This window comes from Streptomyces sp. NPDC059851, from assembly GCF_042732005.1.
In the GTDB taxonomy this organism is placed as follows: Bacteria; Actinomycetota; Actinomycetes; order Streptomycetales; family Streptomycetaceae; genus Streptomyces.
Map to the genome: position 1 here is coordinate 1 of NZ_JBHWJJ010000037.1, position 56791 is coordinate 56791.

48 protein-coding genes and 1 pseudogene (1 of these 49 cut by a window edge) are annotated in these 56791 nt (G+C 73.0%); 32 read left to right on the forward strand and 17 right to left on the reverse strand.

Going from position 1 to position 56791, the window contains the following annotated elements; genetic code table 11:
- Nucleotides 1-122: 122 nt before the first annotated feature.
- From ACFV7Q_RS15545 to ACFV7Q_RS15555, 3 genes are all read right to left on the reverse strand, one after another.
- The gene (locus ACFV7Q_RS15545) at nt 123-1766 is read right to left on the reverse strand and encodes an ABC-F family ATP-binding cassette domain-containing protein (RefSeq protein WP_385428614.1); all 1644 of its coding nucleotides are present in this window, start codon (nt 1764-1766) and stop codon (nt 123-125) included.
- 408 nt (nt 1767-2174) lie between these two features.
- Nucleotides 2175-2594 carry an SsgA family sporulation/cell division regulator gene (locus ACFV7Q_RS15550; RefSeq protein WP_385428616.1) on the reverse strand — a complete coding sequence of 140 codons (420 nt, stop codon included), beginning with the start codon at nt 2592-2594 and terminating at the stop codon, nt 2175-2177.
- Between the two features lie 178 nt (nt 2595-2772).
- The gene (locus ACFV7Q_RS15555) at nt 2773-3222 is read right to left on the reverse strand and encodes a (4Fe-4S)-binding protein (protein WP_385428701.1); all 450 of its coding nucleotides are present in this window, start codon (nt 3220-3222) and stop codon (nt 2773-2775) included.
- A gap of 104 nt (nt 3223-3326) precedes the next feature.
- Between ACFV7Q_RS15555 and ACFV7Q_RS15560 the strand changes: the two genes are divergently transcribed.
- Nucleotides 3327-4430, forward strand: coding sequence for a WD40/YVTN/BNR-like repeat-containing protein (locus ACFV7Q_RS15560; protein ID WP_385428618.1), 1104 nt, complete (start codon nt 3327-3329; stop codon nt 4428-4430).
- A gap of 15 nt (nt 4431-4445) precedes the next feature.
- On the opposite strand, the gene ACFV7Q_RS15565 is transcribed toward ACFV7Q_RS15560, so the two are convergent.
- Together ACFV7Q_RS15565 and ACFV7Q_RS15570 are read right to left on the reverse strand one after the other, a co-directional pair.
- Nucleotides 4446-4925 carry a GNAT family N-acetyltransferase gene (locus tag ACFV7Q_RS15565; RefSeq protein ID WP_385428620.1) on the reverse strand — a complete coding sequence of 160 codons (480 nt, stop codon included), beginning with the start codon at nt 4923-4925 and terminating at the stop codon, nt 4446-4448.
- A gap of 1133 nt (nt 4926-6058) precedes the next feature.
- Complete coding sequence (locus ACFV7Q_RS15570) at nt 6059-6358, reverse strand: YciI family protein (RefSeq protein WP_385428622.1); 300 nt, start codon at nt 6356-6358, stop codon at nt 6059-6061.
- Nucleotides 6359-6384: 26 nt separating this feature from the next.
- Between ACFV7Q_RS15570 and ACFV7Q_RS15575 the strand changes: the two genes are divergently transcribed.
- On the forward strand, nt 6385-7062 hold the full coding sequence (locus ACFV7Q_RS15575) for an endonuclease V (RefSeq protein WP_385428624.1): 678 nt from the start codon (nt 6385-6387) through the stop codon (nt 7060-7062).
- Between the two features lie 14 nt (nt 7063-7076).
- Here ACFV7Q_RS15575 and ACFV7Q_RS15580 read toward each other — a convergent pair whose 3' ends face one another.
- From ACFV7Q_RS15580 to ACFV7Q_RS15590, 3 genes are all read right to left on the reverse strand, one after another.
- Nucleotides 7077-8291, reverse strand: a complete 1215-nt coding sequence (locus tag ACFV7Q_RS15580) for a saccharopine dehydrogenase family protein (protein WP_385428626.1) — start codon at nt 8289-8291, stop codon at nt 7077-7079.
- Between the two features lie 145 nt (nt 8292-8436).
- Nucleotides 8437-10146: a hypothetical protein gene (locus ACFV7Q_RS15585; RefSeq protein WP_385428627.1), complete on the reverse strand. Its 1710-nt coding sequence runs from the start codon at nt 10144-10146 to the stop codon at nt 8437-8439.
- Nucleotides 10147-10323: 177 nt separating this feature from the next.
- Entirely contained in the window at nt 10324-11982 is a 1659-nt protein-coding gene (locus ACFV7Q_RS15590) for a hypothetical protein (RefSeq protein WP_385428629.1), read from the reverse strand.
- Nucleotides 11983-12187: 205 nt separating this feature from the next.
- Between ACFV7Q_RS15590 and ACFV7Q_RS15595 the strand changes: the two genes are divergently transcribed.
- The 6 genes from ACFV7Q_RS15595 to ACFV7Q_RS15620 all read left to right on the forward strand — a co-directional run bounded on the left by ACFV7Q_RS15595 (nt 12188) and on the right by ACFV7Q_RS15620 (nt 19606).
- Nucleotides 12188-12592 carry an MmcQ/YjbR family DNA-binding protein gene (locus tag ACFV7Q_RS15595; RefSeq protein ID WP_385428631.1) on the forward strand — a complete coding sequence of 135 codons (405 nt, stop codon included), beginning with the start codon at nt 12188-12190 and terminating at the stop codon, nt 12590-12592.
- Between the two features lie 94 nt (nt 12593-12686).
- Entirely contained in the window at nt 12687-13958 is a 1272-nt protein-coding gene (locus tag ACFV7Q_RS15600) for a CaiB/BaiF CoA transferase family protein (RefSeq protein WP_385428633.1), read from the forward strand.
- Nucleotides 13958-14986 carry an LLM class F420-dependent oxidoreductase gene (locus ACFV7Q_RS15605; protein WP_385428635.1) on the forward strand — a complete coding sequence of 343 codons (1029 nt, stop codon included), beginning with the start codon at nt 13958-13960 and terminating at the stop codon, nt 14984-14986. Before ACFV7Q_RS15600 ends, ACFV7Q_RS15605 begins: the two co-directional genes overlap by 1 nt.
- A gap of 9 nt (nt 14987-14995) precedes the next feature.
- Nucleotides 14996-16138, forward strand: a complete 1143-nt coding sequence (locus ACFV7Q_RS15610) for an acyl-CoA dehydrogenase family protein (RefSeq protein ID WP_385428636.1) — start codon at nt 14996-14998, stop codon at nt 16136-16138.
- Nucleotides 16139-16160: 22 nt separating this feature from the next.
- Nucleotides 16161-17375 carry an acetyl-CoA C-acetyltransferase gene (locus tag ACFV7Q_RS15615; RefSeq protein WP_385428638.1) on the forward strand — a complete coding sequence of 405 codons (1215 nt, stop codon included), beginning with the start codon at nt 16161-16163 and terminating at the stop codon, nt 17373-17375.
- Between the two features lie 59 nt (nt 17376-17434).
- Nucleotides 17435-19606, forward strand: a complete 2172-nt coding sequence (locus ACFV7Q_RS15620; protein ID WP_385428640.1) for a 3-hydroxyacyl-CoA dehydrogenase NAD-binding domain-containing protein — start codon at nt 17435-17437, stop codon at nt 19604-19606.
- 104 nt (nt 19607-19710) lie between these two features.
- On the opposite strand, the gene ACFV7Q_RS15625 is transcribed toward ACFV7Q_RS15620, so the two are convergent.
- Both ACFV7Q_RS15625 and ACFV7Q_RS15630 read right to left on the reverse strand, forming a co-directional pair.
- Complete coding sequence (locus tag ACFV7Q_RS15625) at nt 19711-20355, reverse strand: 1,4-alpha-glucan branching protein (protein WP_385428641.1); 645 nt, start codon at nt 20353-20355, stop codon at nt 19711-19713.
- 54 nt (nt 20356-20409) lie between these two features.
- Nucleotides 20410-21135 carry a MerR family transcriptional regulator gene (locus tag ACFV7Q_RS15630; protein WP_385428643.1) on the reverse strand — a complete coding sequence of 242 codons (726 nt, stop codon included), beginning with the start codon at nt 21133-21135 and terminating at the stop codon, nt 20410-20412.
- A gap of 100 nt (nt 21136-21235) precedes the next feature.
- On the opposite strand from ACFV7Q_RS15630, the gene ACFV7Q_RS15635 reads away from it, so the two are divergent.
- A complete protein-coding gene (locus tag ACFV7Q_RS15635) occupies nt 21236-23083 on the forward strand; it encodes an AMP-dependent synthetase/ligase (RefSeq protein WP_385428644.1) in 1848 nt (615 codons plus the stop codon).
- Between the two features lie 220 nt (nt 23084-23303).
- Here the strand turns inward: ACFV7Q_RS15635 and sph are convergent, their stop codons facing one another.
- A complete protein-coding gene (gene sph, locus ACFV7Q_RS15640) occupies nt 23304-24296 on the reverse strand; it encodes a sphingomyelin phosphodiesterase (RefSeq protein ID WP_385428646.1) in 993 nt (330 codons plus the stop codon).
- A gap of 100 nt (nt 24297-24396) precedes the next feature.
- A pseudogene (locus tag ACFV7Q_RS15645) lies at nt 24397-24663 on the reverse strand (aminoglycoside phosphotransferase family protein); the annotation flags it as partial.
- Nucleotides 24664-24873: 210 nt separating this feature from the next.
- Here ACFV7Q_RS15645 and ACFV7Q_RS15650 point away from each other — a divergent pair.
- Nucleotides 24874-25776 (forward strand): oxygenase MpaB family protein, encoded by a 903-nt coding sequence (locus ACFV7Q_RS15650; protein WP_385428648.1) that lies wholly within the window; start codon nt 24874-24876, stop codon nt 25774-25776.
- A gap of 30 nt (nt 25777-25806) precedes the next feature.
- On the opposite strand, the gene ACFV7Q_RS15655 is transcribed toward ACFV7Q_RS15650, so the two are convergent.
- A complete protein-coding gene (locus tag ACFV7Q_RS15655; RefSeq protein WP_385428650.1) occupies nt 25807-27348 on the reverse strand; it encodes a M1 family metallopeptidase in 1542 nt (513 codons plus the stop codon).
- A 393-nt stretch (nt 27349-27741) separates the two neighbouring features.
- Here ACFV7Q_RS15655 and ACFV7Q_RS15660 point away from each other — a divergent pair, with 393 nt between their 5' ends.
- From ACFV7Q_RS15660 to ACFV7Q_RS15685, 6 genes are all read left to right on the forward strand, one after another.
- A complete protein-coding gene (locus ACFV7Q_RS15660; RefSeq protein WP_385428651.1) occupies nt 27742-28785 on the forward strand; it encodes a PASTA domain-containing protein in 1044 nt (347 codons plus the stop codon).
- A gap of 136 nt (nt 28786-28921) precedes the next feature.
- The gene (locus ACFV7Q_RS15665) at nt 28922-29788 is read left to right on the forward strand and encodes a hypothetical protein (RefSeq protein ID WP_385428652.1); all 867 of its coding nucleotides are present in this window, start codon (nt 28922-28924) and stop codon (nt 29786-29788) included.
- A gap of 83 nt (nt 29789-29871) precedes the next feature.
- On the forward strand, nt 29872-32295 hold the full coding sequence (locus ACFV7Q_RS15670; protein ID WP_385428654.1) for a Tex family protein: 2424 nt from the start codon (nt 29872-29874) through the stop codon (nt 32293-32295).
- A 258-nt stretch (nt 32296-32553) separates the two neighbouring features.
- Nucleotides 32554-33054, forward strand: coding sequence for a hypothetical protein (locus tag ACFV7Q_RS15675; RefSeq protein ID WP_385428656.1), 501 nt, complete (start codon nt 32554-32556; stop codon nt 33052-33054).
- Complete coding sequence (locus ACFV7Q_RS15680) at nt 33044-34225, forward strand: MAB_1171c family putative transporter (RefSeq protein ID WP_385428658.1); 1182 nt, start codon at nt 33044-33046, stop codon at nt 34223-34225. Before ACFV7Q_RS15675 ends, ACFV7Q_RS15680 begins: the two co-directional genes overlap by 11 nt.
- A 40-nt stretch (nt 34226-34265) precedes the next feature.
- Complete coding sequence (locus ACFV7Q_RS15685) at nt 34266-35039, forward strand: SDR family NAD(P)-dependent oxidoreductase (protein WP_385428660.1); 774 nt, start codon at nt 34266-34268, stop codon at nt 35037-35039.
- A gap of 74 nt (nt 35040-35113) precedes the next feature.
- Here the strand turns inward: ACFV7Q_RS15685 and ACFV7Q_RS15690 are convergent, their stop codons facing one another.
- Entirely contained in the window at nt 35114-36751 is a 1638-nt protein-coding gene (locus ACFV7Q_RS15690) for an ABC-F family ATP-binding cassette domain-containing protein (RefSeq protein ID WP_385428662.1), read from the reverse strand.
- A gap of 125 nt (nt 36752-36876) precedes the next feature.
- Here ACFV7Q_RS15690 and ACFV7Q_RS15695 point away from each other — a divergent pair, with 125 nt between their 5' ends.
- Nucleotides 36877-37836 carry a GlxA family transcriptional regulator gene (locus ACFV7Q_RS15695; protein WP_385428664.1) on the forward strand — a complete coding sequence of 320 codons (960 nt, stop codon included), beginning with the start codon at nt 36877-36879 and terminating at the stop codon, nt 37834-37836.
- A 194-nt stretch (nt 37837-38030) separates the two neighbouring features.
- Nucleotides 38031-38669: a DJ-1/PfpI family protein gene (locus ACFV7Q_RS15700; RefSeq protein WP_385428666.1), complete on the forward strand. Its 639-nt coding sequence runs from the start codon at nt 38031-38033 to the stop codon at nt 38667-38669.
- Here ACFV7Q_RS15700 and ACFV7Q_RS15705 read toward each other — a convergent pair.
- Entirely contained in the window at nt 38653-39405 is a 753-nt protein-coding gene (locus ACFV7Q_RS15705; protein ID WP_385428667.1) for an enoyl-CoA hydratase/isomerase family protein, read from the reverse strand. The genes ACFV7Q_RS15700 and ACFV7Q_RS15705 overlap by 17 nt on opposite strands.
- A gap of 75 nt (nt 39406-39480) precedes the next feature.
- Between ACFV7Q_RS15705 and ACFV7Q_RS15710 the strand changes: the two genes are divergently transcribed.
- Together ACFV7Q_RS15710 and ACFV7Q_RS15715 are read left to right on the forward strand one after the other, a co-directional pair.
- Nucleotides 39481-40230 (forward strand): HdeD family acid-resistance protein, encoded by a 750-nt coding sequence (locus ACFV7Q_RS15710; protein WP_385428669.1) that lies wholly within the window; start codon nt 39481-39483, stop codon nt 40228-40230.
- 130 nt (nt 40231-40360) lie between these two features.
- Entirely contained in the window at nt 40361-40882 is a 522-nt protein-coding gene (locus ACFV7Q_RS15715; protein WP_385428702.1) for an ATP-binding protein, read from the forward strand.
- A gap of 83 nt (nt 40883-40965) precedes the next feature.
- Here the strand turns inward: ACFV7Q_RS15715 and idi are convergent, their stop codons facing one another.
- Both idi and ACFV7Q_RS15725 read right to left on the reverse strand, forming a co-directional pair.
- A complete protein-coding gene (gene idi, locus ACFV7Q_RS15720) occupies nt 40966-41565 on the reverse strand; it encodes an isopentenyl-diphosphate Delta-isomerase (protein WP_385428671.1) in 600 nt (199 codons plus the stop codon).
- 155 nt (nt 41566-41720) lie between these two features.
- The gene (locus ACFV7Q_RS15725) at nt 41721-43028 is read right to left on the reverse strand and encodes a GNAT family N-acetyltransferase (RefSeq protein WP_385428672.1); all 1308 of its coding nucleotides are present in this window, start codon (nt 43026-43028) and stop codon (nt 41721-41723) included.
- Nucleotides 43029-43432: 404 nt separating this feature from the next.
- Between ACFV7Q_RS15725 and ACFV7Q_RS15730 the strand changes: the two genes are divergently transcribed.
- From ACFV7Q_RS15730 to shc, 12 genes are all read left to right on the forward strand, one after another.
- Nucleotides 43433-45202, forward strand: a complete 1770-nt coding sequence (locus tag ACFV7Q_RS15730; protein ID WP_385428703.1) for a DUF5941 domain-containing protein — start codon at nt 43433-43435, stop codon at nt 45200-45202.
- Entirely contained in the window at nt 45199-45951 is a 753-nt protein-coding gene (locus ACFV7Q_RS15735) for a sugar phosphate nucleotidyltransferase (RefSeq protein WP_385428674.1), read from the forward strand. Before ACFV7Q_RS15730 ends, ACFV7Q_RS15735 begins: the two co-directional genes overlap by 4 nt.
- The gene (locus tag ACFV7Q_RS15740) at nt 45939-47000 is read left to right on the forward strand and encodes an iron-containing alcohol dehydrogenase family protein (RefSeq protein ID WP_385428675.1); all 1062 of its coding nucleotides are present in this window, start codon (nt 45939-45941) and stop codon (nt 46998-47000) included. The genes ACFV7Q_RS15735 and ACFV7Q_RS15740 overlap by 13 nt, the downstream gene beginning before the upstream one ends.
- On the forward strand, nt 46978-47757 hold the full coding sequence (locus ACFV7Q_RS15745) for a CDP-alcohol phosphatidyltransferase family protein (protein WP_385428677.1): 780 nt from the start codon (nt 46978-46980) through the stop codon (nt 47755-47757). Before ACFV7Q_RS15740 ends, ACFV7Q_RS15745 begins: the two co-directional genes overlap by 23 nt.
- Before the next feature lie 35 nt (nt 47758-47792).
- A complete protein-coding gene (locus ACFV7Q_RS15750; protein ID WP_385428704.1) occupies nt 47793-48647 on the forward strand; it encodes a glycosyltransferase in 855 nt (284 codons plus the stop codon).
- A 96-nt stretch (nt 48648-48743) separates the two neighbouring features.
- A complete protein-coding gene (locus ACFV7Q_RS15755; protein WP_385428679.1) occupies nt 48744-49673 on the forward strand; it encodes an ABC transporter permease in 930 nt (309 codons plus the stop codon).
- Nucleotides 49666-50448, forward strand: coding sequence for an ABC transporter ATP-binding protein (locus ACFV7Q_RS15760; protein WP_385428681.1), 783 nt, complete (start codon nt 49666-49668; stop codon nt 50446-50448). The genes ACFV7Q_RS15755 and ACFV7Q_RS15760 overlap by 8 nt, the downstream gene beginning before the upstream one ends.
- A gap of 374 nt (nt 50449-50822) precedes the next feature.
- Nucleotides 50823-51761: a squalene synthase HpnC gene (gene hpnC / locus ACFV7Q_RS15765; RefSeq protein ID WP_385428683.1), complete on the forward strand. Its 939-nt coding sequence runs from the start codon at nt 50823-50825 to the stop codon at nt 51759-51761.
- Nucleotides 51758-52717 (forward strand): presqualene diphosphate synthase HpnD, encoded by a 960-nt coding sequence (gene hpnD, locus ACFV7Q_RS15770; RefSeq protein ID WP_385428685.1) that lies wholly within the window; start codon nt 51758-51760, stop codon nt 52715-52717. Before hpnC ends, hpnD begins: the two co-directional genes overlap by 4 nt.
- Nucleotides 52714-54093 carry a hydroxysqualene dehydroxylase HpnE gene (hpnE, locus tag ACFV7Q_RS15775; RefSeq protein ID WP_385428687.1) on the forward strand — a complete coding sequence of 460 codons (1380 nt, stop codon included), beginning with the start codon at nt 52714-52716 and terminating at the stop codon, nt 54091-54093. The genes hpnD and hpnE overlap by 4 nt, the downstream gene beginning before the upstream one ends.
- 50 nt (nt 54094-54143) lie before the next feature.
- A complete protein-coding gene (locus ACFV7Q_RS15780; protein ID WP_385428706.1) occupies nt 54144-55247 on the forward strand; it encodes a polyprenyl synthetase family protein in 1104 nt (367 codons plus the stop codon).
- Between the two features lie 132 nt (nt 55248-55379).
- On the forward strand, nt 55380-56791 hold the 5' portion of the coding sequence (gene shc, locus ACFV7Q_RS15785) for a squalene--hopene cyclase (protein ID WP_385428689.1). Its footprint extends 685 nt past the window's final position; the window shows 1412 of its 2097 coding nt (coding positions 1-1412); its start codon is at nt 55380-55382; its stop codon lies beyond the right edge, outside the window.

Below are 56791 nucleotides of genomic sequence, written 5' to 3' on the forward strand. Positions count from 1 at the left end.
GCCCCCGGCTCCGGGGCCGGGAGCCGGGGCCGGCTCAGGTGCGTGGTGGGTGGGCGGAGAGGTGCCCGGGCGGGCGGTCGGGCCGGTCTGCCGGGTCGGCCGGGTCGGCCGGGTCGGCCGGGTCAGCCGGACCAGAGCGTCTCCCGGACCTCCTCGGCCGTGGTCGTTCGGATCGTGCCGTCGAGCAGCAGCCAGCGGGTGATCCCGATCGACTCCAGGAACGGCACGTCGTGGCTGGCGACCAGCAGCGCACCCTCGTACGCGTCCAGCGCGCCCGCGAGCTGCCGCACGCTGGCCAGGTCCAGGTTGTTCGTCGGCTCGTCCAGCATCAGCAGCTGCGGAGCCGGCTCCGCCAGCAGCAGCGCCGCCAGCGCCGCCCGGAACCGCTCACCGCCCGACAGCGTGCCCGCCGCCCGTTCCGCGCGGGCGCCGCGGAACAGGAAGTGCGCGAGCCGCGCCCGGATCAGGTTGTTCGAGGCGTGCGGGGCGAACCGGGCCACGTTCGCGGCCACCGACAGGCCGTCGTCGAGCAGATCGAGCCGCTGCGGCAGGAATCCCACCGGAACGTGCCTCTCCACCTCCCCGGCCACCGGGTCGAGCAGCCCGGCGACCGTGCGCAGCAGGGTCGTCTTGCCCGAGCCGTTGCGGCCCACCAGCGCGATCCGCTCCGGGCCGCGCACGTCCCACTCGCCCGGCATCCCCGCGCCGTGGGCCAGTCGCACCCCGCTCAGGCTGAGCACCCGGCGCCCCGGCGGGACTTGGGTCGCCGGAAGCTCGATCCGGATGTCCGCCTCGTCCCGGACGGCTTCCACCGCCTGGTCCAGGCGCTCCTTCGCCTGTGCCAGCCGCTCGGTGTGCAGGGCGCGGTGCTTGCCGGCGGACTCCTGGGCCGTGCTCTTGTTGCCGTTCGCGATGATCTTTGAAGCGCGCTTGGTGTCGTACATCTTCTGCCCGTACTGCCTGCGCCGCGCCAGTCTGACGTGCGCCTCGGCCAACTCGCGCTTCTGCCGCACCACATCGGCCTCGGCGCTCCGGACCAGCCGCTCGGCCGCCTCCTGCTCGGCCGCGAGCTGCGCCTCGTAGTCCGAGAAGTTCCCGCCGTACCAGTGCACTTCGCCTTCGTGCAGGTCGGCGATCTGGTCGACCCGCTCCAGCAGCTCCCGGTCGTGACTGGCCAGGAGCATCACCCCGGACCAGGACTCGACCGCCGAGTACAGCCGGCGCCGGGCTCGCAGGTCCAGGTTGTTGGTCGGCTCGTCCAGCAGCAGCACGTCGGGGCGGGCGAGCAGGAGGGCGGCCAGCCGCAGCAACACGCCCTCACCACCGGAGAGTTCGCCCACCGTACGGTCGAGACCGATCCGGGCGAGGCCGAGCTGTTCGAGGGTGGCATGGGCACGTTCCTCGACGTCCCAGTCGTCGCCGACGGCGGCGAAGTTCTCCTCGGTCGCCTCGCCCGCCTCGATGGCGTGCAGCGCGGCACGGGCGACATGGATGCCGAGCGCCTCGTCGACGCGGAGGGAGGTGTCGAGGGTGACGTTCTGCGGCAGGTGGCCCAGGGTGCCGGCAACGGCCAATTGGCCTTCGGACGGGTTCAGTTCGCCTGCGATGAGCTTCAGCAGGGTGGATTTCCCGCTGCCGTTGCGGCCGATCAGGCCGGTACGGCCGGGGCCGACGGCCAGCTGGAGCCCGTCGAAGACGGCCGTGCCGTCGGGCCATTCGAAGGACAGGGCGGAGCAGGTGATGAAAGCGGCGGACGTCGTACTCATGGAGGCCTCCGGGTTGCGTGAAAGTGTGTGCAACGGGGGAGACGGCCGAGGACGGACCCGGTGGCGAGATCCCGCGGGGCGGCACGGCGGCACGGCTGTGCGGCGGCCGCGGCCGTGGCCTAAGGCTGTGGCCGTGTGGCGGTCGCGGCTGTGTGGCGGTCGCGGCTGTGCGGCGCGGGGCGGGATCGGTTGTGTGACCGGTATACGGGTGTCGGTCGGCGTCTCGGCCTCAGAAGAGCAACGTCCTACTCCGTTTCGACGGGGATGGGGCGTCGACGAAGCTACGGGCGGCCGGAGCCGCCCGCAAACGATTTACGGGCCGGGCCGGGCCGGGCCGGATCGGGTCCGGCCGGATCGGGTCGAGCCGGGTTGGTCCGGGCCGGGGCGGGGGCGGCGCCGGTCGCCGGGTCAGTGGGGGCCGCCGCGCATCAGCTCGGCCAGGCTGTGGTCCATGTCGAGGTACAGGTGCTCCAGCCCCGGGGGGACGATCTCCGCCGCCCGCTCCAGGAACCGGTGCAACTCGGCCGTGGACATCAGCACGATCGCGACGCCCTCGGGGGCGTGGAACTCGATCGTGGTCCGGTTGAGGTCGTAGGGCCGGACCCGCACGTCGCCGTGGCCCGTCGGGCGGTCCAGGCCCGACTCCAGGAGCTCGCGCCCGAAGGTCCACGAGACCTCGACGCCCTCCAGCGTTGCGGGGGCGGGGAAGGCCATCCGCACGGCGAACGGATCCGCACGGTCGTAACAGAGGGTGACGGGTACGGTCTCGACCTTCGGCGCGGTGGCCACCAGACGTGCCTGCACAGGCTGCTCGATGACGGTGATCAAGGCTCGCTCCCTTGCGGCGGAATTCCTGCCGGGCACGGGTGGAACCCGGCATCCGGATAGACGCCGCAATCGGCGAATCCGTGCACGGCCAATGACGTGAGCTGTGTCACCGCCTGGCTGGAACGCATCCGTTTGATCGCACAGAGTAATCGGTGTGGGGGTTGTGTCCGAAGGGGAGTCACTTCCTGCCGCATGGTCCGGAGTGGTCGCAGAAAGGCTGGTTCCCGCTCACTCCACAGGCGCAAAGCATCGCCCTGGTCTCGCTGCGGACGGTCCCGTCCGCGGTCGTCACGCGCAGCTCGCCGCGGACCACGAGCTGACCGGCCGGAGTCCGTACGACCGTCGTCGGCCGGCTCGGTTCCTCGGGCGGCCCGTCGGTGAACCGGTACTGCAGCGCCCCCGACGGGCACCGCCGGATCACCTCCGCGACCCGCTCGGCATCCGCGCCGTCCGGCTGTACCCAGGGTCGGGCACCCGTGTCGAACACCTCGGGCAGGCCGCGCACGCATTCGGCGGCGTGCAGGCACCGGCCGATCTCGTACGTGACGGTGATCTGCTTGCCCGGATAGGCCTTTGGCTGCGTGTGCCGCTCGGGCCGCTCGGGCTGTTCGGGCCGCTCGGGCTGCATGGAAGGCATGCCCCCACGGTAGGAAGGCGGAGGCGGGGACGCACCCTGGACGGCGGATCCGGGGTGCATTAGCTTCCGGCGCCATGAGACTTCTGGGAGTTGGCATGCTCGCGGCAGCCTTGGCGGTGGGGCCGCTGGTGGCTCCGGCACGGGCGGACGCTGGCGGGACGTCGGAAACGTACGAGGTGGAGGGAAACTCCGGGACCGGGGAGTTGGGGGAGCTGCACGGCGCGGGCTGGGCGCTGAAGCAGACCGGCAAGGACGCCCGGTTCCGCGGATTGGCCGCGGTCAACCGCTCCACGGCCTGGGTGGCCGGCTCCAAGGGCACCGTGTTGCGGACCGTAGACGGCGGTCGGACCTGGCGGGACGTATCACCCCCCACCGCCGCGGCCGAAGGCCTGGAGCTGCGCGACATCGAGGCCTTCGACGCGCGCCGCGCGGTCGCGCTCTCGATCGGGGAAGGAGAGGCCTCGCGGGTGCTGCGCACCGAGGACGGCGGCAGGACATGGACGGAGACCTTCCGGAACACCGACCCGCGCGCCTTCTACGACTGTCTGACCTTCTTCGACTCCCGGCACGGCCTGGCCGTGAGCGACCCGGTGGACGGCAGGTTCCGCATCCTGTCGACGGACGACGGCGGCCGTAGCTGGGCGGTGCTGCCGAACACCGGCATGCCGGAGGCGCTGCCGGGCGAGGCCGGCTTCGCCGCGAGCGGCCAGTGCCTGGTGAGCGCCGGCCCCCGGGACGTGTGGCTGGCCACGGGCGGGGGCGCAGCCGCCCGGATCCTGCACTCGCCGGACCGCGGCCGCACCTGGAGGGCCGCCGAGTCCGGCATCCCGGCCGGCGACCCCGCCAGGGGCGTCTTCGCCCTGGCCTTCCGCGACCGTACGACGGGACTCGCCGTCGGCGGTGACTACCGCACCGGCCAGGCCTCCCCGCAGGCCGCCGCCCTCTCCGCGGACGCGGGCCGGAACTGGACCCCGTCCGGGAACCCGCCGCCCGCCTACCGGTCGGGCGCGGCCTGGCTCCCGCACACGCGCGGCGCGGCCCTCGCCGTGGGGCCCACCGGTACGGACGTCACCACGGACGCCGGCCGCACCTGGCGGGCGCTGGAGCCGGGCTCGTTCGACACCGTCGACTGCGCGGCCGACGGCGGCTGCTGGGCGGCGGGGGAGAAGGGACGGGTGGGGCGGCTGGAACGCCGGTGAGCGGAGCGCCGGTGATCAGTCGGTCGGCTTCGTGAACAGGTCCATGCTGCCGAAGTGGCTCGGCACGAAGCCCGCCGCCTTGTAGACGGGCTCGCCGGCGGCGCTGGCGTGCAGCTGGATGTAGTGGATCCCGATGCCGTTCAGCCACGCGACGAGCCCGTCGACGATCCGTCGGGCATGGCCCTGCCCGCGGAAGGCGTCGTCGGTGACGATCCCGTCGAGGTAGCCGCGGCGGCCGTCGGTGTACTGGGGCCTGGGCAGGTGGTACGTGACCCAGGCCATCCCGGTGGCTGCGAGGGGCTCGCCGGGTGCTCCGCCGACGACGAGGCAGTGCACGTCGGACCGGTCGTTGATCCGCTCCAGGAACCACCCCGGGGCGACGTCCCGCCAGGCGGCATCGGCGGGCCCGGGCTCGACGCCGAGCGCGGCAAGCGCGACGGCCCGCAGTCGGATGAGCTCGGGTATGTCGGCGGGGGTGGCGGGACGGGGGTGCATGGTGGCTCCTGTGGGTGTGGGCGGGCTGGGGGTATGGGGACGGAGATGGGGTCGGTGATGGTGGTGGTGTGTGCGGTGAAGGTGGCGCTTCGGGGGACCGGTGCCGGCCGGACGGAAGCGCAGCCACAAGCCACGCCGGACCGGGGGCGGGCGCGGGCGCCGGATCGGGCAGCAGCGCAAAGGGAGGCCGGGGCGGGCGGCAGCCCGCGAAGGGGCGGTCAGGCCGGAGGGGGTGCGGCTGACGGGATGCCCTCCGACGGGGCCGGGCTGGCGGGCGTAGCGCCGCGGCGCGCGGACACACGCGGGCAGGACCGGGCTGTCGGGCGGAGGCGCGGCGATCGGGATGCCGCGCCCAGGGGCCGGCAGCCGGACGGTGCCTGCGGCGATCGGGATGCCCGCCCCCGGGGTCGGGAGGGTGTCCGGGGCTTCCCGGCCGCCCATCCTCCTTCCGGTGCGGGTCGGCCCGTAAAGGGCGCTCCTTCGTCGCGTCGCGCTGCGATGGCCTTCGGCCACCCTTGACGGGCCAACCCGCACCGGAATGCCAACAGACTGCCGGGAAGCCCCGAAGGATGGCCAGGGGGACGAGTCGAGGAACGGCCCCATCAGAGCAGCGGGCCCCGCGCTCCGCTTTGCCGTGACGCCATGAGCCCGGGACCAGGTCGGCCCGGAACCGCGGCGCGGGCACATGAGCCCTTCCCCGGGGCCAGTGAGGAAGCTCCTCCGTGCGGGGGCGGCCCACCCTGCAGGACATGTCGACGAGATGCACATCGGGACACGCGAGACGCGACAGATCGCTACGTGGTCCCCTTTCCTCGGCGTCTGCCGCCTGCCCGGGGCCGGACTAAACCGCCCACGGTCAGCAGGGTGCTCCGGCCCGCGGGCCCGGCCGACCGCGCCTCCGCCCTGTCCGTCGGCACGGCTTCCGGCTTCCGGCCGCGCGGCTTCTGCCCCACGGGTCACCGCGGCCGCAGGGGCTCCGGCCTTGTCCCCGGGCGGCTCGCCCCCCGCGGCCGCAGGGGCTCTGCCCTCGTTCTTCGCCCCGCGCGCTGGCCCTTCGCCCCGCGCCCCCGCGGTTCGCCCCGCGGCCGCCCCCAGCCCCCCGACCCGCCTCCGAGCCGAGCCGTCCCGTACCCCTACGTCGCCAGGTGTTCTCGCACCGCGGCCAGGTCCGCTGACGTCTTCGTGGCGATGAACTCCGTGATGCGGTACTCGCAGAGGCCGGCCGCCGTGAAGGGGTCCTCCTCCGCGATCCGCTCGATCTCCGCACGGGAGACTCCCGCCGCCAGGATGATGCCGCCGTCCCGCGGGACCTTGCGGCCCGAGGCGAGGAAGACTCCCGAGGCGTAGTAGCGGTCGAGCCAGGCGATGTGGGCGTCCAGCTCTTCTTCGACGGCTTCGATGGGCGCTGTATAGGTGAGCTCCATGACGAACATGATCGTCAGGTTACTCTCGCACCATCATGACGAGTGTGAAGACCCCCGCCAGCGAGGCAGAGGCCCGGGCGGTACAGGATGAACTGCGCAATCTGGTCGTGCTCGACGAGCCCGGGCCGTCGCCCGGGTGCGGGCTCGTCGCCGGGGTGGACGTCGCGTACGACGACGAGCGGGACCTGGTCGCCGCCGCGGCCGTCGTCCTCGACGCCGCCACCCTCGACGTCGTCGAGGAGAGGACGGCCGTCGGGCAGGTCAGCTTCCCGTACGTGCCGGGGCTCCTGGCCTTCCGGGAGCTGCCCACCGTCCTGGCCGCGCTCGACGCCCTGACCGTGGCCCCGGATCTCGTCGTCTGCGACGGCTACGGACTCGCCCACCCCCGCGGCTTCGGGCTGGCGTGCCACCTCGGGGTGGTCACCGGGCTGCCCAGCATGGGCGTGGCGAAGAACCCGTTCACCTTCACCTACGAGGAGCCCGGTACCCGGCGCGGGGACGCCGCCGCGCTGCTCGCCGCCGACGGGGCCGTCGTCGGGCGGGCCCTGCGGACCCAGGACGGGATCAAGCCGGTGTACGTCTCCGTCGGCCACCGGATCTCCCTCGACAACGCCTGCGCCCACGCCCTCGCGCTGAGCCCGAAGTTCCGGATCCCGGAGACCACCCGGCATGCGGACTCCCTGTGCCGGCGGGCCCTGCGCGAGGCGTCCTGAGGCGCGGCGCTTCGTCAGCCCACCGCCGCCACCCGGAACCGGATCCCCGCCTTCTGCAGCCGTTCCAGCAGGGCGTCGCCCATGGCCACCGCCGTGGTGAGCTGGCCCGCGCGCTGCGGCAGGGTGTCGTACGCGAGGCAGAGCGCCGACTCGGCCAGCATCTTGGCGGTCTCGCCGTAGCCGGGGTCGCCGCCCGACACCTCGGTGAACACGCGCTGGCCACCGCCCTCGCCCACGAAGCGGACCGTGAACCAGCTGCGCGCCCGCCGCTCGGCGTCCGGGCCCTCGCCCGGCCCCCAGTGGCCCATCAGCCAGCGCCGGGCCGGCGGCACCTGGGCCACGGCTGCCGCCGCGCCCACCGCCGCCGCACCGCCGACGGCGACCGGGAGGTGCTTGACCGAGGCGTAGTGCCGGTAGCGGAAGTCCGGCCCGTACCGCTCCAGCGCGGCCGCCGAGCGGGTCACGATCCGCGGGTCCAGGGAGGGCAGCGGCACCGCCCAGGTGCCGGTCTCCCGGCTGAACCGCGGTGCGCCCAGCGGCCCCCGCACGCGTCGCCCCGGCAACCGGGGCTCGTACAGTCTGCGGGCGCGTGCCGCGGCCATGGCCTGTGGGCCGCGGGCCATGGCGGTGAGGGCGGAGGCGAGGGTGCCGCCCGAGAAGAGGGCGTTGGACCGCATGAACCCGTCGACCTGCAGCGGCGTGCCCTCGGGCAGCTGTTGCACCGTGAAGTACGTCCCCAGGTCGGCCGGGATGCAGTCGAAGCCGCAGGCGTGCACCAGGCGTGCCCCGGTCTCCCGGGCGCGGGCGTCGTGCTCGACGTACATGCGGTCCACGAACTCCGGCTCGCCGGTGAGGTCCACGTAGTCGGTGCCCTCCTCGGCGCACGCGGCGACCAGCTCCGCGCCGTACAGGACGTACGGTCCGACGGCGGTGGCGAGGACGCGGGTGGCGGCGGCCAGCTCCCGCACGGCGGCCGGGTCGGAGGCGTCCGCGCGGAGCAGCGGCACGTCGGCGCATCCCGGGTACCGGGCGGCGAGGCGTTCGCGCAGCCGTTCCAGCTTGCCGGGGTCGCGGCCCGCGAGGGCCCAACGGCATCCGGCGGGGGCGTGCCCGGCGAGGTACTCGGCGGTGAGGGCCCCCACGAACCCGGTCGCACCGAACAGCACGAGGTCGTGGGCCCGGTCGTGCCCCGGTGCCGTCCGCCCGCCTTGCCGAACCTCTTCGTCCATCACGGCTCCTCCCAGCTCGTACTGGTGGCCGAGGCTAGCGTGCGACGGGCGGGAAACGGCCGGCGCCCCGCCAGCGGCCCGGAGGGGCTGCTGGCGGGGCGCCGCGTGCGGACGTCCGACGTGTGCAGGTGGGGTGACCAGCGGGTCAGTTGTCCTGGTACATGCCGAACACGTCGACGATGAGGTCGACGTTGCCGTCGCTCTGGTTCCAGAAGTCGACGATGCCGTTGGAGCCGGTGCTGGCCTGGACGAGGTTCGGCACCGTCTTGCCCACCGTCCAGTTGAGGGTGGAGGACGTGGGGGCAGTCGGCCAGGTGGCCGTGTCGTCGATGTACGCGTCGATGGTGTTCGGGTCCGGGGAGACGGCGAGGTAGCCGTTGTCCTTGGTGTTGGTCACCGTGGAGTTCAGCACGAAGCCCGTGATGCCGGGCTCGCCCGCCGCCAGCGGCAGGTAGATGTAGCCGCGGCCGCCGAGCGGGCCTTCGCCCCAGGTGGCGTCGTCGCGGGTGTCGAGCAGGCGCTCCGGCTGGAACGGCAGGTAGGCACCCTGGCTGGCGGGGCTGTAGTAGCCGACGACGTCGACGATGACGTCGGCCGGGTTCCAGCCGCCGTTGCGGACGACGATCTTGCCGTCGGGGCCGACGGGGACGATCACCGAGTTGGCGATGGTCTGGCCGGCGGTGAAGTTCACGTTGGAGGCGGTCGGGGCCGACTGGCCGCTCGGGTAGACCGTCAGGTGGCCGTCGCTCTTGGGGTTGGTGACGGTCACGTTGAGGGCCACGGCCTTCACGCCGGAGGCGGGGACCTTGCCCTTGCCGGCGATCTGGACGTTGAAGGAGCCGTATCCGGCGACCTGGCCCTGGGCGGTTCCGGTGCCGTTGCGGGTGTCGACGAAACGTTCCGGCGCCAGGGGCGTGTAGCCGCTGGAGGCGGACTGGGTGAAGTAGCCGGTGACGTCGGCGATGAGGTCGACCGACTCCCAGCCGCCGTTGTACAGGTTGACGTAGCCGTTGGCGCCGACGGGGACGATGACCAGGTTCGGGACGGTCTGACCCGGGGCGAAGTTCACGTTGGACGTGGTGGGGCGGTCGTCGCCGTCCGCGTAGGCCGTGACGTGGCCGCCGCTGGTGGTGTTGGTGACGGTGACGTTGAGGACCACCGCGGTCACGCCCGCCGGGATGCCGCCGTTGCCGGCGATCTTCACCTTGGCGGAGGTGTACTTGGCGATCTTCGCCTTCGGCGCGCCCGTGCCGTTGCGGGTGTCGAGCAGGCGGGTCGGGCCGTACGGGGTGTAGTCGGAGCCCTCGGTGGTGAGCTGGACCTCGTTGGTGACCGCAGTGCCCGTGCCGGAGTCCGTCACGGTGACCTTGACCGTGTACGTGCCGAGCTCCGCGTAGGTGTGCTCGCTGCTGACCGGCTGGCCGCTGCCGTCGTACGAGGCGTTGGTGGTGGCGCCGTCGCCCCAGGCGATGGTGACGGAGGCGTTGGTGGCGAGGTTCTCCACCCAGACGTCGAGGGCGACCCCGTGGGCGCTCATGGTGTACGCGTCGACGCCCACCTGGAAGTCGGCGGCGGCGGCCTCGGCCGCCATGGTGCCGGCGCCGGTGCTCGGGGCGGTCGACTGCGGGGTGGCGAACCCGCCCCCGGTGGTCGGCGCCGGCGCGGTCCGGGTGGACTCGGCGGCGGGGCTGCTGAACTTGGTCTTCTCCACCGCGTCGGCCGGGATCAGGTCGGGGGTGGTGAGGCCCTGGGCGCCGCCGCTGGCGGCCGGATCGGCGGCCTGGGCCGTGCCCGGGATGAAGGAGATGCCTGCTGCGAGCACGGCGGCGGATGCTGCGAGTCGGCGGTAGGACACCGAGCCCCCAATAGGTCAGGTAGCCCTCGGTCAGGGCTGGAGCCCGCTCAGATTACATAGGCGATTTTCGGCCATCCACGGGCCCCCGCATTCGCCCCCCGCCGCTACGCAAAAAGCCCCGGAAAACGGCCTGAAGGGCCGTTCCCGGGGCGTTGTGCCGGAGTGCTACCGATGGGTTCAGTTGTCCTGATACACGCCAAAAATGTCGACAATGAGGTCGATGTTGCCGTCGCTCTGGTTCCAGAAGTCGATGATCCCGGACGGGCCGCTCGCGGCCTGGACGAGGTTCGGGACGGTCTTGTTCACGGTCCAGTTCAGCGTGGACGAGGTGGGGGTGGGCGGCCAGATCTCGGTGCCGTTCTCGTAGTCGCCGAGCGAGTTCGGGTCCGGCGTGACGGCGAGGTAGCCGTTGTCCTTGGTGTTGGTCACGGTGGAGTTCAGGACGAAGCCCTTGCTGTGGGGGAGGCCGTTGCCGAGCGGCATGTAGATGTAGCCGCGGCCCTCCAGCGGGCCCCACGCCCACTTCGAGCCGTCGCGGGTGTCGAGCAGGCGCGCGGGCTTGACCGGGACGTACGCGTTCGCGCTGTCCGGGCTGTAGTAGCCGACGACGTCGACGATGACGTCGGTGGGGTTCCAGGCGCCGTTGCGCACGGTGATCTTGCCGTCGGGGCCGACGGGGACGATGACCGAGTTGGCGATGGTCTGGCCGGTGGTGAAGTTCAGGTTGGAGGCGGTCGGTGCCTGCTGGCCGCTCGGGTAGACGGTGAGGTGGCCGTCGCTCTTCGGGTTGGTGACCGTGACGTTCAGTGCGACGGCCGTGGCGTTGGAGGAGACCCAGCCCGTGCCGGCGACCTGGGTGGTGAAGGTGCCGTACCCCTTGACCTGCCCCCGGGCGGTGCCGGTCCCGTTGCGGGTGTCGACCAGGCGCTGCGGCGCGAGCGGGGTGTAGCCGCTGGAGGCGGACTTGGTGAAGTAGCCGGTGACGTCGGCGATGAGGTCGACCGACTCCCAACCGCCGTTGTACAGGTCCACGTAGCCGTTCTTGCCGACGGGGACGATGACCAGGTTCGGGACGGTCTGGCCGGGGGCGAAGTTCACGTTGGACGTGGTCGGCCGCTCGGCGCCGTCGGCGTAGGCGGTGATGTGGCCGCCGCTCGTGGCGTTGGTGACGGTGACGTTGAGGGCGACCGAAGTCACTCCCTCGGGGATGCCGTCGATGCCGGCGATCTTCAGCCGTGTCACGCCGTAGGCGGGCACCTTGCCCTGCTCGGCGCCCGTGCCGTTGCGGGTGTCGAGCAGGCGCTTCGGGCCGTACGGCGTGTAGTGCGAGCCCCGGGTCCAGACGGCGACCTGGTTGACGGCCGAGGCCTGCGTGACCTGGTCCGTCACGGTGACCTTGACCGTGTAGCCGCCGGGCTTGCCGTACTGGTGCGCGGTGGTGACGGTCTGACCGCCGGTGGAGGTCTCCTGGCTCGTCGCGCCGTCGCCCCACTCGATGCTGATCGACACCGGGTTGGTGGTGCCGGTGGTGACGGTGTCCAGTTCCATGCCGTGGGCGCTGGTGGTGAAGGCCGCCAGCTCCAACTCGATGCCGCTCGTGGCGGCCTCGGCCGCGACGGAGGCGTTGCCGGCGGCGGGAGCCTGCTTGACGGAACGATTCGCCGGACTGTTGAACGTGGTGGTCTCGGGCTTCACGTTCTTCGCCGCGTCCGGCGCGGTGACACCGTGCGGCTTGGGCTTGCCGGCTGCCGGGTCGGCCGCGTGGGCCGCGCCTGGGACGAGAGAGATGCCGGCCGCGAGGACGGCGGCGGATGCTGCGATTCGGCGGTAGGACACCGAGCCCCCATGAAAAGTTGTTGAGCCCTTGATCAAGGCTGAAGCCCGCTCAGGGTACATAGCTCCGCCGACATCGGGGACACGGGTTTGCGCAGGCCGGAGGGGCAATCGCCGGAGGGGTACGGTCCGGTTGCCCGGTCGACGGCGGTGGACGGGGCTAGCGTGAGCCCGGGCCCGCTCGCGCGGGCGCGTGCGACGGTGGTGAATGGAGGTGCGCGTGAAGGCTGCGCTGCGCAAGTGGGAGGCGGTGCGGGAGTTCGCCCTCGGGCTTCCGGAGGCGGTGGAGGAGTTCCCGTGGGGTCCCGAGGACTGCGTCGTGAAGGTCAACAAGAAGATCTTCGTCTTCCTGGGCAGCACCGACGGCCCGCAGCCGATCGGTCTCTCCGTCAAGCTGAAGGACGAGGCGCTGCACGGCCACGCCCTGTCCGCCCCCGGGGCGGAGCCGACCGGCTACGGCCTGGGCCGGTCCGGGTGGGTCTCGGTGCCGTTGGAGGAGAAGGGTGCGCCCTCCTCCCAGGTGTTGTGCGAGTGGGTGGAGGAGAGCTACCGGACGGTGGCCCTGAAGCGGCACGTCAAGGAGTTGGACGCGCGGAACGCGGCAAACGGCTAAGCGCTTGCTCTTGTGCTGAGTGGAACGCGTTCCTAGCATCGCTGGTGTTACATCAGTTGTGTCACACTCGCACACCAGGATTGCTGGGGGCTCGATGGCAGTGACAGGTGCCGGGCACGAGCACGGGCACGACGCACACGAGGACGGCCAGGATCAAGGCCAAGGTCGCGGTCAAGCCCAAGACCTGGGACAGGGCCAGCGCCAGGACCAGGCCCACGCGCGCGGGCAGCGGTACGGCGCCCGCGGCCCCCTCTTCGGCGTGCGCGTCGTCGAGCTGGCGGGCATCGGTCCCGGCCCGTTCGCAGCGATGCTCCTCGCGGACCTCGGGGCCGATGTCGTACGGGTGGACCGCCCCGGCGGCGCCGGCCTGGCGATCGACCCGGCGTACGACATCACCAACCGCAACAAGCGCTCCGTCCTGGTGGACTTGAAGTCCCCGCAGGGCCCCGCCCACGTCCTGGACCTCGTCGAGCGGGCCGACGTCCTCATCGAGGGCATGCGCCCCGGGGTCGCCGAGCGGCTCGGCGTCGGCCCGGCCGACTGCCTCGCCCGCAACCCGAAGCTCGTGTACGGCCGGATGACCGGCTGGGGCCAGGACGGCCCCCTCGCACACGCGGCCGGGCACGACATCGCCTACATCGCCGTCACCGGCGCCCTCGGCATGATCGGCACCCCGGACGGGCCCCCGGCCGTCCCCGCGAACCTCCTCGGGGACTACGCGGGCGGCTCGCTCTACCTCGTCATCGGTGTCCTCGCCGCCCTCCAGCACGCCCGGACCCCGGCGGGCACCGGCCAGGTCGTGGACGCGGCCATCGTCGACGGCACGGCCCACCTCACCGCCATGATCCACGGGATGATGGCGGCCGGCGGCTGGCAGGACCGGCGCGGCGCCAACCTCCTCGACGGCGGCTGCCCCTTCTACGGCACCTACGAGACCGCCGACGGCGGCCACATGGCGGTCGGCGCCCTGGAGCAGCAGTTCTACGACCGGTTCACCGAGCTGCTCGGCCTCCCCGACCGGTCATCCGCCGCCCGCAAGGCCCCGGCCCGCTGGGGCGAGCTCCGCGAAGCCGTCGCCGCGCGCTTCAAGTCCCGTACGCGCGAGGAGTGGACGGCGGTCTTCGAGGGGACGGACGCCTGCGTGGCCCCCGTCCTGTCGCTGCGCGAGGCCCCGCACCACCCGCACCTCGCCGCCCGCGGCACCTTCACCGACGTCGGCGGGATCACCCAGCCCGCCCCTGCCCCCCGGTTCTCCGCGACGCCCGCCGCGGTCGTCGGCGGCCCCGCGCAGCCGGGGGCGGACACCGCATGCGTGGCCCGGGACTGGGACGTGCCGGGCCTGACCGGAAAGGGCGGCGACGCCTGATGGAACTGTCGATGATGCTCGACTACGCCGGCGACCCGCGCCGGGCCGCCGACGAGGCGGCCGCCCTGGAGTCGGCCGGCCTCGACGCGGTGTGGGTCGCCGAGGCGTGGGGCTTCGACGCGCCGACGATCATGGGCTACCTCGCGGCCCGCACCGAGCGGATGAAGATCGGCTCGGCCATCGTCAACGTCTACTCCCGCACCCCCGCCCTCATCGCCCAGACCGCGGCCGGCCTGGACGCCCTCTCCGGCGGCCGCGCCCTGCTGGGCCTGGGCGCCTCCGGCCCGCAGGTCGTCGAGGGCTGGCACGGAAAGCCGTACGACCGGCCGCTCGGCCGGACCCGTGAGACCGTCGAGCTGTGCCGCCGGATCTGGCGCCGCGAAACCATCGACCACCACGGCATCACCGACATGCCGCTGCCGGAGGAGAAGGGCGGCCGGCACGGCAAGCCGCTGAAGATCCTCACCCGGCCCGTGCGTCCCTCCATCCCCGTGTACATCGCTTCCCTCGGCCCGGCGAACGTCCGCATGACCGCGGAGATCGCCGACGGCTGGTTGCCCACCCTGTTCGTTCCGGAGAAGGCCCGCGCCGTGTGGGGCGGCCCGCTCGCCGAGGGCGCCGCGCGGCGCGACCCCGCGCTCGGCCCGCTGCAGACCGTCGCGGGCGGCCTGCTCGCCATCGGCGAGGACGCGGCCACCGTACGGGACCTCGCGCGCCCGCAGATCGCGCTGTACGTCGGAGGAATGGGCGCGGTCGGCAAGAACTTCTACAACGACCTCGCCGTCGCCTACGGCTACGAGGAGGAGGCCAGGAAGATCCAGGAGCTCTACCTCGCCGGCCGCAAGCGCGATGCCGCGGCCGCCGTGCCGGACGAGTTCTGCGAGCTCATGACGCTGTGCGGGCCCGCGGGCTACGTACGCGAACGGGTGGAGGCCTTCCGCGAGGCCGGGGTCACCATGCTCAACGTGACGCCCGTCGGCCCGGAACCCGCCCGGCTGATCGAAACCGTCAAGAGCTGGCTCCAGTAGGGGGATCCGATGCAACGCCGCATCTTCGACGCCGACCACGAGGCGTTCCGCGAAACCGTCCGCACCTTCCTCGACAAGGAGGTGCTGCCGCACTACGAGCAGTGGGAGAAGGACGGCATCGTCAGCCGCGGGGCCTGGCGGGCCGCCGGTCGGCAGGGGCTGCTGGGCCTCGCCGTCCCGGAGGAGTACGGCGGCGGTGGGAACACCGATTTCCGCTACGCCGCCGTGATCGCCGAAGAGTTCACCCGGGCGGGCACCCCGGGCCTGGCGATCGGCCTGCACAACGACATCATCGGCCCGTACCTGACCCACCTGGCCACCGAGGAGCAGAAGCGCCGCTGGCTGCCGGGGTTCTGCTCCGGCGAGACGGTCACCGCGATCGCGATGACCGAGCCGGGCGCCGGCTCCGACCTCCAGGGCATCCGCACCAGCGCCGAGGACCGCGGCGACCACTGGCTCCTCAACGGCTCCAAGACCTTCATCTCCAACGGCATCCTCGCCGACCTGGTCATCGTGGTCGCCAAGACCACCCCCGAGGGCGGGGCGCACGGCCTGTCGCTGCTCGTCGTGGAGCGCGGCGCGGAGGGCTTCGAACGCGGTCGCAACCTCGACAAGATCGGCCAGAAGGCCCAGGACACCGCCGAGCTGTTCTTCAACGACGTACGCGTCCCCAAGGAAAACCTCCTCGGCGAGCTGAACGGCGCCTTCGTCCACCTGATGAACCACCTCGCCCAGGAGCGGCTGGCCATCGCGATGGCCGCCGTCGCAGGCGCCGAGCACCTGCTGGAGACCACCACCCGCTACGTCAAGGAACGCGAAGCCTTCGGGCGGCCGTTGTCCAAGCTCCAGCACGTCCGCTTCGAGATAGCGGAGATGGCCACCGAGTGCGCCGTCACCCGCACCTTCGTGGACCGCTGCATCACCGACCACTCCGCCGGCGAACTCGACCACGTCCACGCCTCCATGGCGAAGTGGTGGGCGACCGAGCTCCAGAAGCGGGTCGCCGACCGCTGCCTGCAACTCCACGGCGGCTACGGCTACATGACCGAATACCGGGTCGCGCGGGCGTTCACCGACGGCCGCATCCAGACCATCTACGGCGGCACGACCGAGATCATGAAGGAGATCATCGGTCGTTCCCTGCTCGGCTAACCTCCCCCGAAAGGCTTGACCAGTGAGCACCGAAGCGTACGTGTACGACGCGATCCGCACGCCGCGCGGCCGCGGCAAGGCCAGCGGCTCCCTGCACGGCACCAAGCCGATCGACCTGGTCGTCGGCCTCATCCACGCCCTGCGCGAGCGCAACCCCGGCCTGGACCCCGCCGCCATCGACGACATCGTCCTCGGCGTCGTCGGCCCGGTCGGCGACCAGGGCTCCGACATCGCCCGCATCGCGGCCGTCGCCGCGGGGCTGCCGGACACGGTGGCGGGCGTGCAGGAGAACCGCTTCTGCGCCTCCGGCCTGGAGGCCGTGAACATGGCCGCCGCCAAGGTCCGCTCCGGCTGGGAGGACCTGGTCCTCGCGGGCGGCGTGGAGTCGATGTCCCGGGTGCCGATGGCCTCGGACGGCGGCGCCTGGTTCAACGACCCGATGACGAACTGGGACGTGAACTTCGTCCCCCAGGGCATCGGCGCCGACCTGATCGCCACCATCGAGGGCTTCTCCCGCCGCGACGTCGACGAGTACGCGGCCCTCTCCCAGGAGCGCGCCGCGACCGCCGTGAAGGAGGACCGCTTCGCCCGGTCCCTCGTCCCGGTCACCGACCGCAACGGCCTCGTCGTCCTCGACCACGACGAGTTCATCCGCCCCGGCACCACCGCCGACACCCTCGCGGGGCTCAAGCCGTCCTTCGCGGACATCGGCGAACTCGGCGGTTTCGACGCCGTCGCCCTGCAGAAGTACCACTGGGTCGAGAAGATCGACCACGTCCACCACGCGGGCAACTCCTCCGGCATCGTCGACGGCGCCTCGCTCGTCGCGATCGGCTCCCGCGGGGCGGGCGAACGCGCCGGCCTCACCCCGCGCGCCCGGATCGTCTCCGCGGCCGTCTCCGGCTCCGAGCCCACGATCATGCTGACCGGCCCCGCCCCCGCCACCCGCAAGGCCCTCGCCAAGGCCGGCCTGACCATCGACGACATCGACCTGATCGAGATCAACGAGGCCTTCGCCGGCGTCGTCCTGCGCTTCGTCAAGGACATGGGCGTCTCCCTCGACAAGGTCAACGTCAACGGCGGCGCCATCGCCCTCGGACACCCGCTCGGCGCCACCGGCGCGATGATCCTCGGCACCGTCATCGACGAACTGGAGCGCCAGGACAAGCGCTACGGCCTCGTCACCCTCTGCGTCGGCGGCGGCATGGGCGTCGCAACCGTCGTCGAGCGCCTCTGAAACCGTCCTGCACCCCCCTGATCCCCTCCTCCGACACGGCTGACACGGAAGTAGCGAACATGAGCGAGTCCACCACGATCCGCTGGGAGCAGGACGAGACCGGCGTCGTCACCCTCGTCCTCGACGATCCCGACCAGTCCGCCAACACGATGAACCAGGCCTTCAAGGACTCCATCGCGGCCATCGCGGACCGCGCCGAGGCCGAGAAGGACTCCATCCGCGGCATCATCTACACCTCCGCCAAGAAGACCTTCTTCGCCGGCGGCGACCTCAAGGACATGATCCGGCTGCGCCCCGAGGACGCACGGCTGGCCTTCGACACCGGCACCGAGATCAAGCGGTCGCTGCGCCGCATCGAGACCCTCGGCAAGCCGGTCGTCGCCGCGATCAACGGGGCCGCCCTCGGTGGGGGCTACGAGATCTGCCTCGCCTCCCACCACCGGATCGCCCTCGACGCGCCCGGCTCGAAGATCGGCCTGCCCGAGGTCACCCTCGGCCTGCTCCCGGCCGGCGGCGGCGTCACCCGCACCGTCCGCCTCATGGGCATCACCGACGCGCTGCTGAAGGTCCTGCTCCAGGGCACCCAGTACACCCCGCAGCGCGCCCTGGACAACGGGCTCGTCCACGAACTGGCCGCCACGCGCGAGGAGATGCTCGCCAAGGCGCGCGCCTTCATCGACGCCCACCCCGAGTCACAGCAGCCCTGGGACGTCCCCGGCTACAAGATCCCCGGCGGTACGCCGTCGAACCCGCGGTTCGCCGCCAACCTCCCGGCGTTCCCCGCGAACCTCAAGAAGCAGCTGAACGGGGCCCCGTACCCGGCGCCGCGCAACATCATGGCCTGCGCCGTCGAGGGTGCCCAGGTCGACTTCGAGACCGCCCTGACCATCGAGGCCCGGTACTTCACCGAGCTGGTGACCGGCCAGACCGCCAAGAACATGATCCAGGCGTTCTTCTTCGACCTCCAGGCCGTCAACTCCGGACGCAGCCGCCCGAAGGGCTTCGAGCCCCGCCCGGTCCGCAAGGTCGCCGTCCTCGGCGCCGGCATGATGGGCGCGGGCATCGCGTACTCCTGCGCCCGCGCCGGCATCGAGGTGGTCCTCAAGGACGTCACCGCGGAGGCCGCCGCGAAGGGCAAGGCGTACTCGGAGAAGCTCCTCGACAAAGCGCTCGCCAAGGGCCGGACCACCGAGGCCAAGCGGGAGGCGCTGCTGGCCCGGATCACCCCGACCGCCGACCCCGCCGACCTGGCGGGTTGCGACGCCGTGATCGAGGCCGTATTCGAGGACACCGCCCTCAAGCACCGCGTGTTCCAGGAGGTCCAGGACGTCGTCGCCCCCGACGCGCTGCTGTGCTCCAACACCTCCACCCTGCCCATCACCGGGCTGGCCGAGGGCGTCGACCGGCCCGGCGACTTCATCGGGCTGCACTTCTTCTCGCCCGTCGACAAGATGCCCCTCGTGGAGATCATCAAGGGCGAGCGCACCGGCGACGGGGCCATCGCCCGCGCCTTCGACCTCGTCCGGCAGATCAACAAGACCCCGATCGTGGTGAACGACTCCCGCGGCTTCTTCACCTCGCGGGTCATCGGCCAGTTCATCAACGAGGGCGTGGCGATGGTCGGCGAGGGCATCGAACCCGCCTCCATCGAACAGGCCGCGGCCCAGGCCGGCTACCCGGCCAAGGTGCTCTCCCTGATGGACGAGCTCACCCTCACCCTCCCGCGCAAGATCCGCAACGAGACCCGCAAGGCCGTCGAGGCCGAAGGCCACTCGTGGACGCCCCACCCGGCGGACGTGGTAATCGACCGGATGGTCGACGACTTCGGCCGCCCCGGGCGCAGCGGCGGCGCCGGCTTCTACGAGTACGACGAGGCGGGCGGGCGGGTCCGGATCTGGCCGGGGCTGCGCGAGCACTTCGCCAAGCCGGACGCGGACATCCCCTTCGAGGACATGAAGGAGCGGATGCTCTTCTCCGAGGCGCTGGACACCGTCCGCTGCCTCGACGAGGGCGTGCTGACCTCGATCGCCGACGCCAACATCGGCTCCATCATGGGCATCGGCTTCCCGGCCTGGACCGGCGGCGTCATCCAGTACATCAACGGCTACGAGGGCGGCCTGCCGGGCTTCGTGGCCCGCGCGCGGGAGCTGGCCGCCCAGTACGGCGAGCGGTTCACCCCGCCCGCCTCGCTGGTCGCCAAGGCCGAACGCGGCGAGACGTACGCCGACTGACCGGTCCGGCTCGGTCCGGCCGCTCCCGGGGACCGCGGGTCCCGGGAGCGGCCGCCGTATGTTCCGCCCGGTGCCGGGCGGTGTCAGGCGGTGCCGGGGCGGTGTCAGGCGGTGCCGGGCAGGGCGGCGAACACGCCGCGCAGCTGCGTCCCGTCGGGCAGGGTCCAGCCGGTGACGACGGCGGCTTCGCCATCGGACGGCGTACCCGGCCGCAGTACGCGGGTCACGAACAGGGCGGCGGGCAGCCCGTCCACCCGGACCTCGGTGCCCTGCCGCCCGTGCGCGACCCGCGGGACGGCGGCCGGGGCCGGCCGCGCGGAGGCAGGGCGCTCAACGGCGACCGTCGGGTCGGGGGTGTCGGAGACGCTCTGCGCCTGCGGCTCGGCCTCGCCCCGCAGCAGGGCGAGCAGCCGCTCCACGGCCACCGGGTCGTGGGTGGCGTCGTAGATCCAGCGCTTGCCGAGCACACCGTGCTCCGAGGTGCCCAGCAGGCCCGCCTCGGCGCCGTCGAGCGGGGCGCCCCGGTAGGTCAGCGGCACGTGGTAGGCGACGGGCGGTTCGGCGGAGGCGTCGGCGACGACCATGAAGTCGATGCCCACCTCGCCCTCCGGGTCGTCGATGCGGAACCCGCCGGCCCTGACCGGCTCCGGGGCGCCGCCGGTGGTGGTGTACCAGGGCTGCCCGGGGAGCCACGCGGCGAGGAGCTCCAGCTTGGTGGGGGTCATCGTGGTTCTGTGGATCACTGCCATGCGGCCGAACCTACCGTGCTGCCAACCGAGTTGGGAGTTCCGTGCACGGCGGGGTCAATCGCCCGTGGCGAACGCCGCCTTCAGCTCCTCCTTCAGCGACCGCTGGAAGGCGGTCACCAGGGCCTGCACCATCATCGGCTGCATGTGCGCCGACAGCGCCTTCATGGACTCCACCCGCTCCGGGTCGTCCTCGCCCTCGGTGAACGGCCCCCACACCTCGTCGCGGAAGAGCCGGGTCAGCTCCTGCGCCGTCGCCCGCGCATGCTCCAGCATCACCCGCCGTGCCGCCAGGATCGTCCCGTGGGAGATCGGCACGTCGAGCAGTGCCACCCCGAGCCGTAGCAGCGACAGGTCCACCCGGAACCCCCCGCTGCTGTCCGCGATCACGTCCATCGCGGCGAGGCGGCACAGGTCCTCCTCCGGCAGCGGCCGTCCGGCCCGTCTCTCCAGCTCCTCCCGCGACACCTCCTCGGCCGAGTCCGGCGCCCAGGTCGACACCAGCGCCCGGTGGACGGCCAGGTCGTGTGCGCTCAGGTCGTCGGGCAGGGCGTCCAGGTAGCGCTCGATGGCGGACAGGGTCATGCCCTGGTGCTGGAGCTCCTCGATCAGCGCCAGCCGCGAGAGGTGCTCGGGCCCGTAGTGCCCCACGCGACGCGGTCCGATCACGGGAGGGGGCAAAAGGCCGCGGGTGCTGTAGAACCGTACGGTGCGGACGGTGACCCCCGCCCGGGAGGCGAGCTCGTCGACGGTGAGCGTGGGCTCGGGCACCCGGGTGGTCATGGTCTCTCGCCCCGCTCTCTGATCAGCACGTCCCGTTCCAGTACCGCGGTTCAACAGTATTGCTGTCGCACCAACGATGTGAAACGGCCAGGAGCTGCCCATGACCACGAAACTGCGACTGCCCGGACGTCCCGAAGCGCTCGCCCTCCCCGCCCTGCTCGCCCGCAACGCCGCCGAGTACGGCGACCTCCCCGCCCTCTCGTGGCGCACCGCCCCCGGCTCCTCCGACTGGACCACCCTCGGCTGGGCGGAGGCCCGCCACCGGGTCGCCGTCCTCGCCGCCGGGTACGCCGCCCTCGGCGTCGAGCGCGGCGACCACGTCCTGATCATGATGGGAAACCGGCCCGAGCACTGGCTCACCGACCTCGCCCTCGTCCACCTCGGCGCCGTCCCGGTCACCGTGTACGGGACCTCCGCGCCCGGCCAGATCGCGCACATCGCCCGGCACAGCCGGGCCCGCCTCGCCCTGGTCGAGGGCGCCCGCGAACTCGCCCGGTGGGAGCCGCTGCTCGCCGACCCGTCCGTGCCCCTGGAGCGGCTGGTCGTGGCCGACGCCGACGCCGCGGAAGCCGGCGGCCACGGCACGTACGCATCCCTGTACGCGAGCGGGGCCCGGCTGCACCGCGCCGACGCCTTCGAGAAGGCCTGGCGGGACGCCCGGCCCGAGGACCCGCTGACCGTCGTCTACACCTCGGGCACCACCGGCGACCCCAAGGGCGTCCGACTGACCCACCGCAACATCCTGCTCCAAGCCGTCCGCCTGGACCGGCGCGTCGAACTGCCCGAGCACGCCGAGCACATCTGCTACCTGCCGTTCGCACACATCGCCGAGCGCATCCTCGGGATCTACCTGCCGCTGCTGCGGGCGGCGCACGTCCGCATGGTCGCCGATCCGGCCGCCGTCGCGCCGGCCGTCCGCGAACTGCGGCCGGTGCAGTTCTTCGGGGTGCCCCGGGTGTGGGAGAAGCTCGCCGCGTCCGTACGGGCCGTGCTCGCGCAACTGCCGGCCGGTCAGCGGGAGGCCATCGAGGCCGCCAACGCCCTCTCCCGCACCCGGGCCGGGCACCGCGAGCGCGGTGAGGCGGTCCCGGCCGCACTCGAAGCCTCGTACGCCCGGGCCAAGGAACAGGTCCTCGACCCGCTGCTCGGTCTGGCCGGCCTGGACCGCCTGCTGTGGACGGCAAGCGCCACCGCGCCGATGCCGATCGACGTGGTCCGTTTCTGGGCGGGCTGGGGAATCACGATCATGGACGCCTGGGGATTGACCGAGACTTCGGGCGTGTGCACGGTCAACAGCCCCGACGCCTTCCGGCTCGGCTCCGTCGGCCGCCCGATCGACGGCCTGGAGCTGCGGCTGACCGAGGACGGGGAGATCCTCGCCCGCGGGGACACCGTCTTCGGTGGCTACCTGCAGCCCGACGGCTCGCTGGAACCGGCGCACGACGCCGACGGCTGGTTCCCGACCGGGGACATAGGGCGGCTCGACGAGGACGGGTTCCTGTGGCTGACGGACCGCAAGAAGGAGCTCATCATCACCTCCACGGGCAAGAACGTCTCGCCCGCCCTGGTGGAGAACACCGTCAAGGAACACCCGCTCATCGGCCAGGCCATGGTGCACGGCGACGGCCGCTCCTACCTCGTCGCCCTGCTCGTGCTCGACGCCGAGCTGGCGCCGGCCTGGGCCGCGGCCCGCGGCATCGGGGCCACCTCCCCCGTGGAACTCGCCCGCCACCCGGCGGTCCGCGAGGAGGTCGCCCGCGCGGTCGAGGCGGCCAACGCCCGGCTCAACCGCACCGAGCAGATCAAGCGCTACCGGCTGCTGACCGAGGAATGGGGCCCGGAGTCGGGAGAACTGACACCCTCGCTCAAACTGCGCCGCCGGGTGGTCCGCGAGAAGTACGCGGACCTGATCGAGTCCCTGTACGCGGACCCGCACGAGGCCCGGTAAGCCGACACGGCGCGACCCCCGGCCCGCGGCGGCCGGGGGCCACGCCGCCGCGGGCCGGGGGCCGGGGTCTCAGGTGCGTGCGACGCCGGCGAACAGCAGGCAGCGCCCTCCCGGCCTGGAGGCCGAGAGGGGCAACGTGTTGCAGGGAACGCGGTAACGCGGGCCGGACCGGCCGGCGTTGGGGCGGGTCCGCAGCCGGCTGGTTCGGGGGCGCGGGCCGCTAGCGGCCGATCACCGGGTAGTGGTCGGAGAGGTTGGTGTACGTGTAGGACGTGCCCCAGCTGGAGACCGTCCAGGGGGCCGACTCCTCCTTGACCACGTTGTTCTCCCAGCCGGCCGGGCGGGCGTTGCCCTTGCGGTACAGGACGTAGTCCAGGTCCTCGCGCGGGTCCGACGGATAGCGGTAGTTCGCGATCGAGTTCAGGGACGTGTCGAAGGAGTACGGGTGTCCCGTGCGCGTGTCGGCGCCCGCCAGGGCGGCGCCCGCGAGCATGGACGCGTACTCGGGGGTGCGCGAGTCGACGTTCATGTCGCCGGCGACGATGACCTGCTCGTTCGCCGGGATGTTCTTGGCGTCCAAGAAGGCGTCGATCGCCTGGAACTGACGGGCGCGCATCTGCGCCGCCTCGCCCGCACCGCAGCCGGGGTCGGTGGACTGCGCGTGGGTGCCGACCACGTGCACCTTCGCACCGTTCACGTTCAGCACGACGTAGGCGAAGCCCTTGTTGGACCACCAGTCGGCCCCGCAGGCGTCCTTGTAGACGAACTGTTCCTTGCGGACGATCGGCCACTTGCTCAGGATCGTGATGCCGCCGTCCTCGGGGGTGGTGGTGGAGTAGGCGCCGCCCGTCGCGTCCCAGCCGGTCTTGCTGCGGCCGACGACCGGGGTCTGGTACGGGTACTGGGCAGCGGAGTTGGCCTTCAGCGCGTCCGAGGAGCTGTTGTCGAAGGCTTCCTGGAGGACGACCACGTCGTGGCCCTGGTAGAAGGAAGTCCGGGGTATGGCCGAAGCGCGGTGGTCCTGGCCCCAGTTGGGGTACAGGTTCTTGCTCATCAGGAACACGTTGTACGTCAGGACGCTGAGCCGGGGGGCCGTGCCGCTCTCCGCTGCGGTGGCGGCGGGAGCGGTGGTGACGGTCAGGGCGCCGGCGGCGACCGCCGCGACCGCCGCCGCAGCGACACGGTGACGACGGGTGTGTTCGAGGTGCGGCATGAACTCTCCAGCATGGCCGTGGGGGAGATCGACGCCCGCAATCCAAGCAGCCGCAGTTACCTCTGGGTAACACCCGTGACAACACTTTCTGGCGGTTGGCCTACAGCGCGGGCTCGGACAGCAGTTCCAGCAGCCAGCGAGCGCCGTCCGCATGGCCGTTCGAGGCGGTTGCCGGGCCGTCCGGGACCGGGAAGACGCGCCCCCAGGAGACGGCCCGGCCGATCGCCCCGAGCCGCCAGGCCAGGGACACCGCGCGCCGCAGCTCCCGGGCCGTGGCCCCGGTGCCCGTCCACGGCTCCAGGTAGGCGTCCCGTAGCCGGGGCAGCACCTCGGCCCCGTACCGCGCGCGGGCCGCCCGCGCCGGGACCGGAGCGGGAGCTCGCCGCCCCAAGGGCGTCACCGCCTCCGGATAGCCGCCGCGGTCCACCACTGCCGGGATGTCGTCGCGCATGGGCCCCATCACAGCACCGCGTACTCCGCCGCCTCCACCGACTTTGCCCGGCGGGGCCGCCGACCTGGGGTTATGAGGGGCTCCGGTGATACTGGACGTACGGAGCACAGAACCAGGGGGACGCACATGACCACCGCACAGCAGCCGGCCGCACCCGGCCCGCGCCCGGCCGGCGCCCGCCGGGCCGACCCGCAGCCGCCGGCTCCCGGAGGGGTGCTGTGGACCATCTCGGGGGACGTCCGGGCACTGCTGATGCTGCCCGCCGCCTTCACCATGCAGGTCGCCCACCCCGCAATCGGCGCCGGAGTCGACGAGCACTCGGTCTTCCGCACCGACCCCTGGGGGCGCGGCGAGCGCTCGCTGCGCTCCGTGCAGCTGTGGGTGTACGGCGGGGAGCGGGCCGCCGAGGAGGGCCGCCGGGTGCGCCGCCTGCACAAGGAGATCCAGGGCGTCGACACCCGGGGCCGGCGCTACCACTCCCTCGACCCCGCCTGCTACGCGTGGGTGCACGCCACCGGGTTCCCGATCTACCTGTACGCCGGGCGCTACCTGCTGCGCCGCTTCACCCCGGCGCAGGAGCGGCAGCTGTACCGGGAGTGGCTCCAGGTCGGGCGGATCCTGGGTCTGCGCGACCGGGACATGCCCCAGACCATCGAGGAGTACTGGCGCTACTACCGGCGGATGCTGGCGGAGGAGATCGAGCCGACCAAGGTCGCCCGCGAACTCGTCGCCACTGACGTGCCCCTGCCCCGCCCGACCGGCGGCTCGCTGCCCGTGCGGCTGCTGCTGCGGGTCTTCTGGCCGGTGCTGAGGGCGTGGTTCCTGCGCCTGAGGGCCTTCGTCACCGTCGGGTACATGCCGCCCGACGCCCGCGCCGCCATCGGGCTGGAGTGGACCGCGGCCCAGGAGCGCAGGCTCCGGCGGTTCAGCACGGCCGTGCGGCTGCTGGTACCGCTGCTGCCGGAGCGGCTGCGGTACCTGCCCCTCGCGTACCGGGCGCGGGCGGAGTGGCGCGCCGGCGCCCGCTGAGGGACGCCGGCGCGCAGGCCCCCTACGGGGTCAGCGGCCGTGGCCGTGGCCGTGGCCGGTGCCGTGCTCGCGCTCGTGGACCGAGTCCGTCGCAGCGATCTTCTTCCAGGACTTCGGCTCCACCGGCTTCGCGGCCGGCGCCCGCAGGGCACGAGCGTCCTTCGACGCGCCGGCCGGCGGGGCGAAGGACGGCTTGCCCGGGGTGTACAGCCAGGTCTCGAACAGCTGGGCGAGCGGCTTGCCGGACGCCTTCTCGGCGTACCGGACGAAGTCGCCGACCTTGGCGTTGCCGTGGGCCCGCTCCGTCGGCCACCCCTTGAGGATCGCGAAGAACTTCTCGTCGCCGATCTCGTTGCGCAGCGCCTGCAGGGCGATCGCCCCGCGGTCGTACACGGCGAGGTGGAACTGGTTGTCCGGGCCCGGGTCGCCCGGCTTGACCTGCCAGAACGGGTCGTCCGCGGCGCGCAGCCCGTACGCCCATTCGGCCAGTTCCTGCGCGGTGCCCTCGCCCTCCTTCTCCGACCACAGCCACTGGCTGTAGCGGGCGAAGCCCTCGTTGATCCAGATGTCCTTCCAGCCGTCGACGGAGACGCTGTCGCCGTACCACTGGTGGGCCATCTCGTGCACCACTACCGACACGTTGGAGCCGTTCGCGAACTGGCGGGGGCTGTAGAACGGGCGGGTCTGGGTCTCCAGCGCGAAGCCTGACGGCACGTTGGGCACGTAGCCGCCCAGCGCGTTGAAGGGGTAGGGGCCGAAGACCCCCTCCAACCACTCGGTGACCTCGGCGGTCCGCTCCACGCTGGCGCGCGCCGCGCCCGCGTTGTCGCCGAGGTCCTTGCTGTAGGCGTTGAGGACGTGCAGGCCGCTCGCCGTCTTGTCGGTGGTGATGTCGAACTTGCCCACGGCGAGGGTGGCCAGGTACGTGGCCTGCGGCTTGTTCGAACGCCAGTTGTAGCGGGTCCAGCCGAGCCGTGAGCTCTGCGACTGCAGGACGCCGTTGCTGATGGCCTGCGTGCCGTCGGGGACGTTGACGGAGATGTCGAACGTGGCCTTGTCGAGCGGGTGGTCGTTGCTCGGGAACCACCAGGCGGCCGCGTCCGGCTCCTGCGCGGCGACACCGCCGTCCGGGGTGCGCTGCCAGGCCGACCAGCCGTCGACCTTGAACTCCGAGGGCTTGCCCGCGTACTTGACGACGACGGTCGCCTGCCGGCCCTTCGGCAGGGCCTGGGCGGGGGTCACCTCCAGCTCGTGCGCCCCGGAGGCGGCGAACTTGGCCTTGGCGCCGTTGACGCGGACCTCGCTGACCTTGAGCCCGAAGTCGAGGTTGAAGCGGGACAGGTCCTGGGTGGCGGTGGCCAGCAGGGTGGCCGTGCCCTCCAGGAGGTCGGTCTTCGGCTGGTACTTCAGGCGCAGGTCGTAGTGGGACACGTCGTATCCGCCGTTGCCGCTGGCCGGGTAGTAGGGGTCGCCGATACCCGGCGCGCCCGCGGCGGAACCCGCAGCCGATGCCGGGATCACCAGCAGCAGGGAGGCGGCGAGCACGCTCGGGGCGATGACTTTGCGGTGCACGGGGGCTCCAAGTGGTGAGGGGGGTGGCTTTGTCCGACCGTATTCACGCCTGGTACGCCACGTCATGTCCATGGCCCGTGCTGTCACACGATCGCCATCCGGTCGCAAGGATCCGTCCTTCGGACGGCGTACCCCTGCACCCGCCCCGGCCTGCGCATCCGCTGTGTCCCCGGGCCGTGCGGGCCCATGACGCCCCGTCAGGGTGGGGCGGGCGCGCCGTGCGGGGTGGGCGGGTTGTCCCGAATCCTCCTCGGTGCACCCCTGGGCGGCTTTGGCGAAAACCCTGCGGTTCCTGTCCGACCATCAGACAATGAATTTCCGCTTCCGGGTGACCCCCGGGAGGAGCGGCGGCCGCACCGCGCCCATCACGACGAAACGCCGCGAGGAAACCCCATGACCTTTCCCCCGCAGTACCCCCATGCCTCCGTCCGGGCCACGCGGTGGTGGCAGCACCCCGCTCTGATCGCCGCCCTGTTGGTGCTCCTGCCGCCGATCGGGATCGCCCTCGCCTGGACGAGCCGCTGGCGTACGGTGGGCAAGGCCGTCGCCACCGTCCTCGCCGGCCTCTGGTTCCTGGTGCCGCTGCTCGGCGACCCGCCGGACGGGACGGCGGACGACGCCAAGCCTGCGGCCGCGCCCGCCACCCCCGCCGAGAGCACCTCGGCCGCCGTCCGGCCCCCCGACCACGCGGGACAGGGCCTGCGGCAGGCCAAGGCGGCCGCAGCCGCGCTCGGATTCCGCACCGTCTCCCACGACGCCGGCCCCGAGGACGCCGCCCAAGCGGACGAGGACGCCTGGCGCGTCTGCTTCCAGACGACCGCGCAGCAGCCCCCGACGGGCCCCGTCACGCTCGACTTCGCCGTGGTCCGCGCCGAGTGGCCCTGCCCCGCCAGGGACGGCGATCCGATCCCGTACCCGGCCGTGCCCAAGGTGGTCGGCCGGACCTTCGCCGAGGCGGGCCGGACCCTGGCGCAGCTGGCCTTCCGGGCCGTCGAGCCGAAGAGCGCGTACACGGACGTCGCCCTCGCCGCAGCGGCCGACGACTGGACCGTCTGCTTCCAGGAGCCGGAAGCCGGGCAGGAGGTCCGCTCCGCCCGGACCACGACCGCCGTCCTGCAGCTCACCGCCCCCGGCACCGGCTGCCCCGCCGCACCGGGCGCCACGCTCCACCCCGCCGCCGCGCTGCCCCCGGCCGCCGACGACGACCCGGACGACGGACGCCCGACCACCTCGGGCGGCACCGCCGCGGGCGGCACGACCGGCAGCGGATCCGGCAGCGGATCCGGCGGCTCGGGCAGCGGCTCGACTGGCGGCGCACGGGGTGCCGGCACCGTGACGCCCGGAGCCTTCTGCTCGCCGGCCGGGGCCACGGGCGTGAGCAAAGCCGGCGCCGTCTACACCTGCAAGGGCCCCGGCCAGAACCGCTGGCGCCGCTGAACCGGGACCCCGGGCACCCGGCCTGCGGCGCCGCATCCGGCCGGTTTCGGCTGGTCCGGCGCCGCAGCGGGGCGGAACCGGTCCTACCGGGGACCCCGCCGGACCGGCATACCAAGCAGTCGGTAACCTCCTTCCCATGACGCTTCCCGAGCACGCCGCACGTCGCGCCTGGCACGGCGCGATCAACCCGTTGCACGCGACCATCTACTTCTCGCCCGACCTGACCGCGGAGTTCGCCGCCCTCGGCGTCGACGACCACTCCCGGGCCGCCCTCTCCTCCCGCGCCGCCGCGATGGGCGCCGTCGGCACCGGCACCGTCGCCGCCACCTTCTACAACTACCGGTACGACTACCTGGCCCGGCACCTGCCCGCGGTCTGGGACACGATCACCCCCGAGCAGGCGCTCGCCGCCCGGCTGCGCGCCGCCGACCGCACCCTGCGCCGCCTCCTCGGCGAAGACACCGTCGCCTCCCCGGAGATGGCCGAGGCCGCGGACCTGGCCCTGCGCGCCACCGAGGGCTGCACCCGGCACGCCCGCACCCTCTACGCAGCCCACGCCGACCTCCCCGTCCCCACGCAGCCGCACCTGCGCCTGTGGCACGCCACCACCCTGCTGCGCGAGCACCGCGGCGACGGCCATGTCGCCGCGCTGCTCCTCGCCGGCCTGGACCCGCTCGAAGCCCTGGTCACCCACAGCGCGACCGGCCGCGGCATGAACGCCAAGTGGATCAAGGCGGTCCGCGGCTGGGAGCAGGAGGACATCGACGCCGCCGCGGCCCGGCTGCGCGCCCGCGGGCTCCTCGACGAGGAGGGCGACCTCACCGCCGAGGGCACGGCCGTCCGCGAGCGCCTGGAGGACGAGACCGACCGCCTCGACGCCGCCCCCTACGAGCACCTGGGCGCCGAAGGCCTGGCCCGCCTCGCCGAACTCGGCGGCGGCTTCGCCGCCAAGGCCGTCAGCGCGGGCGCCTTCCCCTCCAACGCCTTCGGCAAGGCCGCCTGACGCGGGGCTCCCGGCCGCCGTCACCGCCACCTGCCACAATGGGCAGCCGTCCAACGCACAACGAAGGCAGGCGGGACCCGATCGTGACGACGTCCATCGAAGGCAGGATCGCCGAGGAGCTCGGCGTACGGGAACGGCAGGTCAAGGCCGCCGTCGAGCTGCTCGACGGCGGCTCCACCGTGCCGTTCATCGCGCGCTACCGCAAGGAAGCGACCGAGATGCTCGACGACGCACAGCTGCGCACCGTCGAGGAGCGGCTGCGCTATCTGCGCGAGCTGGAGGACCGGCGCGCGGCGATCCTGGACTCCGTACGGGAGCAGGGCAAGCTCGACGCCGAGCTGGAGGCCCGGATCAACGCGGCCGACACCAAGGCGCGGCTGGAGGACATCTACCTGCCGTTCAAGCCGAAGCGGCGGACCAAGGCCCAGATCGCCCGCGAGGCCGGCCTGGAGCCGCTCGCCGACGGCCTGCTCGCCGACCCGTCGGTGGAACCGGCCGCGGCCGCGGCCGCGTTCGTCGACGCCGACAAGGGCGTCGCCGACCCGGCCGCGGCCCTGGAGGGCGCCCGCGCCATCCTCACCGAGCGGTTCGGCGAGGACGCCGACCTCATCGGCGAGCTGCGCGAGCGCATGTGGGGCCGCGGCCGGCTCGCCGCGAAGGTCCGCGGGGGCAAGGAGGAGGCGGGCGCGAAGTTCGCCGACTACTTCGACTTCGCCGAGCCGTTCACCGCGCTGCCCTCGCACCGGGTCCTGGCCATGCTGCGCGGCGAGAAGGAGGACGTCCTCGACCTCACCCTGGAGCCGGAGGACCCCGAGACGGCGGCCGCCCCCGGCCCGTCCACGTACGAGGGCATGATCGCCCGCCGCTTCGGCGTGGCCGACCGCGGCCGCCCCGCCGACAAGTGGCTGGGCGACACGGTCCGCTGGGCCTGGCGCACGAAGATCCAGGTCCACCTCGGCATCGACCTGCGGATGCGGCTGCGCTCCGCCGCCGAGGACGAGGCCGTCCGGGTCTTCGCCGCCAACCTGCGCGACCTGCTCCTCGCGGCCCCCGCCGGCACCCGGGCCACGCTCGGCCTCGACCCGGGCTTCCGCACCGGCGTGAAGGTCGCCGTCGTCGACGCCACCGGCAAGGTCGTGGCCACCGACGTGATCCACCCGCACGTCCCCGCGAACCGCTGGGACGAGGCCCTGGCCAAGCTCGCCCGCCTCGCCGAGCAGCACCGGGTCGAGCTGATCGCCATCGGCAACGGCACCGCCTCCCGCGAGACGGACCGCCTCGCCGGGGAGCTGATCTCCCGCCACCCCGAGCTGAAGCTGACCAAGGTGATGGTCTCCGAGGCGGGCGCCTCCGTGTACTCGGCCTCCGCCTTCGCTTCGCAGGAGCTCCCGGACATGGACGTCTCCCTGCGCGGCGCGGTGTCGATCGCCCGCCGCCTGCAGGACCCGCTCGCCGAGCTCGTCAAGATCGACCCCAAGTCGATCGGCGTCGGCCAGTACCAGCACGACCTGTCCGAGGTGAAGCTGTCCCGCTCGCTCGACGCGGTCGTCGAGGACTGTGTGAACGGCGTCGGCGTGGACGTCAACACCGCCTCCGCGCCGCTGCTCGCCCGCGTGTCGGGCATCAGCGGCGGACTCGCCGAGAACATCGTGGCGCACCGCGACGCCAACGGCCCCTTCCGCAGCCGCAAGGCCCTCAAGGACGTGCCCCGCCTCGGCCCGAAGGCGTACGAGCAGTGCGCGGGCTTCCTGCGGATCCGCGGCGGCGACGACCCGCTGGACTTCTCCAGCGTGCACCCCGAGGCGTACCCGGTCGTCCGGTCCATGGCGAAGACCGCCGGCAGCGAGGTGGCCGCCCTCATCGGCAACACGTCGGTGCTGCGCTCGCTGAAGCCCGAGCAGTTCGTCACCGAGGCCTTCGGCCTGCCGACCGTCACCGACATCCTCGGCGAGTTGGAGAAGCCGGGCCGCGACCCGCGCCCGGCGTTCCGGACGGCCGCGTTCAAGGAGGGCGTCGAGAAGATCGGCGACCTCGCTCCCGGCATGGTCCTGGAGGGCGTCGTCACCAACGTGGCCGCCTTCGGCGCCTTCATCGACATCGGCGTCCACCAGGACGGGCTCGCCCACGTCTCGGCCCTGTCGAAGAACTTCGTCAAGGACCCCCGCGACGTGGTCAAGCCGGGCGACATCGTCCGCGTGAAGGTCCTGGACGTGGACATCCCGCGCAAGCGGATCTCGCTGACCCTCCGGCTGGACGACGAGGCCGGCACCACCGCGGGCGCGCCCCGCCAGCGCGAGGACCGCCAGGACCGGCGCGGCGGCGGCCGTCCCCCGCAGCAGCGCGGCGGCCAGGACGGCCGGCGCGGCGGCGGCCGCTCGGGCGGCGGCGAGGGCCGGCGGCAGGGCCAGGGCGGCGGCGCCCCGGCCCCTGCGAACAGCGCCATGGCCGACGCGCTGCGCCGAGCCGGTCTCGCGGGCCCGGGATCCGAGGACCGCCGCAGGCGGTAGGTATCGGCACGCGCCACCGAAGGGTACGGGGGAGGGCGCGGAGGTGGCCGAAACGGAACCTCGTGCGGGGACCCGCCTTGCGAACTCCCGTACGTGATCTGTAGGCATGGTGGAACGCCCGTTCGTCGTCAGGCGGACGGGCTTTCCGTTTCCCTCAGGACCGCACACCCCGAGGCCCCCTTGACGGCACAGGACGCCACGCCCATGCCTGCCCACGCCTACCGACGCTGCCCGCGAAAGGGTCCGAAGAGGGATCACATGGCCCACTCTCAACTCGGCCTCCGCAAACGGTGCGAGAAGATTCTCGGCCATCTGGATCTACCCCATCCGTTCTCGCTGGAGGGGCTGTGCGGACGGATAGCCGAGATGCGCGGACGCCCCATCCGCCTCCACCCGCTGCCCGAGGAAGCGGCGGCGACCGGCGTCTGCGGACTGTGGGTGGGCACCGCCCGCGTCGACTACGTCTTCTACGAGGAGAAGACCACCCCGCTGCACCGCGAGCACATCGTCCTCCACGAACTCGGCCACATCCTCTTCGGCCACCACTCCCTGGAGGGCGAAGAGCACGACGGCCAGGCCCCCGTCGTGCTCGGCCGTACCGACTACACCACCCGGCAGGAGCAGGAGGCGGAGATGCTCGCCAGCATGATCCGCATCCGCACCGCCACCCCCTGCCCACAGCCGGCCGCCGAACCCTGCGGCACCCTCGCCCGGCTGGAGTCCGCCATGGGATACGAGCGGCGCCGCCGTGGCCACTGAGCTCATCGCGCTCGGCGACTGGCTCGCCGTCCCCAGCGTGGTCTGCCTGTGGACCGCCGTCCTGCTGCGCGCCCCCGCCGCCCTGCGCTCCCCGCAGCAGCGCGGCTTGTGGCTCGCCGTCGCCACCGCCGCCGCAGCGATGACCCTCAACCTCCCCGACGTCATCGCCTACGCGATGCGCGACCCCGGCTACGCCCACACCGTCGGGCTCGTCCGCAACCTCACCGGCGTGCTCTCCGCAGGCGCCGTCCTCTACTTCGTGGCGTCCGCCACCCGCGGCCGCACCCTGCAACGCGCCGCCTGGGCGGGCACGGTCGCCTGGCTGACCCTCCTCGTCGTCCTCGACCTGGCCGCGCCCGGACACGGCGCCCACACCATCCCGCCGCGGGGCGGCCCCGTGCCCTCCCTCGCCTACTGGCTGGTCCTCATCGCCGCGCACCTGCTCGCCAACAGCGCATGCGTCGCGCTGTGCTGGCGCTACAGCTGCCGCACCGAGAGCAGGGCGCTGGCGCTCGGACTGCGGCTGTTCGGCCTCGGCACCGCCCTGGCCGGCGTGTTCTGGTTCTTCTACCTCCTCAAGGCCCTGTTCGGCACCTCCTGGGCGATGCCCGCACTGCCGCTGATGATGAACCTGCACGGGCTGCTGCGTGCCGCCGCCATCCTCGTCCCCACCGTGTTCACGCTGCGCCGCACCGCCGCCGACACCGCGACCGCCTGGCGGCTGTGGCCGCTGTGGCGCGACCTGGTCCAGGCCGTTCCGCACGTCGTGCTCACCCAGCCCCGGGCGGGCCGGCTCCTGGAACTGGTGTGGCCGCCGGTCCCGCGCACCATGCTCGTCTACCGCAAGGTCATCGAGACCCGCGACGCGATCCTCATCCTCGGCGAGTACGTCGCCCCCGGCGTCCCCGAGCTCGCCCGCAGCCACGTCACGCTCCGCGGGGTCCCCGAACCGCTGCGCACGGCGGCCGCCCTCGCCTGCGTCCTCAAGGAGGCGCGCGGCGCCAAGCTCGCCGGACACCCCGGGAAGCCCTGGCAGGCCGCGTACTGGGTGCTGCCGGCCGTCATGCAGCACTCCGCCGGGGGCGAGGACGGCCTGGAGGACGAGGCGCGCTTCCTCGTCGACGTCGCCCAGGCCTACGGATCCCCGGCCACCGCCGACTTCGCGCCCTGAACCACCCGTACGACCGCAGGAGAAGACAGGTGACGCCGTCTTGACCACCGTAGTGATCACCGGGGCCAGTTCCGGTCTCGGTGCCGCCTTCGCCCGCGGCTTCGCCGCCAAGGGCTGCGACCTCGTGCTCGTCGCCCGCGACGAGGACCGCCTGCACACCGTCGCCCGCGGACTCGGCCGCGAGTACGGCACGCAGTGCGAGGTGCTCCCCGCCGACCTGCTGGACGAGGCCGGCTGCGCGGCCGTCGCCGCGCGGCTCGCCGACCCCGCCCGGCCGGTCGACGTCCTGGTCAACAACGCGGGGTTCGGGCTGGCCGCCCCCTTCCCGCACAGCCCCGTCGAGGACGAGGAGCGGATGCTCGACCTGCTGGTGAAGGTCCCGCTGCGGCTCACCCACGCCGTGCTGCCCGGGCTGCGCGAGCGGCGCCGCGGCGCCGTGCTGAACGTGTCCTCGGTGGCCGGACTGCTGCCGACCGGGACGTACGGGGCCGCCAAGGCCTGGGTGACCGCGTTCAGCGAGTCCCTGCGGGTCGACATGGAGCCGTACGGCGTCCGCGTGCTGGCCGTGGTCCCCGGGTTCACCCGCACCGAGTTCCAGGCGCGCGCCGGCATGGACGTGAGCTCCCTGCGGGAGGCGGTCTGGCTCCAGCCGGAGGCCGTGGTGGCCAAGGCCCTGCGGGACCTCGCCCTGCGCCGGCCGGTCAGCATCACCGGCCGCCACTACCGGGCGTACGCCCTGGCCGCCCGGCACCTCCCGCGCGGCTTCGTGGCCCGGAGGATGGCCCGCACCCGCCGCCCACCCGCGGACCGGTAGCCACAGCGGGGCCGTAGCCGGCAGCGGGCGGTAGCGGGGCCCGGGCGGCCGGACCCGTCCGCCCGGGGCGGCCGCTAGAGCTCCACGACCTTGCCGTCCGCGACCTGGAGGCGGCGGGTCACGCGCACCGCGTCCAGCATCCGCCGGTCGTGCGTGACGAGCAGCAGCGTGCCCTCGTACGCCTCCAGCGCCGACTCCAGCTGCTCGATCGCCGGCAGGTCCAGGTGGTTCGTCGGCTCGTCCAGCACCAGGAGGTTCACCCCACGGCCCTGGAGCAGCGCCAGCGCCGCCCGGGTCCGCTCGCCCGGGGACAGCGTCGCCGCCGGGCGCAGCACGTGCGCCGCCTTCAGACCGAACTTCGCCAGCAGGGTCCGCACGTCGGCCGGCTCGGTGTCCGGGACCGCCGCACAGAACGCCTCCAGCAGAGACTCCTCGCCCAGGAACAGGCCGCGCGCCTGGTCGACCTCGCCGACCTGCACGCCCGAACCGAGCGAGGCCGCACCGGAGTCCGGGGCCACCCGGCCCAGCAGCACCGCCAGCAGCGTCGACTTGCCCGCGCCGTTCGCGCCGGTGATCGCCACCCGGTCCGCCCAGTCGAGCTGGAAACTGGCCGGGCCGAAGGAGAAGTCCCCGCGCTGCACGGTCGCCTCGCGCAGGGTCGCGACCACGGACCCGGAGCGCGGGGCCGCCGCGATCTCCATGCGCAGCTCCCACTCCTTGCGCGGCTCCTCGACCACCTCCAGCCGCTCGATGGCGCGCTGCGTCTGGCGGGCCTTGGCGGCCTGCTTCTCGCTCGCCTCGCCGCGCAGCTTCCGGCCGATCTTGTCGTTGTCCGAGGCCTTTCGGCGGGCGTTGCGGACGCCCTTGTCCATCCAGTTGCGCTGCATCAGGGCCCGGCCCTCCAGCGCGGCGCGCTTGTCGGCGTACTCCTCGTACTCCTCGCGGGCGTGCGCGCGGTCCCGGGCCCGCTCCTCCAGGTAGGCGTCGTAGCCGCCGCCGTAGAGGTTGATCTGCTGCTGTGCCAGGTCGAGTTCGAGGACCTTGGTGACGGTCCGGGTCAGGAACTCGCGGTCGTGGCTGATGACGACCGTGCCGGCGCGCAGACCCGTGACGAACCGCTCCAGCCGCTCCAGGCCCTCCAGGTCGAGGTCGTTGGTCGGCTCGTCGAGCAGGAACACGTCGTAGCGGGACAGCAGCAGCGAGGCCAGGCCCGCGCGGGCCGCCTGGCCGCCGGACAGGGCGGTCATCGGCAGGTCCAGGCTCACGCCGAGGCCGAGCTCGTCGGCGATCTCCTGGGCCCGCTCGTCGAGGTCCGCCCCGCCGAGGTTCAGCCACCGGTCCAGCGCCGCCGCGTACGCGTCGTCCGCGCCGGGAGTCCCGTCCACCAGGCCCTGCGTCGCCGCGTCCAGCTCCGCCTGGGCGGCGGCGACACCGGTGCGCCGGGTCAGGAACTCGCGTACGGACTCACCGGCACGGCGCTCCGGTTCCTGCGGGAGGTGGCCCACGGCGGCGGTGGGCGGGGACAGCCGCAGCTCGCCGGACTCGGGGGTGTCCAGGCCGGCGAGCAGCCGCAACAGGGACGACTTGCCCGCGCCGTTGACACCGACGAGGCCGATGACGTCGCCGGGTGCGACGACGAGGTCGAGCCCGGCGAAGAGCGTGCGCTCGCCGTGCGCGGCGCTGAGGTTCTTGGCGACGAGGGTTGCAGTCATGGTCCACCGATCCTATCCGCGCCGCGCCGGCGGCCGGACGGCCCGGACGGCCCGACGACCCGGTGGCCGGATAGGTGGGATGCCCGGCGTTGCGGCCGTCTCGCCCCGTCTCACACCATGGGGTCATGTCGTCGCACAAAGTGCTCGTCGTCCTCTACGACGGGCTGCAGAGCCTGGACGTGACCGGTCCGGTCGAAGTCTTCGCCGGAGTCGGGTACTTCCCCGGCCGGGCCGGCTACACGATCCGGACCGCCTCCGTGGGCGGAGTCTCGGTGCGGACCAGCAGCGGGCTCACGCTGGTGCCGGACGGGGACCTGGAGGACGAGCTGCCGGGCCCCGGCACCACGCTCCTGGTGCCCGGCGGCCGGTACTCGGGCGATTTCGACGCGCGGCTCACCGACTGGCTGCGCTCCTACGGGGGTGGAGCGCAGCGACTGGTGTCCGTGTGCACGGGCGGGCTGCTGCTCGCGGAGGCCGGGCTGCTGGACGGCCGCCGGGCGACCACGCACTGGTCCGCGTGCGAGCAGATGGCCCGCGACTACCCGCGGGTGGCGGTCGAACCGGACCCGATCTACGTACGGGACGGGCGGGTCGCCACATCGGCCGGGGTCACGGCGGGGATCGACCTGGCCCTGGCGCTGGTGGAGGAGGACCACGGGCGGGACATCGCGTGGGAGATCGCCCGGCAGCTCGTGGTCTTCCTGCGCCGGCCGGGCAACCAGGCGCAGTTCAGCGCCCAGCTGGCGACCCAGATGGCCCACCGGGAGCCGCTGCGCGAGGTCCAGCACTGGATCACCGAGCATCCGTCCGCGGACCTGAGCGTGCCGGCCCTGGCGGCCAGGGCCCGGCTCTCACCCCGGCACTTCGCCCGGGCCTTCCAGGCGGAGACGGGAGTGACGCCGGGGCGGTACGTGGAGAGGGTCCGCGTGGAGCACGCCCGGCGGCTGCTGGAGGCCAGCGGGAAGGGCGTCGCCCAGATCGCCCGTGCCTGCGGCTACGGCACCCCGGAGGCCCTGCGCCGCGCCTTCGTCAAAACCCTGGGGCAGCCGCCGGCCGAATACCGCCGCCTCTTCGGCCACCCCTGACCAGGGCCGCGGGCCCGCGGATCGAAGCCCCCGCCGCCAGGGCCGGGGGCCGGGGAACCGCGCGCCCGGCCCGACGAGACCCCCGGGCCCTGGGCGAACCCCGCCGGGGGCGCGGCCCACTGCGCGCCCGGCCACCCACAGCCGCACCCGCGGCACGACCCACACCACCCGCACACCGGAACCCTGGAGGAGACATGCGAACAGCCGTCCTGCTCTACCCCGGCTTCACCGCCCTCGACGCCATCGGCCCCTACGAGACCCTGGTCCACCTCCCCGACTCCGAGACCGTCTTCGTCGCGGAGCGCCCCGGCCCCGTACGCTGCGACAGCGGCCGCCTCTCCCTCGTCGCCGACAAGGGCCTCGACGAGGTGACCCGCCCCGACATCGTCGTCGTACCGGGCGGGCCCCACCCGGAGAGGGAGATGGACAACCCGGCGGTCCTCGACTGGCTGCGCGCGGTCGACGCGACGACCACTTGGACCACGTCCGTCTGCACCGGCTCGCTCCTCCTGGCTGCCGCGGGCCTGCTCGAAGGCCGCCGCGCCACGGGCCACTGGCTGTACCTGGACCGGCTGCCCGCCTTCGGCGCCGACCCGACGGGTGAGCGGGTGGTCTTCGACGGCAAGTACGTCACCGCCGCCGGAGTGTCCTCCGGCATCGACATGGGGCTGACCCTGCTCGGCCGCATCGCCGGTGACGACTTCGCCCGGACCGCGCAGCTGATGATCGAGTACGACCCCCAGCCGCCCTACGACGCCGGCTCGCCCGACAAGGCCCCCGCCGAGCTGGTCGCACGGCTGCGTGACTCCAACCCGCTCACGCAGTCCAGGTGAACTTCGGCGTACGCCGTTCCAGGAACGCGGCGGCGCCCTCCGCGGGGTCGCCGCTGTCCGCCTGCTGCCGGGCCCAGTAGCCGTCCCGGTCGGTCCGCCCGTCGGCGAACTCCTTCGCCGCCGCCTGCGTCAGTGCGGAACGGCTCGTCAGGACGCGGGTGAACTCCGCGATCCGCTCGTCCAGCAGGCCGGCGGGCAGGAGCTCGTTGAGGAAGCCCGCGCGCAGGGCGTGTTCCGCGTCGATCAGCTCGGCGGAGAAGAGCAGGTACTTGGCGGTGGCCGGCCCGACCAGACCGGCCAGCCGGCGGGTGGAGGAGGCCGGGTAGACGAGGCCGAGCCGGGCCGGGGTCACGCCGAACGAGGCCCCCTCCTCCGCGAAGCGCAGGTCGCAGGCGGCGGCGAGCTGGCTGCCGCCGCCGACGCAGAACCCGCGGATCGCGGCGACCGTGGGCCCGGGGAAGGCGGCCAGTGCTTCCTCGGCGGCGACGGACAGGGCTTGGGGGTCCTCGTCACCGGTGAGGGAGGAGATGTCGGCGCCGGCGCAGAAGGTCGGCCCGTCCCCGGTCAGGACGAGCACCCGCACCTCCGGGTCGGCGGCGAGGGCCGCCAGCAGTCCGGGCAGTGCCCGCCACATCTGCGCGGTCATGGCGTTGCGCTTGGCGGGGTGCGAGATGACGACCGTGGCGACCCCGTCGGCGACGGTGTGCAGCAGGGCTGCTTCCTGGGCTGCGTCCATGCGCCGGATGCTATCCCGGGCCCCCGATCCTATGATCAAGGAGTCCGTACGGGGGCTGCGGAAAGGTGACACCCCATGGGCGCAGACCGGGCAGACCGAGCAGACCGAGCAGACCGGGCGGGCCGGGCGGGCCGATCGAAGGGCGCGGACGCGGACGGGGCGGACCGCGCCGCGGACCGGACCAAGGTCGAGGACGCCGGGCGGCTGCGCCGCCGCCTCGGCTGGCTGGCCGTGCTCGGCGTGATCCTGGTGCTGGCAGGCCTGCTGGGTCTCGTGTACGCGAACGTGGCCGCCCTCACCTCGATGTTCCTGTTCGGCTGGCTGTTGCTGATCGGTGGGGTGGTGGGCCTGCTCCATGCCGTCCAGTCCCGCGGGAGCAACCACTTCTGGCTCGCGGTCATCGTCGCCGCGATCAACATCGCCGCCGGCTTCGTGGTCCTGCGCCGCCCCGGGGCGAGCGCCGAGGCGCTGACCATGTTCGCGGCCCTGCTCTTCCTCACCGCCGGGGTGTTCCGGCTGGTCGGGGCGCTGGTGGTGCGGGGCACCCACTTCGGGCTGCTGCTCGTGCAGGGCGCTTTCGGCGTTCTGCTGGGCCTGCTGGTCCTGGCCGAGTGGCCCGGCAACAGCCTGTACGTGATCGGAACCTTCTTTTCCGTCGCCCTGTTGTTCGACGGACTGAGCCTGCTGGCCCTGGGGGTGGGCGGCCGCCGGATCCTGGACGTGGTCAGGCAAGACGAGGAGTCCGGAGCGGAAGACGCGGCGGGCGGGACGCCCGGTGCGGCCGGAATGCGCCCCACCAAAGGTCAGGAACGGTCGAACGACTGACGCCGGCGCAAACGTGTGGTCAAAAGGTGTCCGATAGGCGCTGACTTGTTGTCAGCGGTCCGGTCCGGACCAGCCCGTTCCCCACCCTGGACCCGTGGAGACGATCGAGTGCGAAGGACGGGGCCGCAAGATGGATCTCAGCGGGAGTGTCCCGCCGGCCAAGGTGGGTGAGCCGGAGCCCCCGGCCGGCCCTCTCGCGTACGAAGGTGTGTGGCGGTTCACCGTGCCCGCCGTTGAAGAATCCGTTCCGCAGGCCCGCCGGGCCGTCCGCGACCTGCTGGGCCGCCAGGGCGTCCCCGCCGACCGGGACCTGGTGTACTCCCTGCTGCTGATCGTCTCCGAGCTGGTGACGAACTCGGTCCGGCACGCGGCCCTGCTCTCGCCGGAGGTCGCGGTCGAGGTCGCGATCGGCCGGGCCTGGGTACGGGTCGCCGTCGAGGACAACCACCCGTACCGGCCCAAGGCACTGGAGGCGGATTTCGGCCAGACCGGCGGCCGCGGCCTGCTCCTGGTGCGCGAGACCACCCGGGAGGCCGGCGGGCTGTGCGACGTCGAGCACACCTCGACCGGCGGCAAGGTCATCTGGGCGGCCCTGCCGCTCACCGCTCCGGCCGCCGTCCCGTCCCGTCCCGTCCCGCGCCCGCCGCGCTGACCGGCGTACGGCGTACCGGTCAGCGACGCACGGAGTGCCGGGAAGCGGGCGGGGCGGCTCCGGCGTACCGGCGGGCGCGCGGCCTACCAGCCCGCCGCGTCGCCCGTCAGCTCGCGGATCGCGGGCCGCGCCGCGTCCAGCACGGTCATGAACCAGGCCGAGAACGGAACCGCCGCGTGCCGCTCGGCCAGCTCGCCCGGTGTGACGAAGGCGGTGTCGGCCACCTCGTGCGGATCCGGCCGCACCGCGGCCTGAGCGAGTCCCACGAACAGGTGGTTGTACTCCTGCTCCACCAGGCCCGACGCGGGGTCCGGGTGGTTGTAGCGCACCGTCCCCGCCTCCGCGAGCAGCGAGGGCGACAGGCCCAGCTCCTCGTGGGTGCGCCGGGCCGCCGCCGCGAACGGCGACTCCCCGGGGTAGGGGTGGCCGCAGCACGTGTTCGACCAGACGCCGGGGGAGTGGTACTTCCCGAGGGCGCGCTGCTGGAGCAGCAGGCGGCCCTGCTCGTCGAAGAGGAACACGGAGAAGGCCCGGTGCAGCAGACCGGGCGCCTGGTGGGCGGAGAGCTTTTCCGCCGTGCCGATGGTGTTGCCCGACTCGTCGACCAGTTCGAGCATGATCGGTTCTTGACTGCCGGTGCCGTGGGGTGCGCTGTTCGCGGCGGTGGCTGGTGTGGTCGGCATACCCATCCTTCGCTTCGGACTCCGGCCCTCAGTCTGCCGTACACGGGAGTCCGGTCCCCACTTCGGCGATCCGCGCATGTCCGCCCCCCGGCGCGTGACAAGTGCCGGGGGGCGGCCGGTCCGCGTGCGGCTCACACGCGGTCCCACCTGCGATATCAGACCCCGAAGGGGGTCGGATACGTGATCGTTCCCCGCGGGACGGGGACGGAATCGTCGAGCACCAGTGCCATCATCGCCTCGTCCGGGACCTCGAAGGGCGCCCGGATCCCGAACCGCGAGGCCGGCACGAAGCCGAAGCGCGGGTAGTAGGCCGGGTGCCCGAGGACGAGGACCAGCGCCTCCCCCTGCTCCTTCGCGGCCGCCAGCAGCGCCCGTACGACGGAGCTGCCCGCGCCCGAGCGCTGGACCGCCGGGTCGACGGCCACCGGGGCGAGTGCGAGCGCCGGCACGCCGTCGACCTCGCAGCGGGTCAGCAGGGCGTGCGCCGCGACCGGGCCGTCGGGGGCGCCGGCCACGTACGACAGGCCCGGCAGCCAGGCGGGGTCGGCGCGCAGCGCGTCCACGAGATCCGCTTCGAGCGGTGTGTCGAAGGCCGCGAGGTTGACGGCCCGTACCGCACCCCTGTCGGAGGCGGTCTCCGGACGGGCCGGCCAGGCGGGGCCTTCACCGGCGGTCACCGGGCGCAGGACGTAGCCGGTGTACCCGTACTCGTGGCCGTGCCGGGCCCGTACGGCGATCTCCTCGCGGGCGCCGGCGAGCGCGGCGGCCGTGGCCGGGTCCGGGTCGGGCCCGGCGGAGGCCTCGACCTCATCGGCCCGCGCGGCGAGCGGGCCGTAGTAGGCGGCCCAGTCGGAGTCGGACAGGTGGTGGACACCCAGCACCCGGTACCCGGCCGCTTGGGCGGCGGCGATGTTGCGGGCGGTGGAGCGCAGGGCGTAGTGCGGGTCCCAGAAGGTGCGGGCCCCGGCGGACGGCTCGTCGGTCGTCCACTCGCACTCGGTGAGCACGAGGGTGCCGCCCGGCGCGAGGAGGCGCTTCCACCGGGCGAGCGCGGCGTCGAAGCCGAGGACGTAGGCGGAGCCCTCCGCCCAGACGAGGTCGAAGGACCCGTCGGGGTGGGGGAGCGCGCCCATGTCGGCGTTGACGGGGTGGACGCGGCCGTCGAGCCCGAGGTCCGCGGCCGCGGCGCGCAGTTCGTCGAGGAAGCCCTCGTGCAGGTCGACGGCGGTCACCTCGGCGCCGTGCGCACCGGCCTCCGCGGCGAGCAGCAGGGCACTACGGCCGGGACCGCAGCCGAGGTCGAGGACGCGCGGCCGCTCGGGCAGCGGTCCGCACAGGGAGAGCAGGTGCCGGGTGGTCTCCGCGGAGCCGGGAGCCTGCCGGGGCAGGCCGCGGTGGAGGGCGAAGAAAGCGGAGGTGAGTGCGGAAGGGGAAGGGGAAGGGGAAGCGGAGTGGTCGGTCAACGTGAACCCTTGGTGAGGGGGCCGCGGCCGACGAGCCGGATCGCGGTGATCAGGCCCGGCCGGCAGCCCGGAGGAAAGCGGGGATGGACCGGAACGCGCTGCGCTCGGCAGCGACCACTGCGACGGTCATCAACCCACCTCCTGTCACCTGCATCACGTATGCCGCTCATATCACACGCATCGTGCGTGAGCCGCCCCACTTTAACACCCCGGGGTTTGTGGGACCTCGACGCGATCACCGATGATGATGATCCCACCGGGCCCCGGAGCTCGGAATCTTCGGCTCATCGGGGAGCAAACGGGTGGTGAACCCCAGCTTCCGTACATCCGATAGCCTCTGCCGACGTGCGCCGCCGCCCCCGCGCGCCGCCCGCCGCCGTGTTCGCTGCAAGGAGTGAGTTCGTCTGTCGACCGTCATCCTCACCGGCCTGCCGGTCCCCGGATCACCGCTTAACGACGATCTGTGCTCCCTCGGCTTCGACGTCCGCCCCGCCGCTGCGCCCGAGGACGCCGCCGCGGTGCTGGCCGGCGTACCCGCGGGGCAGCGGGTGGCCGTGGTGGACAGCGCCTTCGTCGGCCACGTCCACGCGCTGCGGCTCGCACTGACCGACCCCCGCTTCGACGCCTGTGCCGTGCCCGGCGCCTTCACCGTCCAGCCCGCCGCCCGTGCGGCCCTGGACGAGGCCGTGGCGCTGCCGGCGGACGGCAGCGGCCCGTACGCCGACCGGCTCGCCGCCGCAGTCGAGGCCGGCGGAACCGCCGTCCAGCGGCCCGAGCTCGGCAGCCTGGTCGCCGCCGTCCCCGCCGACGGGGTCGAGCGCGAGGCCGCCTCCGCCGCGGTCGCCGCCGTGGACGAGGAGGCCGTGCGGCTGCGGTCCGCCGTGAAGTCCCGTGACGGGTTCTTCACCACCTTCTTCATCAGCCCGTACTCGCGCTACATCGCCCGCTGGTGCGCGCGCCGCGGCCTGACTCCGAACCAGGTCACCACCGCTTCGCTCGTCACCGCGCTGATAGCGGCAGGCTGCGCCGCCACCGGCGACCGCTGGGGCTACGTCACCGCGGGCGTGCTGCTGCTCGTCTCCTTCGTCCTGGACTGCACCGACGGGCAGCTCGCCCGCTACTCCCTGCAGTACTCGACGATGGGTGCCTGGCTCGACGCGACCTTCGACCGGGCGAAGGAGTACTCCTTCTACGCGGGCCTCGCCCTCGGCGCCGCCCGGACCGGCGACGACGTCTGGGCCCTCGCCCTCGGCGCCATGATCCTGATGACCTGCCGGCACGTCGTGGACTTCTCCTTCAACGAGGCCAACCACGACGCCACGGCCAACACGAGCCCCACCGCCGCCCTCTCCGACCGGCTCGACAGCGTCGGCTGGACGGTCTGGGCCCGGCGCATGATCATCCTCCCGATCGGCGAGCGCTGGGCCATGATCGCGGTGCTGACCGCGTTCACCACCCCGCGGACCGTGTTCTACGCCCTGCTCGTCGGCTGCGCCTTCGGCGCCCTCTACACCACCGCGGGCCGCGTCCTGCGCTCGCTGACCCGCAAGGCCGTGCGCACCGACCGGGCCGCCGGGGCGCTGGCCGACCTCGCCGACTCCGGCCCGCTGGCCGAGTCCGTCGCGCGGGCCACGGTCCGCCAGCCGCTCCGCGTGCTCTTCGCCGCGATCGGCGCCGCACTGGTGGTCGGGGCCGCGTGGAGCCTGCCGTACGGCAGCTGGGTGGTGATCTTCTGTGCGTGGCTGTACGTCGTGCTGAGCGGCAGCGCCGTCGCCACCCCGCTCAAGGGAGCCCTGGACTGGCTTCTTCCACCGCTGTTCCGGGCGGCCGAGTACCTCACCGTCCTCGTGCTCGCCGCCAAGGCGGACGTCCCCGGGGCCCTTCCGGCCGCATTCGGACTGGTCGCGGCGGTCGCCTACCATCACTACGACACGGTCTACCGCATCCGCGGAGGCTCCGGCGCGCCCCCGAGGTGGCTGGTGTGGACCATCGGCGGCCATGACGGCCGGGTCCTGCTGACCGTGGTCCTGGCCGCGGTCCTCGCCCGGGACGTGTTCCCCGTCGCGCTCACGGTCCTCGCCGTGTTCGTGGCACTCGTGGTGCTCGTGGAGAGCATCCGCTTCTGGGTCTCCTCCGGGGCACCCGCCGTACATGACGAAGGAGAACCAGCATGATCGGCCTCGTCCTCGCTGCCGGTGCCGGACGCCGCCTGCGTCCCTACACCGACACCTTGCCCAAGGCCCTCGTGCCCGTCGGCCCCGCGGGCGACGAGGAGAGCCTGACGGTCCTCGACCTGACCCTCGGCAACTTCGCCGCGGTCGGCCTGACCGAGGTCGCGATCGTCGTCGGCTACCGCAAGGAGGCCGTCTACGCGCGCCAGGCCGCGCTGGAGGCCAAGTACGGGCTGAAGATCACGCTGATCGACAACGACAAGGCCGAGGAGTGGAACAACGCCTACTCCCTGTGGTGCGCCCGTGAGGTCCTGAAGCGGGGCGTGATCCTCGCCAACGGCGACACCGTCCACCCGGTCTCCGTCGAGGAGACCCTCCTCGCGGCCCGCGGCAACGGCCAGAAGATCATCCTGGCCCTCGACACGGTCAAGCAGCTGGCCGACGAGGAGATGAAGGTCGTCACCGCCGACGGCAAGGGTGTCCAGAAGATCACCAAGCTGATGGACCCGGCCGACGCCACCGGCGAGTACATCGGCGTCACCCTGATCGAGCCCGAGGCCGCCGAGGCCCTGGCCGAGGCGCTGAAGACCACCTTCGAGCGGGACCCCGACCTCTACTACGAGGACGGCTACCAGCAGCTCGTCAACGACGGCTTCGTGGTCGACGTGGCCCCCATCGGCGACGTCAAGTGGGTCGAGATCGACAACCACGACGACCTCGCCAAGGGCCGGACGATCGCATGCCAGTACTGACGAGGCTCATCCCCTCACCCGTCGTCGTCGACATCAGCTGCGGGGCGATGGACAAGCTGGACGGCATCCTCGCCGACCAGCGGATCTCCGCCGCCGGCAAGCTGGCGATCGCCATCAGCGGCGGCTCCGGCCAGGTGCTGCGCGCCAAGCTGGAGCCCGCCCTGCCGCACGCCGACTGGTACCCGGTCGTCGACGGCACCATCGACTCCGCGGTCAAGCTGGCCGACGACATAAAGGGCCGCCGCTACGACGCCGTCGTGGGCCTGGGCGGCGGCAAGATCATCGACGTGGCGAAGTACGCCGCGGCGCGGGTCGGGCTGCCCATGGTGGCCGTCGCCACCAACCTCTCCCACGACGGCATCTGCTCGCCCGTCGCGACCCTCGACAACGACAACGGCCGCGGCTCCTACGGCGTGCCCACGCCGATCGCGATGGTCATCGACCTCGACGTGATCCGGGAGGCCCCGGCGCGGTTCGTGCGCGCGGGCATCGGCGACGCCCTCTCCAACATTTCGTCGATCGCCGACTGGGAGCTGTCGCACCGGATCAACGGCGAGCACGTCGACGGCCTGGCCGCCGCCATGGCCCGGACCGCCGGCGAGTCGGTCCTGCGCCACCCCGGCGGCTGCGGGGACGACGAGTTCCTCACCGTGCTCGCCGAGGCCCTCGTCCTCACCGGCATCGCCATGTCGATCAGCGGGGACACGCGGCCCGCCTCCGGGGCCTGCCACGAGATCAGCCACGCCTTCGACCTGCTCTACCCCGGGCGCTCCGCGCTCCACGGCGAGCAGGTCGGTCTCGGCGCCGCCTTCGCGATGCACCTGCGGGGGGCGGCCGAGCAGTCGGGGCTGTTCGTCGAGGTGCTGCGCCGCCACGGGATGCCCGTGCTGCCCGCCGAGATCGGGTTCAGCGTGGACGAGTTCGTCGCCGCCGTGGAGTACGCCCCCCAGACCCGCCCGGGACGCTTCACGGTCCTGGAGCACCTCAACCTGTCCGCCGCCGATATCAGGGACGCGTACGCCGACTATGCCAAGACCATCCGTAGCTGAACTCCGGCCCGTCGTGCACCCGGCGGGCGTCAAGGACCGGCGCAGCGGCGAGCACTGGGGCGGCCGCCTCTACATGCGCGAGGTCTCGCTGCGCATCACCCGCCTGCTGGCGAACACCAAGGTCACCCCCAACCAGCTGACCTACCTGATGACCCTGTGCGGCGTGCTCGCCGCTCCGGCCCTGCTGGTCCCCGGGATCTGGGGAGCCGTCCTCGGCGTCGTCTTCGTCCAGCTCTACCTGCTGCTCGACTGCGTCGACGGTGAGCTCGCCCGCTGGAAGAAGCAGTACTCGCTCTCCGGCGTGTACCTGGACCGCGTCGGCGCCTACCTGTGCGACGCGGCCGTGCTCGTCGGCCTCGGCCTGCGCGCCGCGGACCTGTGGGGCGGCGGCCGCATCGACTGGTTGTGGGCCTTCCTCGGCACCCTCGCGGCGCTCGGCGCCATCCTGATCAAGGCGGAGACCGACCTGGTCGGGGTCGCCCGTCACCAGGCCGGCATGGCCCCGGTCAAGGAGGCCGCGGCCGAGCCGCGCTCGTCCGGCATGGCCCTCGCCCGCCGGGCGGCGTCCGCGCTGAAGTTCCACCGGCTGATCCTCGGCATCGAGGCGTCGCTGCTCGTCCTGGTGCTGGCCGTGGTGGACCAGGTGCAGGGCGACCTGTTCTTCACGCGGCTCGGCGTGGCCGTCCTGGCCGGCATCGCGCTGCTGCAGACGGTGCTGCACCTGGTGTCCGTCCTCGTCTCCAGCAGGCTGCGGTGAGCGCCCCGCTGCGCGTCGGCGCGGTGATCATCACCATGGGCAACCGCCCCGACGAGCTGAAGGCGCTGATCGACTCCGTGGCCCGCCAGGAGGGCGACCCCGTCGAGGTCGTCGTCGTGGGCCAGGGCGTCGAGGTCACCGGGCTCCCCGACAGCGTGCGGACGGTCTCCCTGCCCGAGAACCTGGGCATCCCCGGCGGCCGCAACGTCGGCATCGAGGCCTTCCGCTCCGGCGGCGGCGACGGCTACGACGTCGACGTCCTGCTCTTCCTCGACGACGACGGGCTGCTGGAGCGCACCGACACCGCCGAGCTGTGCCGCCAGGCCTTCACCGAGGACCCCCGGCTCGGCATCATCAGCTTCCGGATCGCCGACCCGGAGTCCGGTGAGACCCAGCGCCGGCACGTGCCCCGGCTGCGCGCCTCGGACCCGATGCGCTCCTCCCGCGTGACGACCTTCCTGGGCGGCGCCAACGCCGTGCGCACTCCGGTGCTCGCGCAGGTCGGAGACCTGCCCGCGGAGTTCTTCTACGCGCACGAGGAGACCGACCTGGCCTGGCGGGCCCTCGACGCAGGGTGGTCGATCGACTACCGGGCGGACATGGTGCTGCTGCACCCGAAGACCGCCCCCTCCCGGCACGCGGTCTACCACCGTATGGTGGCCCGTAACCGGGTGTGGCTCGCCCGCCGCAACCTGCCCGCCCCGCTGGTGCCGGTCTACGTGGGCGTCTGGCTGCTGCTGACGCTCCTGCGCAGGCCCTCGGTCCCGGCCCTCAAGGCCTGGTTCGGCGGTTTCAAGGAGGGCTGGACCACCCCCTGCGGTCCCCGGCGCCCCATGAGGTGGCGCACGGTCTGGCGGCTGACCCGGCTGGGGCGACCGCCTGTCATCTGACGCCCCGGCGTCTGAGAACATGGCGCGGTCACGGTCCGTGCGTCCCACGCCCGATGCCACCTACTGCCGCATCTTGAAGACGGAAAGTTTCAACTTGTGAGTGACACAACCCAGGATGGCGCCCTCGCCACGAGCCAGCCGCCGTCCGAAGACGCGGGGCTGAGCCCCGCCGAGCTCGCCAGGAAGTACGGCCTGTCCGTCAGCGGCGCCCGGCCCAGTCTTGCCGGATACGTGCGGCAGCTGTGGGACCGGCGCCACTTCATCCTGGCGTTCTCGCGGGCCAAGCTGGTCGCTCAGTACAGCCAGGCCAAGCTCGGCCAGCTCTGGCAGGTGGCGACGCCGCTGCTCAACGCGCTGGTCTACTACCTGATCTTCGGCCTGATCCTGAACGCGGGCCGGGGTATGGAGAAGGGGGTCTACGTCCCCTTCCTGGTGATCGGCATCTTCGTCTTCACCTTCACCCAGAGCTCGCTGATGGCCGGCGTGCGCGCCATCCCGTCCAACCTCGGACTGGTCCGCGCCCTGCACTTCCCGCGCGCCTCCCTGCCGATCTCCTTCTCGATGCAGCAGCTCCAGCAGCTGCTGTACTCGATGCTGGTCGTGTTCGTCGTCACGGTGCTGTTCGGCAACTACCCGAAGCTGTCCTGGCTGCTCGTGGTGCCGGCGCTGGTGCTCCAGTTCGTCTTCAACACCGGCCTCGCCCTGATCTTCGCGCGCATGGGCGCCAAGACCCCGGACCTCGCGCAGCTGATGCCGTTCCTGACGCGCACCTGGATGTACGCCTCCGGCGTCATGTTCTCGATCAACGAGATGCTCAAGGACCGGCCCGCGTGGATCGCGGACGTGCTCCAGTGGAACCCGGCGGCGATCTACATGGACCTGATCCGCTTCGCCCTGATCGACGACTACGGCCGCGAGAACCTGCCGCCGCACGTCTGGGCGTTCGCCGTCGGCTGGTCCGTCCTCATCGGCGTCGGCGGATTCGTGTACTTCTGGAAGGCTGAGGAGCGTTACGGCCGTGGCTGAGAACAACAGGGGCCGCGTCCCCACCGTCATCGCCGACGACGTCCACATCGTCTACCGGGTCAACACCGGCAGCTCCGGCAAGGGCAGCGCCACGGCGGCGCTGAGCAAGATACTCCGCAGGGGCAAGGGCGACGCCCCGGGCGTCCGGCGGGTCCACGCCGTGCGCGGTGTCTCCTTCACCGCCTACCGCGGCGAGGCCATCGGCCTGATCGGCTCGAACGGCTCCGGCAAGTCCACCCTGCTGCGTGCCATCGCGGGCCTGCTGCCCTGCGAGGAGGGCAAGGTCTACACCGACGGCCAGCCCTCGCTGCTGGGCGTCAACGCGGCGCTGATGAACGACCTCACCGGCGAGCGCAACGTGGTCCTGGGCGGTCTCGCCATGGGCATGAGCCGCGAGCAGATCCACGAGCGGTACCAGGACATCGTCGATTTCTCGGGCATCAACGAGAAGGGCGACTTCATCTCCCTGCCGATGCGCACGTACTCCTCCGGCATGGCCGCGCGCCTGCGCTTCTCCATCGCGGCGGCCAAGGACCACGACGTGCTGATGATCGACGAGGCGCTGGCCACCGGTGACCGCAAGTTCCAAGTGCGCTCCGAGGACCGCATCCGCGAGCTGCGCAAGCAGGCGGGCACCGTCTTCCTCGTGAGCCACAACAACAAGTCCATCCGCGACACCTGCAGCCGCGTCCTGTGGCTGGAGAAGGGCGAGCTGCTGATGGACGGGCCCACCGAAGAGGTCGTCTCGGCCTACGAGAAGGCGACCGGTCACTGACCGCCGGCACCGCAGGCCCCCGCCGCCCCGTGCGGCGGGGGCCTCGGTGTGCCGCCCGGTGCGCACCGGGCAGTGTCCCCGGTCGCCCCCCGGGGAGCGTCCGGGGCAATGCGGGCCGACATTCGGTAGCGGTGCGAATACCCCGGACGGTTCCGCCGGGTCGTACGGCGTAAGCTGGGGCGGTCCTGAACCGCGGCAAGAGGGGATGCTTCCCCGCAGGTGAAAGGCCTGGGACGGCCCGGGGAAAGTCCGGCGGCGTGTCCGAAATAGGATGTATTGCGTCGGCAGTGTAGAACGGGAGATGTGACGGCAATGGCTACGGGAATTCTCCGGCCCCCAGGCATTACGGCCGTCCGCGCCGCGGGCGGCGGGCGGTGACCCCGGCGCACGGCATCCGCCCCCGGCAGACCCCGGCCCCCGACGCCCACGCGCGCGCCACCCTCGGCAAGGCCCGGACGGAGAACTTCCCCGTCGCCCCCGCCTTCCTGCCCCGCGCCTGGCGCGACGGGCTGATGGCGGTCTACGGCTACGCCCGCCTCGTCGACGACATCGGCGACGGCGACCTCGCCCCCGGCGGCGGCGACGCCGTCCTCCTCGGCCTCGATCCCGCCGCGGCCGACGACCGGCTCGCCGTGCTCGACGCGTTCGAGGCCGACCTCAAGCGCGTCTTCGGCTCCGCCGACGGCGCCCCCCGCCATCCCCTCCTCCAGGCCCTCCAGCCGGTGGTCCGCGCCCACGGCCTCACCCCCGAGCCGTTCCTCGGCCTCATCGCCGCCAACCGCCAGGACCAGCACGTCAGCCGCTACGAGACGTACGGCGACCTGCTCGCCTACTGCGAACTCTCCGCCAACCCCGTGGGCCGCCTCGTCCTCGCCCTCACCGGCACCGCCACCCCCGAGCGGATCCGCCGCTCCGACGCCATCTGCACCGCCCTGCAGATCGTCGAACACGTCCAGGACGTCGCCGAGGACCTCGAACGCAACCGGATCTACCTCCCCGCCGAGGACCTGCGCCGCTTCCACGTGTCCGAAGCCGACCTCAAGGCACCCACCGCCGGCGCCTCCGTACGCTCCCTCATCGCCTACCAAGCCGCCCGCGCCGGGGACCTCCTGGACGGGGGCACCCCGCTCGTGGGCAGCGTCCACGGCCGGCTGCGGCTGCTGCTCGCCGGCTTCGTCGGCGGTGGCCGCGCCGCCCTGCGCGCCGTCACCGACGCCGGGTTCGACGTACTCCCCGGCCCGCCGCGGCCCACCCGGAGCGGCCTGCTCCGCGAGGTGGCCGCCGTCCTGCGCACCGCGCCGAGAAAGGGGTGAGCCCGACCGTGGAGGGTTCCGCACACACGACCGCGCCGACCGCTCCGGTCCTGGCGGCCTACAGCTACTGCGAGGCCGTCACCGGCGCGCAGGCGCGCAACTTCGCGTACGGCATCCGGCTGCTGCCCACCGACAAGCGCCAGGCCATGTCCGCCCTGTACGCCTTCTCCCGGCGCGTCGACGACATCGGCGACGGCACGCTCCCGGCCGAGGCCAAACTCGCCCGGCTGGAGGAGACCCGGACCCTGCTCGGCCGGATCCGCGCCGGACGGGTCGACGAGGACGACACCGACCCCGTCGCCGTCGCACTCACCCACGCCGCGCGCCGCTTCCCCATCCCGCTCGGCGGCCTCGACGAGCTCATCGACGGCGTGCTGATGGACGTCCGCGGCGAGACCTACGAGACCTGGGAGGACCTGGAGGTCTACTGCCGCTGCGTCGCCGGGGCCATCGGACGGCTCTCCCTCGGCGTCTTCGGCACGGCGGCCGGCGCGGCCGGCGCCGAGCGCGCGAGCGACCACGCCGACACCCTCGGCCTCGCCCTCCAGCTCACCAACATCCTGCGGGACGTCCGCGAGGACGCCGGCAACGGGCGGACCTACCTGCCCACCGAGGACCTCGCCAAGTTCGGCTGCGACGAGGGCTTCGCCGACGGCCGGCTCCCCGCCGGAGCCGACTTCGCCGGCCTCGTCCACCACGAAGTGCGGCGCGCCCGGGCCCTGTTCGCCGAGGGCTACCGGCTGCTGCCGATGCTGGACCGGCGCAGCGGTGCCTGCGTCGCGGCCATGGCCGGCATCTACCGCCGCCTCCTCGACCGCATCGAACGCGAACCCGAGGCGGTGCTCCGCGGCCGGGTCTCCCTGCCCCCGCACGAGAAGGCGTACGTCGCCGTGCGCGGCCTGTCCGGCCTCGACGCCCGGACCGTCTCGCGGCAGCGCAGCAGGAGGCCCGCGTGACCGCCACCGCGCACCACGCCGTGGTCGTCGGCGGTGGCCTCGCCGGCGTCACCACTGCCCTGGAACTCGCCGACGCGGGGCTGCGCGTCACCCTCCTGGAGGGCCGCCCCCGACTCGGCGGCCTGGCCTTCTCCTTCAAGCGCGGCGACCTCACCGTCGACAACGGCCAGCACGTCTACCTGCGCTGCTGCACCGCCTACCGGTGGTTCCTCGACCGCATCGACGGCGCCGCCCTCGCCCCGCTGCAGGACCGGCTCGACGTCCCCGTGCTCGACGTCGGCCACCCCCGCGGCCCCCGCCTGGGCCGGCTGCGCCGCAGCGCGCTGCCCGTCCCCCTGCACCTGGCCGGATCACTGGCCCGCTACCCGCACCTCTCGCTCGCCGAACGGGCGGCCGTCGGCCGCGCCGCCCTCGCCCTGCGCAGCCTCGACCCCGCCGACCCGGCCCTCGACGGGCTCGACTTCGCGACCTGGCTCGGCCGCCACGGCCAGAGCCCGCGCACCGTCGAGGCCCTGTGGGACCTCGTCGGCATCGCCACGCTCAACGCCACCGCCGAACAGTCCTCGCTCGGACTCGCCGCCATGGTCTTCAAGACCGGCCTGCTCTCCGAGAACGGCGCCGCCGACATCGGCTGGGCCCGGGTCCCCCTCGGCGACCTGCACCACACGCTCGCCCGCACGGCGCTCGACGCCGCCGGCGTCCGGACCGCACTGCGCACCCGGGTCACCTCCGTCTCCCGCACGCAGGACGGCAACTGGCGGGTCGCCACCGAGACCGAGACCCTCGACGCCGACACCGTCGTACTCGCCGTCCCGCAGCGCGAGGCCCACGGGCTGCTCCCGCCCGGCGCGCTCGCCGACCCGGACAAGCTCCTGGACATCGGCACCGCGCCCATCCTCAACGTCCACGTCGTCTACGACCGCACCGTCCTGCGCCGCCCCTTCTTCGCGGCGCTCGGCACCCCCGTCCAGTGGGTCTTCGACCGCACGGAATCCTCCGGGCTGCCCGACGGCGGCCAGTACCTGGCCCTGTCGCAGTCGGCCGCCCAGAACGACATCGACGAGCCCGTGACCGTCCTGCGCCGGAAGTACCTGCCCGAACTGGAGCGGCTGCTGCCCGCCGCACGCGGCGCCAAGGTACGCGACTTCTTCGTCACCCGGGAGCGCACCGCCACGTTCGCCCCCACCCCCGGCGTCGGCCGGCTGCGCCCCGGGGCGTGCACCGACACGCCGGGTCTCTATCTCGCCGGTGCGTGGACCGCCACCGGCTGGCCCGCGACCATGGAGAGTGCCGTCCGGAGCGGTATGAGCGCAGCACACGCCGCGCTCGCCGCGCTCGGCCGCCACCGGGCCCACCCCCTGCAGGAGGCGGCATGACGATCACCAGCACCACCGGCACAGCGCCCACGGAGAACAGAGGAGAGCCAGTGAACCCGGGGAACCCGGCCGTCGAGAACACGGAAGCCGGTAGCAGAGCGGCCGGAGCGGCACGGACGGAGGTCGCGGACACCCTCGCCCTCCTCGACCGCGGCCGCACCCTGTCCACCCCTGCACTGCGCGCCGCGGTGGAGCGGCTCGCGGCGCCGATGGACACCGTCGCCGCCTACCACTTCGGCTGGATCGACGCCCAGGGCAACCCCGCGGACGGCGACGGCGGCAAGGCCGTCCGCCCCGCCCTCGCACTGCTGTCCGCCGAGGCCGCCGGGGCCCCCGCCGAGGTGGGCATCCCCGGCGCGGTCGCCGTCGAACTCGTCCACAACTTCTCGCTGCTGCACGACGACCTGATGGACGGCGACGAGCAGCGCCGCCACCGCGACACGGTGTGGAAGGTCCACGGCCCCGCCCAGGCCATCCTCGTCGGCGACGCGCTCTTCGCCCTCGCCAACGAGGTGCTCCTGGAGCTCGGTACCGTCGAGGCGGGCCGCGCCACCCGCCGCCTGACCACCGCCAGCCGCAAGCTCATCGACGGCCAGGCCCAGGACATCTCCTACGAGCACCGCGAGAGCGTCAGCGTCGAAGAGTGCCTGGAGATGGAGGGCAACAAGACCGGCGCCCTGCTCGCCTGCGCGATCTCCATCGGCGCCGTCCTCGGCGGCGCCGACGACCGCACGGCCGACAAGCTGGAGGAGTACGGCTACCACCTCGGCCTCGCCTTCCAGGCCGTCGACGACCTCCTCGGCATCTGGGGCGACCCGGAGTCCACCGGCAAGCAGACCTGGAGCGACCTGCGCCAGCGCAAGAAGTCGCTGCCGGTCGTCGCCGCCCTCGCGGCGGGTGGACCCGCCGCCGAAGAGCTCCGCGAGCTGCTCGCCGCCGACGCCAAGAGCAACGACTTCGAGAACTTCTCGGAGGAGGAGTTCGCGGCCCGCGCCGCCCTCATCGAGGAGGCGGGCGGCCGGGCGTGGACCGCCGAGGAGGCGCGCCGCCAGCACGCCATCGCCGTCCGCGCCCTCGACGACATCGACATGCCCCAGCAGGTGCGCGAACAGCTCGTCGCCCTCGCCGACTTCGTCGTCGTACGCAAGAGGTGATCACCACCATCCTCGTCACCCGGGTACGGATATGACGCGCGAGTCGCCGGCCGGCGCCACCAGCCCGTAGCGCCGGCCGACGGCAGACCCCAGCAAGCAGAAGCACAGGCCACTGCACGTTAAGGGGAAGCCATGACAGCGACGACCGACGGTGCCGGTCCCCGCGGCGCCGATCCGGATGACACCGCCACTGCCGCGGCCGCCGTAGCCCAGGTCGCCGCCCCCGCGGAGGTCGGCGCCCCCGCCGCCCCCGCCGAGGTCGGAGCCGCGACCGGGGGAGCGGCTGCGGCCCCGCCCGCCGTCCGCGAGGCCGTCGAGCGCGCCACGCGGCACCTGCTGCAGCGGCAGGACCCGGCCGGCTGGTGGAAGGGCGACCTGGAGACCAACGTCACCATGGACGCCGAGGACCTGCTGCTGCGCCAGTTCCTCGGCATCCGGGACGAGGCCACCACCAGGGCCGCCGCCCGGCACATCCGCGGCGAACAGCGCTCCGACGGCACCTGGGCCACCTTCCACGGCGGACCGTCCGAACTCTCCGCCACCGTCGAGGCGTACGTCGCGCTGCGCCTGGCCGGTGACGCGCCCGACGCGCCGCACATGGCCCGCGCCTCGGCCTGGATCCGCGCCCACGGCGGAATCGCCCGGGCCCGCGTCTTCACCCGGATCTGGCTCGCCCTCTTCGGCTGGTGGAGCTGGGACCACCTCCCCGAACTCCCGCCCGAGCTGGTCTTCCTGCCGCCCTGGATGCCGCTGAACATCTACGACTTCGGCTGCTGGGCCCGCCAGACCATCGTCCCGCTGACCGTGGTCTGCGCGCACCGCCCCGTCCGCCCCGCCCCCTTCGCCCTGGACGAGCTGCACACCGACGCCCGCACGCCCGTCCCCGCCCGCAGGCTCGCCCCGCTCGGCACCTGGGACGGGCTCTTCCAGCGCATGGACAAGGTCCTGCACGTCTACCGCCGGTTCGCGCCCCGCCCGCTCCGCAACGCGGCCGTCGCCGCCGCCGCCCGCTGGATCATCGAACGGCAGGAGAACGACGGCTGCTGGGGCGGGATCCAGCCGCCCGCCGTGTACTCCCTCATCGCTCTGCACCTGCTCGGCTACGACCTGGGGCACCCCGTGATGCGGGCCGGCCTGGAATCCCTGGACCGGTTCGCCGTCTGGCGCGAGGACAACGCCCCCGCTCCCGGTCCCGACGGCCGGGCCGGCGACCCCGGGCCCGTCCGGATGGTCGAGGCCTGCCAGTCCCCGGTCTGGGACACCTGCCTCGCCGTCATCGCCCTCGCCGACGCGGGGCTGGCGCCCGACCACCCGGCCCTGGTGAAGGCGGCCGACTGGATGCTGGACGAGGAGATCACCCGGACCGGCGACTGGGCGGTGCGCCGGCCCGGACTCGCCCCCGGCGGCTGGGCGTTCGAGTTCCACAACGACACCTACCCCGACATCGACGACACCGCCGAGGTCGTCCTCGCACTGCGCCGGGTCAGGCACCCCGACCCGGCCCGGGCCGAGGCAGCCATCGCCCGGGCCGTGTCCTGGACCCT

What these genes read in the sequence shown, in the direction of transcription:
- ACFV7Q_RS15545 (WP_385428614.1), bottom strand. Translation starts at nt 1,766, where the DNA reads ATGAGTACGACGTCCGCCGCTTTCATCACCTGCTCCGCCCTGTCCTTC.
- ACFV7Q_RS15555 (WP_385428701.1), bottom strand. Translation starts at nt 3,222, where the DNA reads ATGCAGCCCGAGCGGCCCGAACAGCCCGAGCGGCCCGAGCGGCACACG.
- ACFV7Q_RS15560 (WP_385428618.1), top strand. Translation starts at nt 3,327, where the DNA reads ATGCTCGCGGCAGCCTTGGCGGTGGGGCCGCTGGTGGCTCCGGCACGG.
- ACFV7Q_RS15565 (WP_385428620.1), bottom strand. Translation starts at nt 4,925, where the DNA reads ATGCACCCCCGTCCCGCCACCCCCGCCGACATACCCGAGCTCATCCGA.
- ACFV7Q_RS15570 (WP_385428622.1), bottom strand. Translation starts at nt 6,358, where the DNA reads ATGTTCGTCATGGAGCTCACCTATACAGCGCCCATCGAAGCCGTCGAA.
- ACFV7Q_RS15575 (WP_385428624.1), top strand. Translation starts at nt 6,385, where the DNA reads ATGACGAGTGTGAAGACCCCCGCCAGCGAGGCAGAGGCCCGGGCGGTA.
- ACFV7Q_RS15580 (WP_385428626.1), bottom strand. Translation starts at nt 8,291, where the DNA reads ATGGACGAAGAGGTTCGGCAAGGCGGGCGGACGGCACCGGGGCACGAC.
- ACFV7Q_RS15595 (WP_385428631.1), top strand. Translation starts at nt 12,188, where the DNA reads ATGGAGGTGCGCGTGAAGGCTGCGCTGCGCAAGTGGGAGGCGGTGCGG.
- ACFV7Q_RS15600 (WP_385428633.1), top strand. Translation starts at nt 12,687, where the DNA reads ATGGCAGTGACAGGTGCCGGGCACGAGCACGGGCACGACGCACACGAG.
- ACFV7Q_RS15605 (WP_385428635.1), top strand. Translation starts at nt 13,958, where the DNA reads ATGGAACTGTCGATGATGCTCGACTACGCCGGCGACCCGCGCCGGGCC.
- ACFV7Q_RS15610 (WP_385428636.1), top strand. Translation starts at nt 14,996, where the DNA reads ATGCAACGCCGCATCTTCGACGCCGACCACGAGGCGTTCCGCGAAACC.
- ACFV7Q_RS15620 (WP_385428640.1), top strand. Translation starts at nt 17,435, where the DNA reads ATGAGCGAGTCCACCACGATCCGCTGGGAGCAGGACGAGACCGGCGTC.
- ACFV7Q_RS15625 (WP_385428641.1), bottom strand. Translation starts at nt 20,355, where the DNA reads ATGGCAGTGATCCACAGAACCACGATGACCCCCACCAAGCTGGAGCTC.
- ACFV7Q_RS15630 (WP_385428643.1), bottom strand. Translation starts at nt 21,135, where the DNA reads ATGACCACCCGGGTGCCCGAGCCCACGCTCACCGTCGACGAGCTCGCC.
- ACFV7Q_RS15635 (WP_385428644.1), top strand. Translation starts at nt 21,236, where the DNA reads ATGACCACGAAACTGCGACTGCCCGGACGTCCCGAAGCGCTCGCCCTC.
- sph (WP_385428646.1), bottom strand. Translation starts at nt 24,296, where the DNA reads ATGCCGCACCTCGAACACACCCGTCGTCACCGTGTCGCTGCGGCGGCG.
- ACFV7Q_RS15650 (WP_385428648.1), top strand. Translation starts at nt 24,874, where the DNA reads ATGACCACCGCACAGCAGCCGGCCGCACCCGGCCCGCGCCCGGCCGGC.
- ACFV7Q_RS15660 (WP_385428651.1), top strand. Translation starts at nt 27,742, where the DNA reads ATGACCTTTCCCCCGCAGTACCCCCATGCCTCCGTCCGGGCCACGCGG.
- ACFV7Q_RS15665 (WP_385428652.1), top strand. Translation starts at nt 28,922, where the DNA reads ATGACGCTTCCCGAGCACGCCGCACGTCGCGCCTGGCACGGCGCGATC.
- ACFV7Q_RS15675 (WP_385428656.1), top strand. Translation starts at nt 32,554, where the DNA reads ATGGCCCACTCTCAACTCGGCCTCCGCAAACGGTGCGAGAAGATTCTC.
- ACFV7Q_RS15690 (WP_385428662.1), bottom strand. Translation starts at nt 36,751, where the DNA reads ATGACTGCAACCCTCGTCGCCAAGAACCTCAGCGCCGCGCACGGCGAG.
- ACFV7Q_RS15695 (WP_385428664.1), top strand. Translation starts at nt 36,877, where the DNA reads ATGTCGTCGCACAAAGTGCTCGTCGTCCTCTACGACGGGCTGCAGAGC.
- ACFV7Q_RS15700 (WP_385428666.1), top strand. Translation starts at nt 38,031, where the DNA reads ATGCGAACAGCCGTCCTGCTCTACCCCGGCTTCACCGCCCTCGACGCC.
- ACFV7Q_RS15705 (WP_385428667.1), bottom strand. Translation starts at nt 39,405, where the DNA reads ATGGACGCAGCCCAGGAAGCAGCCCTGCTGCACACCGTCGCCGACGGG.
- ACFV7Q_RS15710 (WP_385428669.1), top strand. Translation starts at nt 39,481, where the DNA reads ATGGGCGCAGACCGGGCAGACCGAGCAGACCGAGCAGACCGGGCGGGC.
- ACFV7Q_RS15715 (WP_385428702.1), top strand. Translation starts at nt 40,361, where the DNA reads ATGGATCTCAGCGGGAGTGTCCCGCCGGCCAAGGTGGGTGAGCCGGAG.
- idi (WP_385428671.1), bottom strand. Translation starts at nt 41,565, where the DNA reads ATGCCGACCACACCAGCCACCGCCGCGAACAGCGCACCCCACGGCACC.
- ACFV7Q_RS15735 (WP_385428674.1), top strand. Translation starts at nt 45,199, where the DNA reads ATGATCGGCCTCGTCCTCGCTGCCGGTGCCGGACGCCGCCTGCGTCCC.
- ACFV7Q_RS15740 (WP_385428675.1), top strand. Translation starts at nt 45,939, where the DNA reads ATGCCAGTACTGACGAGGCTCATCCCCTCACCCGTCGTCGTCGACATC.
- ACFV7Q_RS15745 (WP_385428677.1), top strand. Translation starts at nt 46,978, where the DNA reads ATGCCAAGACCATCCGTAGCTGAACTCCGGCCCGTCGTGCACCCGGCG.
- ACFV7Q_RS15750 (WP_385428704.1), top strand. Translation starts at nt 47,793, where the DNA reads ATGGGCAACCGCCCCGACGAGCTGAAGGCGCTGATCGACTCCGTGGCC.